Below are 57,671 nucleotides of genomic sequence, written 5' to 3'. Positions count from 1 at the left end.
TAGCCCGGCTTAACCTCTAGCCACCGCCAGATGTAGGCATCCGTATAGTCGCTCCGCAGCGCAATGGTGGTGGTATTCATCCATATTTTCGAGTAGCCGGTCTGGTAGAAAGGTTCGTACCCAAACACCGACGGCTGATCCAGCAGCGGCATCTGCATGTCGCGTATTCGCCAGAAAATAAAGCTGAAATACGTGTTGAAAGCCGCATAATCGGTCTTCATATCGGGAACGGGCTGGTTGAAGAAGCGCATCGTGCCAACAGCCAGGTCAACCGGCGATTTAACAATGGCCGCCCGGTTGGCATCGTCGAAAAAAATCTGGCTCGTCAGTAGCTTTACGATGACCGGCTGAATGGCCCAGTTATTAGCCGTACTCGCCAGAAACTGAGCCAGCGGAATAATGACGTTATCTTCAATACTTTGGGTCACGTTCGGATTCACATACCAGCGGTATAACTTCCGGCAGATGAAGCGGGCCGTTTGCGGGTGGTTCAGCAACATCGTGACCAGATCATCCAGTTCTGCATCACCCGCCGTAACGGTTGCCGACGGGTTAGTGGATCGGCCCGTTATGGCCGTGTTACCGTAAGAAGCCGAAAACGACTTGTTAGTCGTGTCGTGTTTAGACAGCGTAAACGTGGTGGTAAAGCTGGTGGAACCAACCACCCAGAAATTGGTGTATGTCCAGCCCGTCAGGACACGGGCGGCCGCTTTCACATCATCCTCGGTATAGTTTTTATTCCCCGCAAAATCGACGGCGCCCACCGTAAACAGTTCCTGCAACTCGCGGGCGTAGTTTTCATTGGGCTTGCCCACCTCGTTCTCATTCCCGTTCAGGTAGCGCAGCATAGCAGGCTCCTTCGTTATTTTCGTCACCAGCGTTCGGAAATTACCCAGCGCATTGGTACGCAGCAGAAACAGATACTGGGCAACAAACCGGTAGTCATCTACCACCTCGCGGGTGGTTACGAAGTGGTTCTGCCAGAATAGGGTCAGCTTGTCGAGCAGGCTGGGCGGAGCCGTTTGGGCGGTCATCAGCCCCAGCCACCAATAGCGCAGATAATGACCAAAATCAAAGTTTCGGTCGCCGTTGAATGGTTTATCCAGATAGGTTTGCCCCGCTGTGGGCTGAGTACTCTCCAGATCGACCGGGGGCGGGGGCGAATAATCGGCGTTGCTGATGAGTTGCTGCACCGCCTGAGAAGCCGTCAAACCCGTAAAACTGGTGATATCGGCCTGCGTAGGACCAAACGTAGCCCGGCGCAGCAGGTGTGCGGCTGTTTTGGCCGTCAACACGGCAATATACGGGTCCAGATAAGGCATTCGATCAATATACTATAGATTGACAACACAAGTCTATACTCATTCGGGCTAACGCACAGTATTTACCGTTTAGCCGATCTACACATAATAAAACCAGCAAACACCGGGCAAAAATCATACCCGACTACCCGTCAGAAAACGTGGTATTCAGCCATCCGCAGCATGAATTTCATCAGATTCTGCAACCGATATAACACCTCATACCGGCTACCGGGATCGGTAGGGTTCCGGCGGTAGGCATTCCACTGAAACGTCCAGGAAGTACGCGGAAGCCCTTCCATCATGATGGTATCGATCAGAAAATCCTGCTGGGTCGGAAAAAGGTCATACACAAACAGATTTTTGGTAAATCCATTGAGCACTTCCACGCACGACAGGGCCAGGGTACCCGACACATCCGAAAAATTAGGTTGTAATGAGGTGGCCCAGGCCAGCACGTCGATCCCCATCAGGTAATCGGGCCGCACCTGAAGAAAGCGGTACACATAGGCATCGGTGTAGTCGTACCGAAAACCGATAGTCGTGGTATTAATCCAGGTTTTGGAATAGCCGGTCTGGTAGTAGGCTTCGTACCCCTGCACCGACGACTGATCCAGAATGGGCATCTGCATGTCCTGCATCCGGTAAAACACGAAGTCGAAGTAGGTTTTAAAGGCCGCGTAGTCGGCGGGCAACACGGGTACAGCCTGATTGAAAAATCGCATCGACCCCACAGCCAGTTCGACGGGCGATTTGACGATGGCTCCGATGTTGGCCGCATTAAAAAAGACCTGACTCGTCAGGAGTTTGACGATGACCGGCTGAATGTTGTGGTTATTGGCCAGGAAATACTGGGCCAGCGGGATAATGACATTATCTTCGATGGTTTGGGTCACGTTCGGATTCACGTACCAGCGGTACAGTTTCCGGCAAATGAACCGGGGTGAATGAGGATGCGCCAGCACCATCGTGATCAGGTCGGCCAGTTCCAGATCCCCGGCAGATGGAGTACCCGGCGGGGAAGGCGCCCGCCCGGTGATGACGGTATTGTTGTAGTGCGCCGAAAAAACCTTGTTGGTCGTGTCGTGTTTGGCATCGGCGAAAAGGGTGGTAAAGCTGGTAGAGCCATCCACTTCATAGTTCGTATACTGCCAGCCCGTTAGGGCCCGTGCGGCCGCTTTTACGTCATCTTCCGTGTAGTTTTTATTCCCCGCTAAATCGACGGCGCCCACCGTAAACAGCTCCTGCAACTCACGGGCGTAGTTTTCGTTGGGCTTGCCCACCTCGTTTTCGTTCCCGTTCAGGTAGCGCAGCATGGCGGGATCTTTGGTTATCTGCGTCACCAGCGTTCGGAAATTACCCAGCGCATTATTCCGCAGCAGGAGCAGATACTGATTCATGAACCGATAATCGCCCACGCCTTCGCGGGTCGCGACGAAGTGGTTCTGCCAGAACAGGGTCAGCTTGTCGAGCAGGCTGGGCGGAGCCGTTTGCGCAGTCATCAGCCCCAGCCACCAGCAGCGCAGGTAATGGCCCAGATCAAAATTTCGGGCGTGGTTGAATGGTTTATCCAGAAACGGTTGCCCGGCCGTGCGGCTGTACTGATCCAGATCGACCGGGGGTGGGGGGGAATAATCAGCGTTGCTGATAAGCTGCTGCACCGCCTGAGCCGCCGTCAGGCCCGTAAAGCTGGCGATTTCGGCCTGCGTGGGACCAAACGTTGCCCGGCGCAGCAGATGCGCGGCTGTTTTAGCGGTCAATACAGTTGTGTATGGGTCCAGATCAGCCATTGTCTTGCTCCAAACGCGTTAAAAATGAACGAGTGACCAACTTTTTGGCAATCATTACCGTATTACCAATAGAAACCATAAACCAGGACGAACAAAAAATGAGCCAGTTACTGGTTCTTACCCCCTATGAACTTCGATACCCTCGCCCTCCGTGCCACCCATCAGCCCGACTCCGTAACCGGGTCGGTTGTGCCCCCCCTCTACCTGTCAACGACGTATGCCCGTAACGAAGCCAATGAATTACCGGCCGACTTTCTTTATACCCGTCCCAACAACCCCACGCGTGAAGCCCTGGAAAGAGCGTTGGCTATGCTGGAAGGCGGAGCCACCGGCATAGCGTTCGGGTCGGGTCAGGCGGCCACCATGACGCTGTTTCAGGCCCTTTCGCCCGGCGACCATGTGTTACTGTCCACTGACGCTTACTACGGTACCCCCGCCCTGCTGGAACAGGTATTTCACCCCTGGGGCCTTACTTATACGCGGGTAGACATGAGCGACCTCGACGCGGTCAAGGCTTCTATTCACGAAAACACGCGGGTTGTCTGGTGCGAAACACCGTCTAACCCCTTATTACAAATCACGGATTTACTCCTGGTCAGTCAGATGGCGCACGAGGCCGGTGCTATCTGCGTGTGCGACAACACCTGGGCCACACCCGTTCTGCAACGCCCGCTTGACCTGAACTGCGACGTGGTGATGCACTCGACCACCAAATACCTGAGCGGACATAGTGATGTGTTGGGCGGGGCCCTGATTTTCAAACACGACAACGAATTTACTCAGCGGGTGCGGCAATTGCAAGGGCTATCCGGCGCGGTGCCTTCCCCATTCGATTGCTGGCTGGTAAGCCGGGGTATTAAAACGCTGGGCGTGCGGGTACGCGCCCAAAGCCTGACGGCCCAGACCATTGCCAATTTCCTGGCCGACCACCCAGCCGTGGAGCAAGTGCATTATCCGGGCCTGCCCACGCATCAGCATTACGATCTGGTTCAGCAACAGATGAACGGCCCCGGTGCCATGTTGTCCGTTCAGGTGAAAGGGGGGGCTGAGGAAGCGATTCGGTTTATTGGTAAACTTACCCTGTTTACGCGGGCCACCAGTTTGGGGGGCGTAGAGAGCCTGATCGAACACCGGGCCAGTTCGGAAGGGCCCCATTCAACTACCCCTAAAAACCTGCTGCGCATTTCAGTAGGGCTGGAGCACGCGGAGGACTTACTCGATGATCTGGCGCAGGCGTTGAAGTAGCGGATAACAGACCTGTTTACGGTCGGAAACTAAAGCCCAAACGACGGGGTTTTGTCAGTAAATTGAATCAACCTAACAAATGAGAATTGCCCTAATTTCCACTTCATCGCGCAAAAACAGCAATTCGCTGCGTTTTGTCAATTACCTCCGGCTCATCCTGACTGAAGGCACCCAGCATAGCGATGCCCGGCATGAGGTTTCTGTCGTAACGTTTGAGGACTATGATATGCCCCTGGTTGGTCAGGGTTCAGTACGGAAAGAGGCACTTACCCCCTTTCAGGAAGAACTGATAAACACCTGGGAATCGGCCGATCTGGTCTTTTTCGCGATGCCTGAATACAACTGGACCGCCCCCCCGCAGGCCACCAATGCGATTCACCAATTGGGGGGACCTGTATTTAAGCACCTGTTCGACAACAAGGTTTTTGCGATGGTGGGTATTTCTAACGGGCGCGGTGGTCGGCAGCCCGCACTGGATATGACGACGGTCGTCAACAAAATCATCAGTTTCACCAACAGCTACTCCATCATATCGCCCAAGTTGTACGAGTCGCACGAAACAGCCGATAACCTGGACGAACAGGGCCATTTTATCGGCCATGAGGTGTACGAACGGACGGCAAGAGCCTTTGTAGACTACACCCTGAACGTAGCCCAGCGGTGGATGACGCCGAGTTTGGTGGAGGAGAAGTAGTCCCCTCCCGTTAAAGATTCCTGATGTACTTCTGACCGCCCAGATACCGCATTTGCCGGGAAATCTGGGCGGTTCTTCGTTGGATGTAATTCGATGGGTTTTTGATCGAGAACAGGCGCGGGTTAGGGAGTACGGCGGCTATCCGGGCGGCTTCCGTCCGCGAGAGGGTGGCCGCCGGGTGGCCGTAGTATCGCTGCGAGGCAGCTTCGACCCCAAACGTCATCGGCCCCGTTTCGGCTACGTTGAGGTACACTTCCAGAATGCGCTCTTTACCCCAGATAAACTCGATCAGCACCGTAAAATATACTTCCAGCCCTTTCCGAAGGTAACTGCGACCATTCCACAGAAACACGTTTTTGGCAACCTGCTGCGAAATAGTACTGGCCCCGCGCACCCGTTTGCGCGTTTTATTTTCCTTGATAGCATCCTGAATTTCATCGAAGTCGAACCCCCAGTGCCGGGGGAAATCCTGATCTTCGGAGGCTACCACCGCCAGGGCCGCTTCTTTACTGATAGCCTCGTACGACCGCCATTTTTTATACACGTGGCTATTTTCATCGGTACCGAACGTATCCAGCCAGCGCGAAACGACGAGGGGCGTTACGAAAACCGGCACGTACTTCAGCGCAATGACGTACCCCAGCGAACCGAAGAACAACCATAGAAAAACCCTGATGCAAAACCGGTATACCTGTTCCAGTATGGGCCTGTTCCGGATGAAACGACGCATCTGCTGCCAGCGTGACGGATCGGACTTAGCCGGGGGCCGCTGTTCGTTCGGACCCCGCTCGGTAAAAGACCGGGATACCTTCGGGCGGGGTTGCTGAGGAGTATTGGTACGAAATTTATTAACGGGTCGCTGAGGGTTCATAAACGTAAGAGCATTCCGCGAAAATAATAGTAAGCACCGGTTAAAACCGATTATCAGCCCATATAACCCGAAAAATCCCCAAAAAAACGAGGCACGACGGTACACGAAACCCGTAGCTTACCCAACAAACAGGGTAGCCGCTACCCGGTCGGCGAAAAGTTTTCCGGCGTTCGTCAGCCGAAGTTGGTCCCCATCGCACACGAGCCAGCCCGATGCGTACAGGGTTGCCAGGTCGCTTTCCTGTTGCCGGGCAAAGTCGGCACCCAACAGCGTAGTCAGTTCGGCGAGGGAGCAACCCCACTGGGTTCTGAGGCCCGTCAGCAGGTACTCATTCACCTGGTCGGCAGTGGTCAGCACCTCCATTTCGGCGGGTACCCTACCCTGCCGGATAGCAGCGATATAACGTGTATTATTGGCAATATTGTATTGCCGGGAGTGGCCGTTGTACGAGTGGGCACTGGGGCCGATGCCCAGATACGGTTTTCGCTGCCAATAGGCGGTATTATGCCGGGCGTACTGACCAGGACGCGCAAAGTTCGAGATTTCGTAGTGTTCATAACCGGACGATGCTTTGCCGGCACCACCCGTACCCGTCAGCAACCTGGTCAACTCCTCAAACTGACCGGCGGCCAGTTCTTCATCGACGGGCGGAAGTTTCCCTTTCTGCTGCCATCGTCCAAATGCCGTATCGGGTTCAATCGTGAGGGCGTAGGCCGATAGGTGGGGTACGTTGAGCGCAATGATTTTCTCCAGGTCGTAGTGCCAGCGTGATGCGTCGCGGTTGGGAAGTCCATAAATCAGATCGACGCTCATGTTCTCAAATCCCGCTTCCCGCGCCAGCCCGACGCAGGCTTCGGCTTCGGTGGCCGTGTGCGCCCGGTTCATCCAGCGCAGCGTGGCTTCATCGAACGTCTGAATCCCGATACTCAGGCGATTGACGTATCGGCGCAGCAACCGGAGTTTATCGGCGGTGAGGTCGTCCGGGTTCGCTTCGAGGGTGATTTCAGCCGTGGAGTCTACCGTAAACTGCGTGTGAATGGCCGTAAAAAGCTGTTCCAGTTCCCGTTCCGTCAATAAAGAAGGCGTACCGCCACCCAGATAAATCGTCTGTAACTCAGGCGTTGGCAGATACGCTTTCTGGAGCTTCATTTCTGTACAGAGGGCATCGACCAGGGCAGATTTCTGGCCCATACTGGTGCTGAAGTGAAAATCGCAGTAGTGGCAGGCCTGTTTGCAAAAAGGGATGTGCAGGTAAAGATGCATGTGTCGTATTGACAACGTAGCAGGGTAATGGGTTCCTTCAGAAGGTTTTCTCCAGTACAATGGTCAGACCGTGTTTCCCCTGCATGGTACCAATAATATCGAAACCCGCTCTGAGATTGAGGATCAACATCGAACGCCATTGATTGTAGGTCTGCGTCCGAACGGTTTGGTAGTTATGCCGGCGGCACCACTCGTGTTGCCGACGCATCAGTTCGGCAGCAATACCGTTTCCGCGAAAGGCCGGGGCAACACAGCCCAGCCAGCTATAAAAGTGGCCCGGTCTGCGTTCGTAACCCAGTTTGCAACCTACCACAACGCCGTCGCTCAATGCTAATCCGGTATATATGCCCGTCTGGCGTTGCCGGTTAATGAGTTTTGCCCGCAAATCGGACGGGGATTCATTGTCGAACACATCAGTCAGCAGGTTTAGCAGGGCCGTTAACTGAGGTTCCAGCGGAAGCGTATGGTAAAACTGGTACTGAATTTCCATCGGGTAAAGATGGCGGTTGAGCCCGAATTAAGGGTAATCAATCCGGGCATTTCTTGCACCGCTTCCCCTTTTTATACTTCTTGCAGCACTTTTTCAGGATACACGCCTGACTGGCAAAAGGGTTGTTCTGAATCAGGGATTTACCGTCATTTCCGAACGAAACCGTTATTAGGTTATCAAAATCAGTCGTCATGGGTACGTCGAGTTATACCGGCAAAGGTACAGCTGTTTAGATTCATTACAAATAAAATTCATGAAAAAACGTTCATTGATTACAGGATTGAGTATCCTGGTCAGCGTAGCCTTCGGGCATGAGTTCTGGCTGGAGCCAACGCAGTTTTATGCCCGTGTCGGCGAGTCGATTCGGGTGCAGATACTGGTCGGGGAAAACTTCACCGGCGAACGGTCGGAAGGCAAAAAAAATCGGCTGACTCAGTACCGCCACTACACCGCTACGGGTACCGAAGAGCTCTCACCTACCCTCCTGGGCGATTCGTACGGTGATGTGACCGTTCGGCTCAAAACACCCGGCACGCACCTCATCAGCTTTGCCAACACGCCCAAGTTTCTGGCCATGAAACCAGACAGTTTCCTGCTTTACCTGGAAGAAGACGGTTTGGATAACGTGATAGAAGCGAGAAAAAAACAGGGCAACACGGATAAACCCAGTCGGGAAGTGTATCAGCGTTGTGTAAAAACACTGGTGCAGGTAGACAACAAATTCGACGATACCTTCGCCAAAAATACGGGCCTGATGCTGGAAATCAGTCCCACCAAAAACCCTTATGGTCAGCACCCCGGCCAAACGGCAGCGTTCCGTATCTTATTTGACGGTAAACCGCTGGCAGGGGCGTTGGTACGGTACTGGAACCGGGATGCGGCTAACCACGTAACCGAAGAAAAACAGCGTTCCAATGCGCAGGGTACCGTCCGGTTCACCCTACGGGCCGGTGCCAATATGGTGAGCGCGGTCAGGATGATACCGCACAATAACCCCGCCGAAGCCGACTGGCACAGCTACTGGGGCAGCCTCACATTTGGGTGCCGGTAACAAGTGCTTATCAGAAGCCGGAACCGGCCTACACCGTAATCTCGCCCGTCAGGTAGAGTTTTACCTGACCCGATATATCGACGCGGGCTGGATTTGTGCCATCGTCATTCAGTTTACACCGAAGAAATCCTCCCCGCCGGGAAAGCTGACGGGCGGTAAGTTCCTTTTTGCCAAGTTTCTCCGCCCAATAGGGCACCAGTGTCGTATGAGCCGATCCGGTCACGGGGTCTTCATCAACACCCGACTGTGGGCCAAAAAACCGCGAGACAAAATCAACGGGTTCCAATCCATCACTCATTTCTGCCTTTCCCGGAGCGGTAACGATAATACCCCGGGCAGGAATAGAACTCATTTCCCGAAAATCAGGATTCAGCGCTTCGATCTGTTCCTGCGATTCATAAACGACTAAATAGTCTGTTTTCCCTTTAAACACGGCCAGCGGTTTTTCATGCAGACTGGCCAGCAGGGCAGGCGGCTGCAAGGTAGCGATCTGCAACGCATCGGCGGGGAAGTCGAGGGTCAGCCAGCCATCTTCACCCCGGCATACTTTCAACCGGCCACTGCGGGAGTCGAAATAGATTACATCCGTTTGGCTTGCCTCCTCCCCTTCCGTTGCGGGCTTTTTCAGAAAGAAAATAACGTGGCCGGTAGCCAGAGTCGCATGACCACACAGGTCTACCTCTACCGTAGGCGTAAACCAGCGGATGTGGTAGTGATTTTCTTCCGCTGTCCTGACGTAAAAAGCCGTTTCGGCCAGATTATTTTCGGCGGCAATCTGCTGCATCAGTTCATCGGGCAACCAGTCGGTCAGGGGTACAACGGCAGCCGGATTACCGGCGAATAAATGGTCGGTAAAGGCATCGAGCTGGTAAATACGCATAGTAGGTGATTTGTGGGTGCTCAGGCACCTCTTACGGTTTAGGAATGTAATTATGACAGTGGCAACGTAGCAATAATGTCTGCCGTGAGTGCCTTTAGCGACGGCAAAATCAGATCGGCAATAGCAAATTTAGGGTCATTATATTCAAAAGCAGCCGGTACAGCTACGGTTTGCATCCCTGCGTCATAAGCCGACCGCAGGCCACTCCCGGAATCTTCGAAGGCCAGACAGTTTGCCGGTAACACGCCGAGTTGCCGGGCCGTTCCCAGGTACACATCCGGAGCGGGTTTGTTGCGGGCTTCCAGCGTAGCGGAGTGCCAGAGCGTCAGCAAATCCCGAATACCCAGCCGATCGACCACAACGTCGATCAAACTCATGGGTGAGGCCGACGCAATAGCGGTTGGGATACCCTGACTGGCAAAAAACGCGAGTGCCTCCAGTGCCCCGGGCATGGGTTCGGCCAGTTGAGCAATGCGCAGATGAACGCCTTCGGTAATGGCTTCGGCAAGGGCCTGGTGGCTGCGCTCCGGCATATCGACCCAGGGAGCGCGGGCATACCAGTAACGAATCACTTCCGGTATGGGCATGCCGGTGGTCTGTTTGCATTCGTCGTCGGTCAGGTATAGCCCAACGGTGGCAAACACCTCGCGTTCCATGGCCCGCCAGTGGGGTTCTGAGTCCACCAGCAGTCCGTCCATATCAAATATTGCAGCTTGTATCAAAATCTGGTTGGCTAATTGATTAGCGGGTTAGTGGGTCAGTCCTCACGGATAACGGTATCAACTGACCCACTAACTGACTGCTTTACACCTGCGCCTGACGAAAAGGTTTTACATCTATTTTATCCCATACTCCCTGCACAATGTAGGGGTCAGACCGGAGGTACTCGTTCAGCTGGTCTTCGGTTTCCATGTCGAGCATGAGCATGGAACCCATCATTTTTCCATCGGGGTCGAGAAGGGAACCCCCCAGCAGGAATTGTCCTTTTTCTTTTAACCGGGCTACATAGGCCAGGTGGGCCGGGCGGGCAGCCATCCGCCGGTCAAGTGCATCAGGACCGGTATGGTCGTATGCATGTATAACGTATTGCATAATTTCAGTACAGGATTTTAACGAAGCAAGGTACCAAAATCCGGTAGCCGTGCAAGGTCAGGCTACCGGATTTTGGGCAAAATAAGTCAGCGTAAGGTCGTAAAAGGTTTTAGCATCATCAAGTAGTAACCGGGCTTCGGCATCACTTATGAAAGCATCCAGGTCATAATCAGCAGCCTGACGGGCAGCAAAACTATTTCCTACAATTTTACTGGCCTGCACGTCGAAACGAGCATTTTCTATAAAGAACTCACTGAACTTTGCCCGTGCTGTCTGATGCTTATCCGGGTAAATTCCTTCCGAGGCCAGCAATGCACAAACGCAGTAAAAGACAGTATAATAGGCCCTGTTGGCTACTGCCAGTACCCGTTCATTCTGATACAAATGACGGGCATCGCCCAGTGCATCTTCGGCACGTTCAACAAAACGCTTTATTTGTTCCTTCATACAATTAATCCATCCTTGCGAGCCTCCTGATACACTCCTCGATACGACACACTGTACTTTTTATAGGCTACGGGGAAAGGGGAAATAACAAGTCCAAATTTTAACAAAAATGCTGTTTCCACTTCGGCAATTCTGCGTATCTCTGCGTAGGTATTCACCTTATCGTCGTTTAGCAAGACCATTAGGTCGATGTCCGACTCCTCATCATAGTCACCACGGGCATAGGAACCATACAGAACAACATCGCGCAGACAGTCGCCGTACAGAGTTTGCAGCGTGGCTTTAAACTCCCGGACAATAGGCTCAATTACCGGATTGATGGGGGATTTCATACCGAAAAGTAAGCGTTTCGACCTTTTCTTCCTAATTTCAGGCCTTCCATTATTCATTCTCATCACTCATCAATGAAATCAGTTTTCTGCTGGCCACTGGCCTTATTGACGGCCTCTGTTCTGGCGCAGCCTGCCCCTAAACCGACGAATCCGATAGCTCGTCCACAACTCACTGTCGAGTCCATTATGCAGGACCCCAAACTAGCGGTCGGCACTTCCCCCTCCAGCCCATTCTGGTCCGATGATTCGCAGACGCTCTACTTCAACTGGAATCCCGATCGGGCCAAAAGCGACTCCCTCTATAAAGTAACGTTCACCCGGCCGGTGAAAGGCAAACAACTCACCGCGTCGAAGCCACTAAAAGTTACGCCCGCCGAACGCCGGAACCTGCCATCGCCCCCCACATCAGGCTATAACAAAACCTACACAAAGCGCCTGTTTGAACGGGATGATGATTTGTTCTTGATCGACCTGAAATCGGGTAAGGTCCGGCAACTGACCAACACGGTGGAGGCTGAAACCGACCCCGTTTTCTCGGGCGATGAGCAGCGGGTCGTATTCCGGCGCGGGGGTAGCGGGACGAATCTGTTCAGTATCGACCTGATCACCGGCGAACTGACGCAGCTCACTGATTTCCATACCGGCACCAAAAAAGCCGAACCCAAACTCACCGACCAGGATAAGTTTCTCAAAAAAGATCAGGTACGACTATCGACCGTGCTGAAGGAGCGGAAAGAAAAAAAGGACGAAGGCGAGCGCATCACCAAGGCCAACCGCCCCGACCGGCCGAAGGAAATTTACCTCGACGACAAACAACTTTCCAATCCGCAACTCAGCCCGGATGGGCGGTTTGTGACCTACCGACTCAGCAAGCGGGCTGCCGATGCCAAAACGGCGCAGGTTCCTACCTACGTGACCGAATCGGGTTTTACGGAACAACTGACGGCCCGCACCAAAGTGGGTGCTCCCGCATCGACACAGGAGTTTTTTGTGTATGACCGGACAAAGGATACCGTTCGGGCCGTATCGGTAAAAGGCCTGCCGGGTATTGCCGACAAAATGACATACCTCAAACCGGATACCAGTAAAAAAGCCAAAGCGGACACGACGAAAAAAATGCGGGCGGTGGTCATCAACGGCCCCCTCTGGTCTGAGGATGGCAAATTGTGCGTGGTTGTGGTGCGGTCGCTGGACAACAAAGACCGCTGGATTGCACGATTGGAGCCTGAAAGTCAGAAACTTACCCTCCTCGACCGGCAGCACGACGATGCGTGGGTGGGCGGACCGGGGATTGGTTCGGCTAACTCGATGGGCAACATGAATTTTCTGGCCGACAACCACACCCTCTGGTTTCAGTCGGAAGCTTCGGGCTACTCACACATCTACACCATCAATGTCCTGAATCCGGGCGAAAAGAAGCAACTGACATCGGGTAAATTCGAGGTGCAGGAAGTGCTGTTATCGAAGGACAAAACGCATTTCTATCTGCAAACCAACGAAGTTCACCCCGGCGAGCAGCATTACTACAAAATGGCCGTCACCGGTGGCCGTAACGACGGACCGCTCCGTACCCGGCTCACCAGCATGACGGGTGCTAACGATGTAACCCTCTCGCCCGACGAGACCCGAATGGCCATCCGCTACTCATCCACTACCCAGCCCTGGGAGTTGTACGTCAGTGAGCCGTTATCCGCGACCGGAAAACAGTCCGGTAAAACGCAGCAGTCGGCCAGTTCTCCGGCTCTTAAACTGACGGATTCCCAAACGGACCAGTTTAAAAGCTACCCCTGGCGCGAGCCAACGCTGGTTACCATCCCCGCCCGCGATGGCCAGCCCATTTACGCCCGTTTGTACAAACCAGCCACGGGTGCCACGGGCAAAGCCGTAGTATTCGTGCATGGTGCGGGGTATTTGCAGAACGCCCATAAGTGGTGGAGCCAGTATTTCCGCGAATACATGTTCAATAACCTGCTGGTCGATAAGGGCTATACCGTGCTCGACATTGACTACCGGGCCAGTGCGGGCTACGGCCGCGACTGGCGCACGGGTATCTACCGGTTTATGGGCGGCAAAGACCTGGAAGATCACGTCGATGCCGCCAGATGGCTGGTACAGACGCAGGGAGTCGATGCCAAACGGATTGGCGTATATGGGGGCTCGTACGGCGGCTTCATTACCCTGATGGCTATGTTCACCACACCTGATGTGTTCAAGGCTGGGGCCGCCCTCCGGCCCGTAACGGACTGGGCCGCTTATAACCACCCCTACACCGCCAACATCCTGAATGAACCGCAACTGGATTCCCTGTCTTACAACCGGTCATCACCGATTTACTTTGCCGAAGGGTTAAAGAACTACCTGCTCATCTGTCACGGCATGGTGGATGTGAATGTCCACTACCAGGACACCGTCCGGCTCATTCAGCGATTAATTGAACTTCGGAAAGAAAACTGGGAAGCAGCCGCCTACCCCCTCGAAGACCACGGCTTCGTAGAACCCACTAGCTGGATGGACGAATACAAACGGATTCTAAAGCTGTTTGAAGAGCGGTTGTGAGTAATTATTCGAACTAAAAGACGGATAGAAAGTACCCGTTTGCGTACGTTACCTAATGAAGAAATGGTGGAACCCAGGCAACAGTCGGCTATAACAACCGCAGAATGCCAGGCTAACGTATCTAAACGGATTACCCGCCGGAAGTGGACAGGAGCTACACCGGTCAGGAGTGGGTCGCCGAAACGTCAGGAAAACCGTTGATCGAGCCGTAACAGCACGGAAAGTACCGCGCCGGCAGCGCAATCTTTGCCTGCTGTTGCGGCTCGGGATATGTTCGTTCGCAAGCCTGTAAAAAAGCCCTTCAGCCAAATCATCAACCTGTTTCCACGCCATATTCATGGGGGAATGGCTGAAGGTTTCTACTGAAATTATTTTTGTTTCTGCCAACCTTCCCCATCAACGGATATAAGGAAAACTACTTATTGAATAACTTGACTTAACTATTAAGCAAAAAAGTAGTTTAATTCTATTTTAATTGAGAACTGCAACAGATTGAACGTTGTTGACGTATGTATTTACAAAGGAATTACGATTTCCAGAAACTGTGTTTTTACCCCCTTAAGAAATACAAAATAACAAAAACAGGGAAGCAGGATTTAAAACACGACCGACAATCATCGTAATACGAATAAAACATGCATCATTGAAAAATGCTACTATCATGCAAATCGTTTACACCCACCTCCGCCATTTTCTCAATCGTACATTTACCCTGAAAAGTGCCGATATAGCGCCCGGTGAGCAACTACAACGGGACCTTGGACTCAATGAATGGGAGTTTATGGAAGTTGTGGCGCACCTGGAAACATTATTTGGCATGACTCTACCCGACGAAGTGCTCGTTCCTACCCTGACGGTTGAGCACCTTTGCTCCCTCATTGCCCAATACAAACCGGAAGGTATTACGCCGTTACCCCTGATGACCAGAAAAGTGGCTGCTTAGGCAGCGCGCGGAAGCCAGCAGAGACTTATTTGCTGGCTTCCGCTGCTTTCTTTTGTGTAGGAATTACGGATACTTCGCGTTCCCGCTCGGTTCGTTCTATGTACACAGCGTGGTCGGCCGGTTCAATCCGGGCACCAACATTATTGGCATATGCCTGTGTGAACTCGGCCCCAAAATACAGAATGGCCGAAATGTAGTATATCCAGGTCAAAATAACGATGAGCGAACCAGCCGCTCCATACGTCGATTCAGTGCCGGTGGTCTCGATATATAACCCGATCAGATAGCGGCCAAGCATAAAAAGTAAGGCTGTAAAAATGGCACCCCAGCGCACATCTTTCCAGGCAATTTTCGCATCGGGCAGTACTTTGAATATTACGGCAAACAGTACCGTAACAACAGCCGTGCTGATCGCAAAATTGATAGCACTAATAATATAAACGCCTAATCCGGGCAATAACCGGTTTATCTGCTCACTCAGGGCCAGCACAATACCGTTGATAACCAGCGACACCAACAGTAAAAAACCAAGGCTGACAACCAGAGAAGATGACCGTAGCCGGTCTTTTAGCAGCTTGAGCCATCCCCGTTTTGGTTTGGCTTTCACCCGCCATATCTGGTTTACCGAATCCTGAATCTCAATAAAAATAGTGGTAGCACCAAGCAGCAGGGTAACGACGCCAATGGCCAGGGCAGACGTCGTTTTGCCGGACAATTCCATATTCTTGATCATGGTCTGAATCTGTCCGGCCGCTTCATTTCCCAGCAGTCCGCTTAGCTGGCCAAAAAGCTCACCACGAATGGCTTCTTCACCCAGAAAAAGACTGGCCAGCGACATAATCAGCACCAGCAGCGGGGCCAGTGAAAAGATAGTATAATAGGCCAGGGCCGCACTCATCTTCAGGCAGCGGTCATCCATGAAACCGCTGAATGAGTCGCTCAATATAACTTTGGCGTTGGCAAAGAATCCTTCGGTCTCACTGGCAGGTTTTTCAGGAGTATTAGTCGTATTAGTGGGCATCGGTAGCGGAATTGAATCGGCGAATAATCCCTTGTAGAATCGTTTCAGTAGGTTAGGCATGAACGTAGTATTCGTAGTAAGGGAGCGTATGTCTGCTTAGTGGTAACAGACTGCTTTCATTACTAATAATAACCACTACAGGGCCCAGTTGTTATAAATACGGTAGAGTCCTGCCGTATTCCATACAGATTGTACCGTGTTGGAACGGTAGCCTATACTTCCTGTATCAACACTGTCCTTAGTGCCGATTCCGGTATATTATTATCTCCTTTTTAAAGTAACATCCTGTTTTTTTTTCCTTTGAAAGCAGGTAATCAGCCTGAACAATTCGTTATATATCGATAAGTCCAACCCGGTTGCTGGCAATAATACCCGTTAACGTTCATTCAATATGAAAAAAGGAAACCTGCGTTTACTGAAAAACAAGAAAGTCATCTGGCTCTTCGCCCTGGCTCCCCTGCTTTTTTCAGTCAGCTATCAAACAGCAAAAGACCCTATCGACCGGCGTATCAAGCGCATGGCGCCCGAAAAAGCCGCTCAGCTGGCCAAAGAAATTGAAGCCACGGTAACCCCCGAACTGGCCGACGGGCTAACCCTGAATGTGTGGGGCGTGGATTCGCTGGTGGCCGACCCAATTGCCATTGACATTGACGATAATGGCCGGCTTTATTATACCCGGACAAACCGGCAGAAGAATTCAGAATTCGACATCCGGGGGCACCAGGATTGGGAAATCGAATCGAATCACCTGCAAAGCATCGAAGACAAACGGGCCTTCCTGCACCGGGTACTGGCGCCTGCAAACAGCAAGAAAAATGAGTGGCTGAAAGACCTGAACGGGGATGGCTCCCACGATTGGCGGGATATGACCGTCGAGAAAGAAAACGTCTATCGCATTGAAGATACTTCCGGCGATGGCGTTGCCGATATGTCGCAGTTGGTAGTCGATGATTTCCATGATGAAGTGACCGACGTGGCCGGGGGCGTTATGATCAATGGTAATGATCTGTACGTAGCCGTAGCCCCCGATTTGTGGCGGATGCAGGATAAGGACGGGGACGGTATTGCCGAAACAAAAACGTCAATTTCGCACGGCTATGGTATTCACGTAGGCTTTGGCGGTCACGGCATGTCGGGTATCGAGATGGGGCCGGATGGTAAAATCTACTGGCAGATCGGCGATATTGGTTTCAGTGGAAAAGGACCGGACGGGAAAAAGTGGGAACACCCCAACAGTGGCGTTATTGTGCGTTCTAACCCCGATGGCAGCGATTTTGAGGTGTTTGCCCACGGTGTCCGGAACACCCACGAGTTCATTTTTGATGAATACGGCAACCTCATCAGCGAGGATAACGACGGCGACCATCCGGGCGAAAAAGAGCGGCTGGTGTATATCACAAACGGCTCCGATACGGGCTGGCGCAGCAACTGGCAGTACGGCAAATACCGCGACCCAAACAACAATACCTATAAGGTCTGGATGGATGAGCAGATGTACAAGCCCCGCTTCGAAGGGCAGGCGGCCTACATCACGCCTACCATTGCCAACTTCGTGAGTGGCCCGGCGGGTATGCGCTACAATCCGGGAACAGCCCTGAGTCCGGCCTATAAAAACACCTTTTTCGTTGCCGAATTTGTGGGTAATCCCGCCAAATCGGGTATTCATGCGTTCAAGCTAAAGCCAAAGGGTGCTTCGTTTGAACTCGGCGAACAGAAAAAGATTCTGAGTAATGTGCTGGCAACCGGTATCGACTTTGGCCCCGACGGTGCCTTGTATATAGCCGACTGGATAAATGGCTGGGATGCCAAAGACTATGGCCGCATCTGGAAAATGGATGATAAGGCAGGAGCCGCCTGGGCCGACCGGCAGCGTACTAAAACATTGCTGGCCGAAAAATTTGGAACCCGTTCCGAAACCGATTTGGGCGAGTTATTGAAGAACCCGGACATGCGGGTTCGGCAGAAAGCGCAGTTCGAACTGGCGAAACGGGGGCAGAAAGGAGCCGCTGTGTTTACGACCTCCACCAAACAGACCGATAATCAACTGGCTCGTGTTCACGGCATCTGGGGCATTAGCCAACTGGCCCGGCAGGATAAGCAATACGCCACGCTGCTACTGCCTTTATTGCAGGACAGCGACCCGGAAATTCGGGCGCAGGCTGCTAAATGGCTGGGCGACATTCGCTATAAAGAAGCGGGTGCGGCTCTGATGCCCTTATTGAAAGACGCGAACAGCCGGGCGCGGTTCTTTGCCGCTGAAGCACTGGGGCGTATTGCCTATGAACCGGCCATTCAACCAATTATTCAACTGCTGGAGGCCAACAATGACGAGGACGCCTACATTCGACATGCGGGGAGTCTGGCCCTGGCCCGTATTGGCAAAGCGGCCCCCGTTGTGGCGCTGGCCAGTCACCCGTCTCGTGGGGTTCGCATTGCGGCCGTGGTGGCCCTTCGGCGCATGAGTGATCCGGGCATCGCGGCTTTTCTGGCCGATAAAGACGAATTTATCGTGACCGAAGCGGCCCGGGGTATCAATGATGACCTGTCCATTCCGGCCGCCCTGCCTGCGCTGGGTAAGGTGATGCAAAAGACGAGTTTCACGAACGAAGCCCTGCTCCGCCGGTCAATCAATGCAAACCTGCGGGTCGGTACGCCGGAAGCCATGCAAATCCTGATCGACTACGCCCAGCAGGAAGGCAGTCCGCTGGCGATGCGGGCCGAAGCCTTGGAAGCCCTGAGTACCTGGGCTAAACCGTCGGTGCTGGACCGGGTTGATGGGCGCTATCGGGGCGTTATTGAGCGCGATCCGGCCCTGCTTAAAAGCAAAACCGCTGACCTGTACACCAACCTGCTATCCCATCCGGAGAAGACGCTGCGGCTGAGTGCCATCAAGGCAATTGCCCAGCTGAACCTGACGAGTGCGTCCGAACCGTTGTTCAGTCGGCTGGAAACGGATAAAGAACCCGTTGTGCGGGTGGCGGCTCTGCGAACACTGGCGTCGATGAATGATAAAAACGTCAGTAAAGCCATCGAAACGGCCCTGGCCGATAATGAAAAAAGCGTTCGGGTAGCCGGGCTGGATTTGCTGGCTAAATCGAACATGCCCAAAGATCGCATGGTGACCCTGTTGTCGGAGGTAATCAACAATCGCACAACGGAAGAAAAACAGGCCGCCCTGCTCACGCTGGGTAAACTACCCGTTGTCAATTCGCAAAAAGCCTTCGATCCGTTGCTGGACAAGATGTCGGCGGGTACCCTGTCGCCCGAACTCCAGCTGGAGCTGGAAGAAGCCATTGACAATGCGCACTCCCCCAAACTAACCGCCCGCTACAAAGCCATAACGGCTAAACTATCGCCCGATGCGCTGGCCGCTACGTACAAAGGGAGTTTGCTGGGTGGTGAGCCGGATTTAGGTCGGCGTATCTTCTTCCGGCATCAGACGGCCCAGTGCATTCGTTGCCATTCTTACGATGATTTGGGCGGCAATGCCGGTCCCCGCCTGAACGGGGTGGCCAGCCGACTCACCCGCGACCAACTTCTGGAAGCCCTGGTTAACCCCAGTGCCCGCCTGGCTCCGGGCTATGGTACGGTAAACCTGACGCTCAAAAACGGAAAAACGGTCAGTGGTATTTTGCAGAACGAAACAGCTACGGAGGTGAACGTGAAAGTAGGTGACCAGCCCGATAGGGCCATCCAGAAAAACCAGATTGCCAAACGGCTAAACTCGCCATCCAGCATGCCCGAAATGAAGTACCTGCTGACAAAGCGGGAAATCCGGGATGTGGTCAGCTTTCTCTCGACGCTGAAAGAGGATAAGTAACATCAGAAACTTGGTCTACCTGCTGTGTAAACACGTTTGTTTGCGCAGCAGGTAGTTTTATGAAAGATCGGTTTGTTCGGTATGAGTCACACCCTCTTGCTGTGTCTGCCAGCCGAACGCCTGATTAGTACCCCATATGACGGCACGTATTTTCTTGATTCGGCCCTGTAGGGAACCTATAAAGTCGGCTCGCCCAATTAATTCCATACCACCTGATCTACCGATAGAGATAGTCAAAATAACGTGAGCAGGCTACTTTCAGAATTCAAGTTTTTTTGTTTTTCAGCGCGTGCAACCAATTAATCAGGCAAGTATTATTACCTAAATAACTCAGGATCAAACTCATACAAAAGGGCAGTAGAAGTCAGCATGCTGTAGTTAGGAAATAGATATACATTCTCAGTTCCATTCTACTAACTTGTAGCCAATGGCCTAAATACGAACACATTTGGCCTGAAATCTAATGCCCGTTTCACCTAAAAATAAGGAATATTGTCCGTCCGGTTTTACTGACTACGTTCAACCAGGGCAGTACCGGCTGGCGGCTTGGGCTGTATACTCCGTAGCGTTTCGTTCCCAGACGGTATTCATTGGCGCTACGAATAAGGACCAGTGTATTCCAACGCTCAACCCAGCAATTGCAGGAGATAGGCCGGGTGTTGTTGAATCTACATAATAATGCCTTCCAGGCGATTGGGTAACTGGCCGTGAGTGGGCTACCTGAAGAAACGTATAAACCCCTCGTTTGGGTGAGTACGAGAGGAAGGAAGAATATAGTGAACATTCGGGTACGTGATAATAGTATGGGCATTCCCGACACGGTAAAAGCCAAAGTATTCCAGCCCTTTCTCACCACAAAACCCACAGGGCACGGGACAGGGGTGGGACTGTCATTGAGTTATGACATTATCACCAAAGGTCACGGGAGTACTTTGGAAGTTACAGGGTTTTCTTATAAAACTTCATAACCTCATAGAGGAGACATCTTTGTACATGATAACCCCGCATCTCCCTCCAAGAACTCCGTAGGAGTGACATCTCTACACTAAGATATCACTCCTACGGAGTTCTCCGGGACCGTACTTGCCCAATTCTACAAAGATTACATCCCTACGAGATTTTATAAGAAAGCCCTACTGGAAGTTGAAAGACGGTGAAGGAAGCACATTTGTTATTACATTACCTATGAAAACTAATCGAACGTGAAAAAACTAAGCTTTACCTTCTTTCTTGCAGTTATCTGTAGTTTTGGCTTTGCACAAGACAGGCGAATAGACAGTTTAAAACACGCATTAGCTAGTACTAAAAATGATACCAGCGAAGTCTTAATTTTAGTAGAACTGTGTGATTTATATCATTATTTCAATGTTGATTCCGCTGTTATATTTGGCAATCAAGGGTTATTATTATCACAGAAAATTAATTTTTTTAGGGGTGAAGTGAGAACTCTGGCTGGTTTGAGTAGTTCGCTAAGACAAAAAGGGGAGATACCAGAATCATTGGAGTTATTGTATAAAGCGTTACAAATAGCAGAAGAAAAGCACTACATTTTTGAAACAGCCTTGTGTCTTGAGAATATTGGTGATGTTTACTGGAATTTAAAGGACTACCCCCAATCAATTATTTTTTGTAAAAGAGGGCTTAGACTTAATGAAACTATAAAAAATGACAAGAAGTATTATGACTTAAGCATTTTGATAAACTTATTTATTGGCACTTCCTATTCAAAATTAAATAAATTAGATTCTGCTTTTATTTATTTGAAAAAAAATTACGATTTAACATCAACAGATAAAATAATGCACCCAGTTGCTTTAACGTATTTATCAGAAGTGATATTTAAACAGGGTAAACGCCAGATAGCCTTAAATTACTTACATCAAAGCATTGAATTACTTAAAAAGAATAATGACCAAAATACCAATAGTGATGCTTATAAATTCATGGCTTTCTTTTTCAAGGAAATGAGCCAGCCCGATTCTGCTATATACTATGCAAAAAAAGGACTTTTTGATGCACAAGCGATTGGTTACAAATTAAATATATTAGAAATAAGTAAATTATTATCAGAACTTTATTATCATAAAGACCTTAAATTGGCAAATTACTATTTACAGTTGGCGATGTCAGTTAATGACGAACTATATGGTGCAAAGAAAGTTCAGGAACTACAAAAAACACTTTTTAATGAGCAACATCGCCTACGTGGAATTGAAACTGAAAGGATTAAAAAAGAAAATCAATATAAGCTTTATACCCTATTAACTGGTTTAGGCATGTTACTGTTAGTTGCATTCTTTCTCTTGCGAAATAATCACCAAAAACAGAAGGCAAATGTAATTTTACAAGGTAAAAACGAAGAAATACAATTAACACTATCAAAACTAAAATCTACTCAGACCCAACTCATACAATCTGAAAAAATGGCCAGTCTGGGCGAGCTCACGGCGGGTATTGCCCACGAAATCCAGAACCCATTAAACTTCGTCAATAACTTCTCCGAAGTGTCAACCGAACTGGTCGATGAACTTCAGGAAGAACAGCAAAAGCCCAACCGGGATGCCGACTTTGAAAACGAACTGCTGGGGGATCTTAAACAAAACCTCCAGAAGATCACCCACCACGGCAGCCGGGCCAGTAGCATCGTCAAAGGCATGTTGGAACATTCCCGTACCAGCACCGGCGAACGACAATCTACCGATTTGAACGCCTTAACCGATGAGTATTTACGGCTGGCCTATCAGGGCTTTCGCGTTAAAAACAAGGAGCTTAACTGCGAACTAACCACTGATTTCGACCCCACATTGGGCTTGGTTGAGGTAGTTCCTCAGGAGATTGGGCGGGTGCTGCTCAACCTGTTCAATAACGCCTTCTACGCCGTTGGGGAACGGGTAAAAAGCCAGGATACTCAACCAACGTATAAACCCTTCATTTGGGTAAGTACTAAACGAAGGGAGCAAACGGTAGAGATTCAGGTACGGGACAACGGCACGGGTATACGCGACGCGGTGAAAGCCAAAATCTTCCAACCCTTTTTCACCACCAAGCCCACAGGCGAAGGAACGGGGTTGGGACTGTCATTGAGTTATGACATTATCGACAAGGGACATGGGGGAACACTGACCATGGAGAGCATACCGGGTGAAGAGACAGCGTTTACGATAAAGTTACCTATTACGACAGAATGACCATAGGACTGCCATCCCGAAAAACCAGATTGCCAAACGCATAAACTCGCCATCCAGCATGCCCGAAATGAAGTACCTGCTGACAAAGCGGGAAATCCGGGATGTGGTCAGCTTCCTTTCGACGCTGAAAGACGATAAGTAACATCAGAAACTTGGTCTACCTGCTGTGTAAACACGTTTGTTTGCGCAGCAGGTAGTTTTATGAAAACCGGTTTTTTTTGCAGGATTTGCACGAATCGGTTTCGGGCACGAACGGGGAAAAGCGGCTTCATCATCTCCATGAAACTGCCAATTACTGCCTGTCAATCAGGAGTTTTTAAAATAAAAAAAGAACATACATTAGTTTTATTTTTAGTAGAAATGGTGTATGTTCACATACTCTACTATCTCTATTGTTCATGAACAGCACGACAACTACCCGAAAATCACGTAAAGCTAAAATTCTCGTTGTTGAGGATAATGCCGATCAGTGGTTCATTATTCGATGGGCACTTCAACAGCAGTTTCCGGAAGTAGAGGCCATCTGGGCGCGGGAAGCAACGGAAGCACTTGTCTATCTGGAATCCTGCGAGAAAAAGCTTTCGTTGCCCAGGCTGATCCTGATGGATTTATACCTACCCGACCGGCAACAGGGCTGGAGTTTACTGGAAGCGGTTAAAACCCATTACCTGTACCGCGAAATACCCGTCATTATGCTTAGCCAGTCCAATGATAAAGAGGATATTGCAGAATCGTATTCCCTTCGGATTAACTCATACATTGTAAAGCCTACCCATTACCAGAAATGGCTCGATTGCATTGGTTCGTTCCGGCATTACTGGTGGAATGCTGTTACCTTACCAAAATACAGGTAGCGTTCATAATTGCCTGTTTGGCTAATCGGAATAATGCCGGGGTAATACTACCTGAAAACGGGTACCTTTCTTTGGTTCACTGTCAACCGATACCCGCCCGCCAAGAAATTCGCACAACTGCCTGACAATAAACAAGCCAATTCCTTCGCCCTGTGTGTCTGCGGCCTTTTTGGGTACCGGCCATAATAGACCCGGCCCCGTATCAGTCACTGTAAACTGCCAATTGTCATCATCCAGTTCCCCCCAGCTTACCGTTACTCCTCCCTTATGAGTGTATTTAAGGGCATTGAGCAGCAAATTCTGGGCAATTCGGCTAATCTTGACGGCATCACCAGCCACAACCAGGGTTTCAGGACTTTCGTGGTTCAGCCACAAACCACGCTCCTCGGCCAGGGGTCGGGCACTGTCTACCAATGCCTCTATCAATTCATTGATATTGACCGAACTAATATTACGTTCCTCCTGCCCGGCCTCCAACCGGGAATAGTCCAGCAGTTCGGTCAGCATCTGGGTGGCCTGCCGTATGTTTCGCTGGAGCATAGCCATCATCTGGTTTCGCTCCTCGTCGGTATCCGCCATATCCAGCATAGAAACAGCTCCCTGAATGATGCCCAGATTACCCCGCAGGTCGTGTGAGGTAGAGCGTAAAAACTCGCCCTGCATCTGCTGCCGAATCTGCTCCAGTACTTCAACCGATTGGCTTGATTGTTCCAGTTCGGTTAGCCAGATTTTCTTATCCTGTTCTGCTTTTTTGAGGGCCGTAATATCCATCCCCGATAACACAACACCGTCATTATGTTTGGTGATGGACATGCCAATCCACTGGTCACGGCCTTCGCGCTGCACCTGCTTTTCGATGTACATTCGCTGGCCACTAAGCAGCACTTTTTCCAGGTTATCAAAAGTCCCATCCTGCCACAAGGCTTCGGCCATGTGTTTCAGGGATAAACCCGGCATTTGGTCAATGGGCTGACGAACCATGGTGGCAAATCGCTGGTTGCAAACCGTCAGTTCAAAATCCATAAGCTCATACTTTTCGTTACGAACGGCCTGCAGCAAACCAATAGCGGCCGACGAGCTATCCAGAACAGCCTGTAAATTGACGGCTGTTTGCTGAATTTCTTCCACCAGCTGCAAACTGCCAATATCCTGGGCAATAGCCAGCACGCTTTTTACCGAACCATCCATATCCAGTTCGGGTACCAGTCGGGAATAGTAATAAACCAGGCCATCCGCCGTTGGAAATGAATTATAATGGTTTTGCAACAGGCCCGTGTCAAAAACCTGCTGTAGCTTGTTCATGTAGGGCAGGGCTATTTCAACAGGCTGGCCCATTTCCTGACTGGTCTTCCCTAACAGCTCATGAACAGGTACACCCCATATTTTCTCGAAGGCCGGGTTAGCATACAACAACCGAAGGTCGGGCGACCAGCGGGTAATAACGTCGGAGGTAGAATCGACAAACAGCTTCAGGTCGTTTTCGTGCTGCTTCAGATTCTCCTGCGCCTTTTCACGACTGCCATCGCTGGCTTGTGTTTGCGATAACACCTGCTGGGCATGTACAACCATGGCATTGATTGAAAACACCTTTTGCATACGCTGCTGGGCACGCAGATCCAATGCCTGAATCAGGGTTTTCTGACTATAAATTTCGGCACACGTACCGATAAATCCACTAAAAACACCAGCCGGTTCGCCTGCCGGGTGAACGAATAGTCTGCTTTCCGAGAATTGGCCACGGCCGTCCGATAAAAATGTAGGACTGGCGTTCATCAGCATCCAGTGGTAATCATCGGGCGGGAAGACTTCGGTCTGAAGGGCATTCTGATGGCGTTTTAGCCGCAACTCCAGTTGAAAGGGTAGCCGTTTTGCCAGGGCACTGGTAAATGTAGCGACGAAGGCCTGCCGGTCGTCGGGATGAATATCCTCCATCCAGCCCCGGTCAATGGTTTCCTCCAGCGAATGCCCCGTATAATCGAGCCAGGCCCGGTTAAAAAAGGTGTATTTCCCGTCGGCATTCGATACCCAGATGAGTACGGGGGCATTATCGACCAGGTCGTGTAGCCAGGCTTCCCGTTCGGCCAGTAGCCGCTGTGCCCGTCGGTGGTCGGTAATATCTTCAAAAGCCAGCAAAATGGCTTCCTCCTGCCTCACAACCCGGCGGGCGTTGACCAGCAGCACTTTTTCGCCAATATTGTCGAAGGTATGTGTTATCTCGAAGGCATCGACCTGAATGTTACGCCGTATCACATCGGTCAGCAACAGTCTCAACTTGGGAATATCCCACTGTCGGTTCCCGATTTCGTAGATAAGCCGCCCTTCCGTTTGTTCTTCATCAACCCGAAAGAGCGTATAGAATGTTTTGTTGGCACTCTTTATTCGCAGGTTATCGTCGAGTACCAGGGTGGCTTCGCGGATGGTAGCGAAAATAATTTCCGAAAACTCGTTGGCTTCCGAGAGCTGATCGTTGCGTACCTGCAATTCCTGATTGATGGTCAGCAGTTCTTCGTTGGTCGATTCAATTTCTTCCTTACTCGTTTCGAGTTCTTCGTTGATACTCTGCAATTCTTCGTTGCTGCTGATTATTTCCTCATTGGCCGATTGCAGTTCTTCATTATTAGCTTCCTGTTCTTCCACAATGGAGCGCATGTCATCACGCAGGGTGGCCAGTTCCGCTTCCAGTTGCTTTATTCGCAAATTCCGCTTTTCTGTCAGATCGACCTCTAACGGCAGCGTAGCTTCAACTTCCTCAAAAAGCACTAAGTATAGCGGATTTTCCGTATCCATGTTGAGTGGCACCACTTCAATAGTTACCTGATGCGCTACCCCTTTAATTTTCACTTCCAGGCCGGACTTACGAACGGGCTGGCCCGACTGACGGGCCTTATGAACCGTATTCCGCAACTCAAAGACCAGCGCGGGCCGGGCCATTTTGAGTAGGTTCAGGCTGGCTTTACCAGGTGAAGGCTCCAGAAACATGCTGGTCGACCCACGAAAGCGCAGGATATCCAGGTCGTTATCGACCACCACGCTGGCGGGTACGTACTGACGGAGCAGTAACTCATCGACTATTTTCTCTAAATCACCCACCAGAAAATCAGTTTTAAGGCCAGCGTTACGTTGTCTGCTATCGGCAGGTGAGCCAGCTTTGACCTTGTTTTCGTCCACTTCCGCAGTCTCCGACCCCGAACGGTCGAACCCAAAACGGGGGCTCATCTCAAACGATGCCCGGCTAACAACGTCATTTTTACGCACATATACCTTATATTTTTTTTCGATCTGAGAAAAGAGTGCTGTCAGGCTACCAATCGTTTCCGATTTCCCCAGCAACAGATAGCCACTGGGGTTAAGGCCGTAGTGAAACATGGCAATGGCTTTGCGCTGGTACACGCTGCCCAGATAGATCAGCAGGTTCCGGCAACTAATTAAGTCGAGCCGAGAAAAGGGGGGGTCTTTCAGGATATTATGCGGGGCAAACACGCATAAATCCCGCACGGCCCGGTTAATGCGGTAATAATCATCCGTTTTGGTAAAAAATCGTTGTAGCCGCCGGGGCGATACGTCCATCACCTCCCCCTTAGTATAGCTTCCCTGCCGGGCTTTGGCCACGGCTGTTTCGCTGAGGTCGGTGGCAAAAATCTGAATAGTAACGCTCGAAGCCTTATCGCCCAGTGCCTCAATCAGCAGCATAGCCAGCGAATACGCTTCCTGCCCGGTTGAGCAGGCGGGTACCCAGATACGGAAGGGTTCGCGCGGGGCTTTTTCTTCAATAATCCGGGGAAACAGGACTTTACTCAGGTACGTCATGGTATCCTGATCGCGGAAGAACGTAGTGACATTGATGAGCAGGTCGCTGTAAAGTTGCGGCATTTCTTCCGGTTGCTGCCGGATATAGGCAATGTACTCTTTCAGGGTCTCCAGTTTGAAGAGCAACATCCGGCGGATAATGCGACGGCGAATGGTAGTGATTTTGTAGTTACTGAAATTAACGCCAACCGCCTTCCTGACCAGTTGAATAATTACTTTTATATCCTCATCGGCTTCGGCTTCCTCGTTGGTTTCAGCCAGTTCTGTTTGTTGAAAAAATTCGGGCTTCCGGCTTATCCGTTCCAGTTCCCGGGCAATTTCGGCAGGCGGTAGAACCCAGTCGACTAAGCCCTCGGCAATGGCGGATTTGGGCATACTCTGAAACCGGGCGGTATCGTTCTGAACAAACGTAACGCCACCAGCCTGTTTGATGGCCCGGAATCCCAGCGTCCCGTCATTGGCCATACCCGATAGGATTACGGCAATCGCAGCTTCCTTCTGGCGGTTAGCCAGCGAGATAAAGAACTGGTCGATTGGCATATGACGGGCGTCTGCCTGGCGGGGTAAAAGCACCAGCACACCATCCATCACTTCCATATCCTGATTGGATGGAATGACATAGACATGATTAGGCTCAATTCGCAACTGGTCTTCGGCTTCCCGAACGGGCATTACGGTAGCCCGGCTCAGGATATGGGTAAGATGGCTGTGGGCATTGGGGTCCAGATGCTGAATATAGACGTAGGCCATGTTCGTAACGGGCGACAGGTTTTCCAGCAATTCCAACATAGATTCCATCCCTCCTGCCGATGCCCCAATGGCAACGACAGGTATGACAGGCAATTCATTTTCAGTTGATTCAGTCTGTTCAGACGTATGTTTTCCCTTTGCCATTCCAAAATTTTACCGAACGAACGGGCAGTATATCAGTTACTGTTAAGAACCTCCGAAGATAGAATTAGTTAATTAAAATTGTACGTAATCACGTATTTACGAACAACACAACTTCATATAAAAGTAAACTAATTATTTCTCTCTTTATTCCACCTTCTCACTGGAGAAAGATATAGTTTTACTCAGTCAACTGCATTCGTAGAAAATCAATAGGATGGCAAAACGTAATATTATCGTTATTGGTGCTTCTGCGGGAGGTGTGTATGCGCTGCAAGAGTTAGCAAAATCGCTCCCGCCAGATTTCGACGCAACAATTTTTCTGGTGGTTCACATATCCCCGCATTCGCCGAGTTACCTCCCCGAAATTCTGAACCACGCGGGGCCACTTAAAGCGGTTCATCCTAAAGATGGGGAGCTTATTCAGTCGGGCAGGATTTATATAGCCCCTCCCGATCACCACCTGCTGATTGAATACGACCAGGTCATTGTAAAAAAAGGGCCTAAGGAAAACCGGTTTCGGCCATCTATCGATGCCCTGTTCCGGTCGGCAGCGTATACCTACGGCCCCCGGGTTATTGGCATTGTGCTGACCGGCATGCTCGATGATGGAACATCGGGCATGTGGTCTGTAAAGCGATTGGGCGGCATCTGCGTCGTTCAGGAGCCGGAAGAGGCTATGTATGCCAGTATGCCCAATCACGTAATGGAATATGTAGCGGTAGATTTTGTTGTTCCTATGGCCAAAATGGCTATGCTGTTGAGCGATCTGATTACGGAGTTGGTACCCGACAAACCAAACCTGGTGCCGGAGGAGTTGAAGCAATTAGAAACCGAAGTAAACATTGCCGCACAGGACAACGCTTTCGATATGGGTATATTAGACATGGGTGAACTAACTCCCCTTACCTGCCCCGAGTGTAATGGTGTACTGGTCAATATTAAGGAAGGCAAGCTCATCCGCTACCGGTGCCATACCGGTCATGCCTATACGGCCAGTTCGCTGCTGGCCGAAACGACCAAAGTGGTGGAAGAATCGTTCTGGAAAGGCATTCGTGCGCTGGAAGAAACGGTTATTTTGCTGGATCAGTCGAGCAAACATTTTGAAGAAGGCGACAACAAGGCTGCGGCTGAAAAGTTTGCCCAGAAATCCCGCGAAGCGAAGGAGCAGGCACGGCAGGCACATTCGTTCGTATTCAGGCAGGAGCAGTGGAGCGAAAACAGTCGGTAAGTGAGCAGCAGAAGTCGTAAGTGGCTGACGCATCGTATTTATTTTGCGTCAGCCACTTACGACGATTATGACTTCCACGCTCAACTTTTCATGAACCGCACCAGGCCAACTTCCAGCAGCAAAAAGGCCAGAGCGGCCAGCAGAAAATACTTCCACAGACTTTTTCCCAGATTCTGCTCTTCCAGTACCTGCACAAAATCACCATCCTGAATACTGTCGAACACCTCAACGCCGGGCTGATTGGCAAAGATTCGGCGCAGTTCATCGGCCGAGTAATAATCCATGGCCGATTCCTGATTACCGTGGTTGAACGCCAGTAGCTGTTCAGTTTTCCCCGCACTGTTTTGCAGGGCGTAGTAGCCCGCTTCAATTTCCTGACCCACTGCCAGTTCGTTGCTTTTGGGCATTTCGAGCAGTAGCTGGTTGCCTACCACGCGCTGTACCGGAATAATTTCCAGTTTATCCCGCTTCAACTTATACACCGACCGTTCGGATGGATTGCTCACCGGAATCGTAATCAGGTTATCGTCGAAGGAGTAGGCTGTTTGTTGCGCCCGAACGCTGGCAGCAGCCATCTTGTACATGACGGGTACAAACAGGGCGTGTTCGGCCAGATTACCATACGCCGTTGATAACGGACTGGCCATCATGTAAACGTTTCCCGCCGATTTCCCTCCCCCTTTCGACTGGGTCAGCAACGGACTGCCATCACGCAGCGTCAGCAAACGCGCCCCCGCACTCCACCGCCAAACGGGCGATTCTGACGGCAAATTCAGTGGTTCTGACTGGTAACCCTGCTGAAACACATCCCGGAAAAACGGATTTCTCTTATCGGGTTCAGCCAGAGGTATCGGGCTTGGGGTACTACCCGGTGTGGACGTAATCTGAATGCTTCCAACGCCTAGTGTACGCAGGAAAGGACCGTACGAACCAGCATCGGGATTAGCAGGCGGAATGATGGCCAGACTTCCCCCCTGCCGCACAAAGTTTTCCAGCTCCGTGCGGAGGGTGCCGTTTACCCCGGTAACGCCTTCCAGCACCACCAGGTCCGTTTCTTTCAATTGACCAACATCGAAGTTCTGAGCATTGAAACTTCGCCGGACAAACAGGCTATCGTTTGAATAAACAGCGTCAATATACCCCAGGGCACCGTTGGATGGGCTGGCTTTCTGGTCGTACAGATGAACGATCCGAACAGCCGGTGATGCTTCAATAACGAAAAAATACTGATTATCGAACGTAATCGGGAAATCTTCAAAAACAATCCGCCCCCGGTGGTAGCCTTTCGAAATAACATTGAAATTAAGCGAAACCGTCGACGAACCGCCCGGAGCCAGTACGGCCGAAGCCGTTGATGTTTGGGTATCATCCAGATACAACCGGATCGGTAAATTTTTAACGGCTTCCTTCCCGGCATTGGTCAGTTTTACATTCAGGCTGTTATTCTGCATTTCCCGAATAAAGGGCGTACTGAGCCAAACCGAATCGACATAAATATTTTTGGTAGACTGGGCATCCAGCGGAACAATAAAGAGCTGATCGGTCGTATCAATTTTCAGCCGGGACAGATCACCAGCGGTACTTTTCTGGAAATCGGAGAACCAGAACAGCTGGTTGCGGCCACCCGGATTCAGCGAACTGAGCAGATTACGCTGCCGCCGGTAAACCGTTTCGAGCGTGCGGGGCGTATGAGCAAAGCGGATAGACGCTACCCGGTCGCGAACCAGTTCGGCGGTGCCAGCCTGTTGCTCGGCCGCCGAAAAATCGTTGGTTAGTAGTTGAAGCGATGTCGCGTTGCGAAACAACGTCAGTAATTCATCCAGCTTACTGATGGCAATATCCAGATAACGTTTTGCATTGCGCTCGTTCTGCATACTATACGAGTTATCGACGTATAAGCTCGTAACACCCTGACGGGATAACCCCAGTTTATTTTTGCTGGGAATGAAGGGCTGGGCAAAAGCCAGCACCAGACAGGCTAGAAAAAGGCAGCGGCACGCCAGTATAAGCCAGTGCTTCAACCGTCGAAATGACTTGGTTTCAGTCTGAACGTTGCGGAGCAGGGCCACATTGGTAAAAAACACGCGCCGTGTTCGCCGGAAATTAAACAGGTGAATGGCAACCGGAACCGAAACGGCCATCAGGCCAAACAGGAAGGAAGGATACAGGAAATTCATTCAGAATCAGGAAGAGTCATTTAATAGTCCTTGATGGCCATTTGCTGTGCGTCATTGATGGTCAGGTATTGCTGCAACGAATGAACACTAATGACGCAAAGCAAATGACCATTAATGACAACGTAATGAATAACACAAAGTAAATGACCGTTAAATGACAACTGCATAAGTAACGACCCGGCACAGGCCTTTCGTGCCGAAGTTAGTCAGGGATTGTGATTTCGTAAAATGCTGTTTTCGTTTGTAGTACATCCGTGTAGGTTATCGAGCCGGATTTACCCTGAATCGTAGCAAAATCATCAACGGGTGTATGCCCGACAATCTGCTGAAACCCCGCCAGGTAGTCTTTTTTGGTTTCGGACCGGTCGGCCCAAACGGGTCCGCTATAGGCATCGTAACCACCCCGTTTGGGTCCCACTTCAAACAGCAGGTTCCTTACCTGGAGTGGTTGCCGGTGTATATCGTTCAAAAATCCGGCCAGATCATAGTCGGGCTGTACAGCAGCCGCGTGCTTACCGGTCTTTATCTGCGCATGCGCCAGCCACTGGTTGGTAACGCCCGCGTGGGTGAACACATACGCTCCCTGCTGGTAAGCCACCTGAAACAGGCTGTCATGTTTGGCAAACAGATTACTCAACGACGGTTGCGCCCACGACCTGAAGCCCGAACACCGGTAGTGCGGGAAGTGCATGTACTGCGCATCATGGTTACCTATCAGCAGCACAAACTTTTTCGGACTCTTCCGTTTCAACTGAATAATGTCGTGCAGGTTGGTATAGATCGTCTCATCGTCTACTACGTAGCTGTCGGTGTAATCGCCAAGAAAGATAACTTTGTCGTACGGGGTCAGGTCGGCTTCCCGCCACACGGTTCTACCGTGGAGGTCACTAATAGTGAGGATATTCATACGCATTTTCTGTTCAGTAAGATACAAAAAAAGCCCCAACCACTTCTGGTTGGGGCAACATAATTAGTAGTATAATCAGCTTATAGGGTCCGTTTTACTTCTTTCAATTCGAAGCTTTCGATTACGTCACCCACTTCGATATCATTGAAGTTTCTGATACTCAAGCCACATTCGTAGCCGAACTTCACTTCGCTCACATCTTCCTTAAAGCGTTTCAAGGCGCTAATCTCACCCGTATGCACCACAATAAAGTCACGAATGATACGGATTTTATTGTTTCGTTTGATATTACCTTCTGTCACGTAGCAACCAGCCACTGTACCAACCTTACTGATCTTGAACACATCACGCACCTCGATATTACCCACGATTATTTCCTCTACCGAAGGAGCAAGCAGGCCTTCCATGGCATCCCGAACTTCATTGATAGCGTCGTAAATAATCGAGTAAAGGCGTATTTCGATCTGCTCCTGATCGGCCAACCGGCGGGCACTGGATGATGGCCGAACCTGGAAGCCTACAATCACGGCGTCCGATGCCGACGCCAGCAGTACATCCGATTCGGAAATCTGACCAACGGCTTTGTGAATGATATTCACCTGAACTTCTTCCGTCGACAGTTGCAGTAACGAGTCGGATAAGGCTTCGACCGAACCATCCACGTCACCTTTCACAATAACATTCAGCTCTTTGAATGTACCGATAGCCTTCCGGCGACCAATTTCTTCTAGTGTGATGTGCTTGCGGGTACGCAGGGTCTGTTCGCGCAGTAGCTGTTCGCGTTTGTTCGCAATTTCGCGGGCCTCACGATCCGTTTCCATCACGTTGAACTTGTCGCCCGCCTGCGGTGCTCCCGGTAAACCAAGGATCTGAACGGGTGTCGATGGTCCCGCTTCTTTTATGCGTTCCCCCCGATCATCCGTCATAGCCCGGATACGACCGTAGTGCGCACCAACCAGCATAATGTCTCCCTGCATCAGGGTACCATTTTCCACCAGTACGGTCGACACGTAACCCCGGCCTTTATCCAGCGAGGCTTCAATGACTGTACCCAATGCACGACGCTCTGGATTCGCTTTCAGTTCGAGCAGTTCGGCTTCAAGCAGTACCTTTTCCAGCAATTCGTCCACACCCATACCAGACTTGGACGATATTTCCTGCGCCTGATATTTACCGCCCCATTCTTCAACGAGGAGATTCATGGTGGCCAGTTCATTCCGTATTTTTTCCGTATCAGCACCCGGCTTGTCTACTTTTGAGAAAGCGAATACGATGGGGACACCCGCCACCTGGGCGTGGTTGATAGCCTCACGGGTCTGCGGCATGACACTATCGTCGGCCGCAATCACGATGATAACGACGTCCGTTACCTTGGCACCCCGTGCCCGCATAGCCGTAAAGGCTTCGTGACCCGGCGTATCCAGGAAAGTAATCATCCGGTTATCGGTGGTTTTCACACTGTAAGCACCAATGTGCTGGGTGATACCACCGGCTTCACCGGCCGCCACTTTGGCCCGGCGAATGTAGTCGAGCAACGATGTTTTACCGTGGTCAACGTGACCCATGATAGTTACAATCGGTGCACGGGGCTGTAGATCTTCCGGATCGTCGTCTTCTACGTCAATACCCGCTTCGGTTTCGTCCTCTGCCGATATAAACTGAACATCATAGCCAAATTCATCGGCAATCACGGTTATTGCTTCGGCATCGAGACGCTGGTTGATCGAAACGAACATACCCAGATTGAGACAGACCGAAATCACCTCATTGATATTTGCGTCCATCAGCGAAGCCAGGTCGTTGGCCGATACGAACTCGGTAACTTTCAGGATTTTAGCCTCCAGTTCCTCCTGTTCATTCATTAACCGGCGATCTTCCTCCCGCTGGCTCCGACGATCGCGCCGACGGTCGGCACCCCGGTTGGGCGTATTACCCTGCATCCGGGCATTGGTCTGCTGGATAGCTTTCCGAACATCGGCCTGCGTTGGTGCTTCACGACGACCGCCCGTACCCCGGTTGGCCGTATTGCCTCCCCGATCACGACCGCCACCTGTTCTATTACCACCACCACCTGGCCGGTTACCGGCGTTGTTGCCAGTTTGTCCACCCCGGTTAGCAGTTCCGCTACCCTGTCCACCAGTAGTACCAGTACCAGTGCCAGTACGGTTGGCAGGTGTGGCGGTACGATCTCCTTCGCGGGCATTACCCGGAGCACGGGTACCTCCCGCCTGACTGCGATCTCCCGCTGGACGGTCACCCGGAGCCCGGTTGACCGGTCCACGATCACCCTCTCTCGGTGGCCGGTCCGGACGGTTGCCCTGTCCTGACTGACCACCCGGCTGAGCGGTACTACCACCAAGAGCACCTTCGCGTCCACCGCGAATACGCTTGCGTTTTTTCTTATCAGCATTGCTGCCACCACCCTGACGGGGATTGTTGACAGGCAATTCTATTTTGCCAAGAATTTTCAGGCCACCTAACTGATGGCTACCTGCTGCCCGAATGGTTTCGGTTGGCGCCTTGACCTCATCATTATCCGTCGTTTCCCCTTCCGCCTTTTTAGGCTGAGGAGTTTTCGGCTTGACGGTAGTGACTGGCTTACCAACCTCCGTACGACCTGATGGCTTTTGACCAACGGCTTTTACCGGCTCAGCCTGCGGTTGTGAAGCAACCACCTCTGGAAGAGTCGGAGCTACGGCAGGCGCAACTGACTCCTTAGGGGTTTCGGTCACCACAGGAGCAGGAGCAGGAGCAACAGCAACAGCGACCTTGGGCGTTTCTGCCTGAACGGGCGCAGTTTTAGCTTCAACGGGTTGAGCAGGAACGGGCTTTGGTACCTCCTTTTCGGGCTGAACCATAACCGGCTGCGCTACCTCCGGAGTCGGCTTTGGTACGCTGGTTGTCTGGACTGGATTATCCAGTGGCCTGGTAGCTTCTGGTTTGGGCTCTGGTTTAACTTCCTGCGGGGGCGTAACTCTAGCCTGGGGCATAGTTTTAGCCTGTGGCACAGAAGGTTTGGCATTCAAGTCGATTTTGCCTATTACCGTCAAGCCTGGCAAACCGGTCTGGGCGGTTTGTGGAGCTGGTTTAGCCTGCACCGGATCAACTTTCGGTATATCGACCGGGGTGGGTTCCGGCTTATTTTCGGTAGTTGGACGTCCGGCATCATCACGACGGTACAAAACGACATCCTCCTCCTGAGGACGCGGTGACTCAGCAACCGCTACCGATGGTTCGGTCCGGCGAGTTCCGTTCAGGAGTTCCATTGCTTTATACTCCTTCGCTAACACCTCCAACTGTTCTGTGTTGATTTTGGTGTTAGGATTACTATCGACTTTAAACCCTTTGGCAGACAGACGTTCTACAACACGGGCGGCTGCCTGGTTGAGAATTTTTGCCACTTGGCTTAGGCGCATTGACTTTTCTTCTGCCATACTTCGGTTTATATTCGGCAAATTTACTAGTTATTGGTATGGTATGAACACCAGTTTGGGCAATAAAAATCCCTCACTTTAGTAATGAAGCGTGAAGAATGCAAAATGTAGAATAAATTCGGGAATGTCAATTCTACATTCTTCACTTCTTCCTGATCTCTATTCAAATTCCTGTTTCAGGATCGTCAGAATTTCTTCTACGGTATCTTCTTCCAGATCGGTCCGACGAACAAGCTCCTCCTTGCTACAGGCCAGTACGCTTTTGGCAGTATCGAGCCCTACTTTGCGGAGTTCATTGATCATCCAACCGTCAATTTCGTCGGAGAATTCCATCAGGTCAACGTCTTCATCATCTTCCTGACCTTCATTATCCCGGAACACGTCGATTTCCATATCTACTAATCGACCAGCCAGTTTTATATTTTGGCCTCCTTTACCGATAGCCAGCGAAACCTGATCGGGCTTCAGAAAAACCGATACCCGTTTGGTGTCCCGATCAATCGTCATCGTGCTGATTTTAGCCGGGCTGAGGGCACGGCTAATGAGCAGTTCAAGATTTTCGGTGTAGTTGATTACGTCGATATTCTCATTGCCCAACTCACGCACGATGCCATGAATACGCGAGCCTTTCATGCCAACACACGCTCCTACAGGGTCGATGCGGTCATCGTACGACTCAACGGCAACTTTTGCCCGTTCGCCCGGTTCCCGAACAATTTTGCGGATCGAAATCAATCCGTCGTAAATTTCGGGCACCTCAATCTCGAACAGACGCTCTAAAAATATCGGCGACGTACGCGACAGAACAATTTTAGGCGTGCCATTGATCATTTCAACCCGACTAATCACGGCCTTCACGGCCTCGCCCTTGCGGTAGCGATCTTTCGGAATTTGTTCCGTACGGGGCAGACTCAATTCGTTGTTCTCTGAATCGACCAGAATAATTTCGTGTTTCAGTAACTGGTATACTTCAGCACCAATCAAATCGCCGACCTGATCTTTGTATTTTTGATAAAGGAGTTCTTTCTCCATGTCCTTTATCTTCTGGATGAGCGTCTGCCGGGCTGTTTGAACAACACGACGGCCAAAATCTTCCAGCTTCACTTCTTCGGCAACCTGTTCGCCCACCTCGAAGTCATCCTGAATTTTCCGGGCTTCTACGAGGGGAATTTTGTCATAATCCCAAATATCTTCCGAATTATCGTCGACGATTTCGCGGGTCCGCCACATTTCCAGATCGCCACTTTCCGCATTGATAATCACATCGAAGTTTTCGTCGGTGCCGTATTTTTTACGAATCATTGTCCGGAATACTTCTTCCAGAATAGCAATCATGGTGGGCCGGTCAATATTTTTGGACCGGGCAAAATCAGCAAACGATTCGATTAATAGTCCACTGGTCATTTTTGTTAGTTGATTAGTCGGTCAGTCGGTCAGTTGATACATGCATCAGCTATTACTAACCGACTAATCAACTGGTTGACTAACTTTATTTGAATGATATTTCTACTGTTGCTTTTTTGATTTGCTCAAACGGAATTGGTGTTGGGCCGGTCGGCACCGATTCTATCGTTAAATCAGTTTCTTTTTTCTTTTTACTCTTTCCTTTTTTTTCCGGCTCAATGTTCAGGATAATCTGCTCGTCGGACGCCGACTCCAGTACACCTTTCCGGGTTGTTCCATCATCTAGCGTAACGACTAACTGCCGACCCAGATTCCGAACGAACTGCCGGGGGAATGTCAGTGGAAAATCGACTCCAGGCGACGACACTTCGAGCGTAAACGGAGATTCTCCGAAGAAATTCAACTCATCCATCTCCCCACCCAGCTTTCGGCTAACCTGAGCGCATTCGTCAATGGTAATACCCATGTCACTATCCAGCAACGCGGTTACTTTAATGTGCCCTCCCTGGCGACCGGCAACCTGAACAGCAACTATGTAGAGTTGGCCGTCGTTGAGGTATGGCTGAATTAATTCGGTTAGTTTGGCTTTGTCGTCCATAAGGTAAGGCTAACAAAAAAGGGAGTGCGACTCCCTTTTTTGATCAATGCCATATGGTTTTTGTGCCACAAAGATAATACGTTTCCGTGTGCATAACAAGCCCCAACTTTAGCGCAATTGCACGCATACAAGCCATTTTCCCTTATTTTGGCCCTTGAAAGGAATATCGGTTTCGCTTAAAAGCGTTAAAACAACGATGAGAATACCTGTTGGGAAATTTATTGCCTTCTTTTTTCGGTCATTACTATGGTCGCTCAACCTACTGCTGGCAGCCTATACCTGTCTGGCTTACTGGCTGCTTTATAGTCTACAAATCGAGCATTGGTCGGCCGGGATGATTATGATCACGATACCGGTCGTTTGGGTGCTGAACGTAGTGGTCATTTGTTTATGGCTTACCAGCCGTCCCTGGCGCAGCTGGCTGTCTGGCCTGCTCGTGATAGCGGGTATTTTGCTGTTTGGTTCCCGAACTTTTTCCTGGCATGGTTCCGATACACAGGCAGGCACTGGCCTTCCCCTAAAAGTATTCAGCTATAATGTGCATTCATTTGGCGAAATGGATTTATCGGGAAGCAGGCAAAGTTCACCGACTGTTCGGCGCATACTCAACTATGTACTTCGGTACGATGCCCCCATCAAATGTTTTCAGGAATTCTATACGTCAACAAAGAACCCGGACTATGATGTGGTTGAGCGGTTTAAAAAAGCCGGTTACGCGTACTCGGCTCTTTTATATCCGGAAATGGCTCATGTACCGGATGGCGACATTGGCGTAGCCATATTTTCTACTTACCCCATCATTGATTCCGGTCGGGAAGTGTTCGAAACGCACAATGGCCTCGTTTGGGCTACGGTCACGGTAGGTACGGACACCATCAAGATTATCAATGTGCATTTACACTCCATGGGCATTCGCGTGGGCAGGGTGCTGAATCAGAAACAAATGAAGGGGGTTCAGCACGAAACAAGGGGTGTTTTAAGTGCGCTGCGCATCGGTTTTATCAAGCGAAACGAACAGGTTCGTAAGCTGGAAGCATACATTCACCAAAGCCCCTACCCGGTCATCGTTACGGGCGATCATAATGATACACCATATGGAGTGGTGTATGAGCGGTTACGCCGGACGTTGCCCAATAGCTTCGAAGAGGCAGGACACGGTTTTGGTTTTACCTATAATCGCCTGCCGGGGTTTATCCGCATCGATCATCAGTTTCACAGTACTGAACTCCCCGTGGCAAACTTCGAAACGATTAACCACGTCGACTATTCCGACCACTATCCAATCGTGGGAACGTATCTGGTAAAGTAACAGGAGCGGGAAGTGAGGACGAAAGTATTGGTTTCGCCCTCACTTCCCGCTCCTGTTACCTCGTTCAGGGATGGGCGTTTACCCATTCTTCCCCACTAGTGAATACTTCTTTTTTCCAGATGGGCACTGTCTTTTTAATCGTGTCAATGATGTAGCGACAGGCGTCAAAGGCGTCGGCACGGTGCGCTGTGGCAACCCCAATCAGCACGGCCATTTCGCCAATCTGCAACGTGCCCTTGCGATGAATAATGGCGTAACGCAGTATGGGCCACTGCCGTTGGGCCTCATCCGCAATCTTCTGCATTTCGGAAATAGCCATGCGGTCGTAGGCTTCATATTCCAGCCGGTCAACCGGTCGTTCCTGCGTGTTATCACGAACAACGCCAAGAAACAGATCGATAGCTCCTGCCTGATCTGATTGTAGATAGTTCAGCGCGGTTGATACATCAATGGGTTCGCTAGTGAGGGTAACCATAACAGGGATTCTACAGGTAATGCGTGATGCGTTAATAAATCAGTACGTCGGTAACTCAATTCGTTGGCTGGACCATGAACTACGAATCAACTCATTTCACTACCCTCCGCTAACGGGTGGAATAAGGGCAATTTCGTCGGTAGGACTGAGTACCTGATCGGTTTCGGCATACTCGCCATTGACGGCGATGAGCAAGGATCGAATGCCCGTTAAAGCGGGAAATTGCTGATGTAGTTGTTCCAGTAAATCCGCAACGCTGGCGTTTTCCTGTAAAGAAACCGAAACTGCAGACTGACCCGTTAAATCACGGGTGATACCAAAAAGGAGTACCGAAATAGATGAATCCATGCGAAAAGACAGGCAGTGGTATGTACCACTAACGCAATTCTGGCTAACCGAAGTTCGCTCTTTTTTCATAAAGCATGAAGAAGGGTACCCCTTGTCAGGCGTACCCTTCTTCATGCCAGCATCAATTCGAGTTATTTATCTTTCGCTCGGCCTTCTTCAGTTTACGATCCGTTTTGTCGAGGGCTTTATTGGTCCCCTCCTTAACATCCTGCTTCGTGTTTTTAGCCGCTGTCGAAATTTTGTCCCCTGCCTTATTGGTTTCGCGACTTACTTTTCTACCAGCCGCTTTAGTCGTTTCTTTAGTTTGGTGACCTACCTCTTTCATTTTCTCTTTGGTATCCTGAGCAGATACAGCGAGGACGGAAAAAACCAGCGCAGCGGCCAGTACCATAGTCTTTTTCATTGTTGTCGAGTTTATATGTTTACCCAACAACAGCGGATTGAATCAATTGTTTATCGCTATACGCTACTCTTTATGCTTAAAGACTTTTACCTGGTACACGTAATCCTGCATCCGCTTAATTTGCTGTTTGCGGGACAAATTCGCCAGAGCACTTTTTCGGTTGATCCGCAATGGCAGCCCCTTCAGCGCTTCGGCAGGAATGGCATTAATGGCATCGAGCAGGTAATTGGTTTTAATGGCAAAGCTCACTCCCTCCAGGGTTGTTTGCTTACCGCTTATAATGCCAATAACATTTCCTCCCTCATCCAGAAGCGGACCGCCCGAATTACCCGGATTAACGCCGACAGCAACCTGATAGGCTGTTGAATCGCCCCGATAACCCGTACCGGAACTAAGATATCCCTCCCCGTAAACTATCTCTTCGCGCGGGAATCCGAGCGTATATACGCGCTCGCCAAGATCGGACGGACGGGCATTGAATCCGTAGGGAACCGACGGCATCGGCCTGAAGGCACTGTCGTCGCAAAGTTGCAGAAAAGCCAGATCGTGGGCCTGATCGTTATAAACAACCCGGGCCTTGTATACTTCCCCTTTGGTACTTTGTACGTATACCGAATCGGCCCCAAGAACGATGTGGTTGTTGGTAACGAAGTACCCATCGCTGGTAAGCATAAACCCGGAACCCGATACCTGGGCAGGGTTAACGCTCAATGCACGACCCCGGCCATTCAGGTCGCTCAACAGTTTGCGTTGAGAATACTTGACCGCCTGAATTTCTTTGCTTAGCAACCGATACTGCTGCTCCTGCTGATGGCTTTGCTGGTAGGACCGATAGAGAAAGATAGAGCCAAACGTAGTGATGATAGCCGCCGACGCAGCTACCGCCAGCGTAGTGCGATACGTTCTCCACAGAGCGCGAATCTGACCCGACTGCTCCGTTTCGACCGGGTAGGCGCTTACGTCGGCACTGGCCTGTATCCGGGCCAGTCGCTGTTTAAACTGAATACGTTCGCTGTACGTGCGAAGCGCATTTTCTATATCTTTTTCCTCGTCCATGTTCATCGCTAATCAGGGAGTGATTCTGCCGGAGCAGGGTACTGAATCTGGTCAAATCAATCCTGTTTGTACTCCGAAAAGAACAGTCTTTTCAGGCGCATCAGGCACTTATACTTCTGCGTTTTGGCGTTATCTGTGTTCGTGTAACCAAACTTTTCGGTTATGTCCTGCATACTCAAATGCTGAACATAGAAATCGTCCAGTAACGTCCGGCAAGGCTCACCCAGTCGGTTTAACGAGTCGGCCATCAGGTCAAACTGACGATCCCGTTCTTCATGTTCGGCTAAATCATCGCTGATCTGACCGTTAACGAACTCATCCGAAACGGGCGTTTCAACATCGCGCACCATAAACCGGCTCCGTTGAGCCAGTTGCTTCAGCCAAAGCCGTCTGCCTATTGAATACAGATAGGTTTTCAGCTGGCAATGTAATTCGAGCGACCCACTTCTAACCTTCTCATACAACACAATCAACACCTCCTGATAGATATCCTTGGCGTCGTCTTCACTACCACTGTTGCTGGTTACGAAGTAGAGCACCATCGGAAAATACCGTTGGTATAAGTGCGTCAATGCATCGTCAGAGCCATCGGCCAACCCCATCAGCAACTCTTCGTCAGTTAATACGGGCAGCCTGCTTTCCTTCATTGAGTTGATTCATTACTTAATACGAAATGACAGAAGATGTAACCCAAAAAAAATAAATAAAAATGTTGGGTTACCTTTTTCCCTATCGAGTATTAACGTTGACATTAATCAGTTTCACTTAAACAAAAACATCCCCAAATTTATGAAAGCAATCACGAAATCTGCCTTCTTTTTCATGGCTATGATCGCCCTGGCCACTTCTTGCAGCTCGAAGAAAACCGAAACCACTGAGACCACCACGATGATGACGGATTCGTCTTCAATGATGGCTACGGACTCAACGATGGCTACTGATTCTTCTGCAATGATGATGTCCGATAGCGCGAAGTAATTTTTGCTAAGGCACAACTGCCGGTAATATTACCGACAACGCTATAAACGTTTTAAGCCTCCTGATAATTCAGGGGGCTTTCCGTTTTTTAGGCCAGGCATTGGCAAATACGACTGTTTTATCAGCACGCTTAGTAGGGTTCAGGCCAATGGGCAGACAATAAAAGGCGTAAGAAAAGTAAGTCCTTAATTAACCACATTGGTTGGATACCCCTTCAGAAAGGCAGTCAGGTTTTCTACCGTCATAGCCATCAACCGCTTGCTGGCCTCCCGGGTAGGCCAGGCAATGTGCGGGGTAATCAGGTAATTTTCAGCCGTAAAAAGTGGATTGTCGGCAGCAGGGGGCTCAGCAGATAAGACATTGATGCCGGTGCCGGCAATAGCACCGTTGTTTAGCGCATCGGCTTCGGTCCAGGACACTTTGTTGGTGAAGACAGCATCAGCATCCTTCGCCCGTTCCACAACGTTGTCGGCCGGTGTACGAACGGACACCGTTACCTTTCCCAATGCCTCCATCCCTTCCCAGGAGAAGTTGCCCGGATTTAGAGTTAGCCCTCTAAAACGACACTCTTCATACGTATTTTTCTAACTTTTTATCGGTGAATCTTCCCTATCCAACTCATTGAAAACACAATCAGCTGGGCACTTTCTGACTTGACTCCCTTTTTCGATCTGTCAGCCGTATAATAGCGGCAATAGCAACCAGCAGGGAAGCCAGTCCAATCAGATAGACGTATCCGGTCGTCATGTCAGGTACGGCAGCCGTGCTTTTGGTACTTAACAGCTCGTACACGGGAATGATCCACTGGATGACATAAGCCTGCGCCAGCGTAAGAAAACAAATAAATCCCAGCATAATAAAACTATGCTTTACCGTGAAGCGAAACAACTGCGACTCCTGACCCACCAGATTACCAGCCGCAGCCGCTACCGCAATGGACTGGGGAGAGATCATTTTCCCGACTACCCCTCCCGATACGTTAGCCGCTACGGTTACCACCGGATCGACCCCAATAGATTGAGCCGTAGCGTATTGAACCTTACTGAACAGCGCGTTTGCCGATGTATCGGAGCCGGTAATGAACACGCCCAGCCAACCTAGTATGGGTGCAAAAAAAGGAAACAAAAGACCTGTATTAGCCAGCACGGCAGCCAGCGTAAGCGTAATGCCCGAATCGTTCATTACGTAGGCAAACCCCAGCACGGCCGCAATGGTCAGAATGGGAAATTTAAGCTGATTGAGTGTCGAGCCGAAAACGTTTATTCCTTCGCGATAGCCCAGGCCAACCAACGGAATAGACAGCAGAGTCGCCAGCAGGATGGCCGTTCCGGCAGCCGACAGATAATTCAGCTTGAATAGTTTTGGGATTGGATTCCCATCGAGGCCCAGAATAACGTTGTGCAAACCCGGAAATTCCACCTGCACCATACCCCATTCATTCAGTACGTCTTTGATTGGCTGTAGCCCCCAGGCAATGACAATAATGGTCAGCACGATAAAAGGCGACCAGGCCCGAATGGTTTGCCCGGTCGTATAACTCATTTCCGTATGCAGCACTGGCATTGGTTCGTTATCGAATCGCCAGATGGTTTTCGGTTTCCAGAATCGAAGAAAAACCATCAGGCAGATAATCGATCCCAGGCCCGCGATAACATCGGGCAGTGCCGGGCCTAAAAAATTGGCCGAAAGATACTGGAGCAACGCAAAAGAAACGCCCGAAACCAACACGGCCGGGCCTACTTCCCGCGCTTTCCTGACCCCGGCAATGATGCTAACCAGGTAAAAAGGCAGCATAACAGACAGGATAGGCAGGGTACGACCCACCATCTGTGAAATGGGCAGTTCCGGAATACCGGATACCTGCGAGGCTACCGTAATAGGGATACCGATAGAACCAAAAGCAACGGGCGCCGTATTGGCAATCAGGCAGATACCGGACGCATAAAGCGGATTGAAACCCAGTCCAACCAGCATGGCCGCCGTAATGGCAACGGGTGCCCCGAAACCGGCTGTGCCTTCCAGAAACGCACCAAACGAAAAGGCAATCAGCAATGCCTGCAACCGCCGGTCGGACGTGATAGAGGCCATGAAGTGTTTTATAATGTCGAACTGGCCACTCCGAACGGTAATGTTAAATAAAAATACGGCCATGATTACCAGCCAGCAGATAGGAAACAATCCGTATAAAGCGCCGTGAGCTACCGATAAGAAGGCCAGTTTCACGGGCATACCATACACGCTGATCGCAATGGCTATCGCCATGGCGGTAGCAATCATACTGGCCTGGTAGCCTTTCATCCTGCGGATGATCAACGCCCAGAAAATAAACAGAATCGGTAAGGATGCGACCAGTACCGATACGCCAATACGGCCGAAAGGGTCAATAACTTGTTTCCAGACCATAGAGTATTCAGGTTAGTAATGGTGATCTTATATGTATTATGCCAGGTCAAGCGCTACGATCTCGTGGTCGAGTACGCTGGGTACGGATACGATCACGGTATTGCCTTTTTTCTCAAAGACAGACTTCTGCCCGCTCATCAGAAGCGTAACCCCCGTTACAATAGTACCCGCCGGAACGTTGACCCTGACCGTTGCCGATACAGGAATGAGTTCACGGAATGGTCCTTTCATCATCATAGGATTGGTCAGATTGACCAGATGCACCGTCATGGATGCCGACTGTCGCCACACGGTTACATCAATCAGTCCGGGTCCGCTTACCGTAACGATAGGGGCTTCGTCGAGTGCCCAGTGAACTACATTGCGAAGCAACTGACCATGATCTACACTGAGTATTTGCCAGAATGACCGATCCAAATCACCGGGCAGGTAGGCCACCCGTCCATTGCCCGCCTGCCGTACATAAAGCTCCCGCGTATCGGTTTCCGCCACGCGTGGATACACATCTTCCATCGGCAAATCGGGGTAGGTTGGAATGAGCGTGATGGGACTGGAGAAATCAGCAACGGGTTTTACATCTACCTTGTAAATGGCATTGATGATGCGGGGTGTTTGTTCCAGTCCGTCCAGAATTTGGTTCGTCTGGCTGTTTTGGGCATCGGGATGAAGTTGCAGATAGCTGTTCCGCAGGGGGCCTTCCACGTTCTTATTGTAGGATACGCCGAACAAACCAGCCAGTCCAAAATCAGGACGCGGCTTGCCTTCTTCGTCATATAGTGACGTTTCAAACGTAGCCACTACGCTCCCTCCCCTATTGACAAACGCCTGTACTTGCTGGCACTGCGTATCAGACAGGGCAGCAACATTCGGCAGTATCAATAGCTTGAACCGGCTTAGATCTTCGGGCGTAAGCAGCTGATCATTGACCATATCAAACGGAATCCGGCTTTCTACCAGGACATGATACATACCATCCAGATGATCACCGCTTTTTTGCTGCCAGGGTTTACCGCCGTAATTACGGTCGGTTTGCTCGGAGTAAACAACGCCTACGCGGGCTAGTGAAGCGGTATTGCGGAGATACCGTTCGTTTTTATGATACCCTTCATATACCGTGGCAACAGCGTCCATCCACCGTTTGTCGTAAATATTGCCCCCAAACTTAACGAAACAGGGGCGCATGCCATTGGCCGTCCCTTCGGCCACCCAAATCCTGATTTCGGCATCACTCTGGACAGAATCTTTCCAGCGATATTCCTCTTCAATACCAACGCTGAAAATACCGATCAGCGGTTTCAAGCCCAGGGTGGAACGGAGTTCTTTGGCACCTTTTCCATTAATCCAGGGTGGCATCAGTCCCCGGCGGGCCTGCTGGTCGGCAAAAAACAGGTCGGCTTCCCGACCGGTCATAACTTTATCGGGGAAGCCGTTGGGAATAAAGCGCGATGTAGCTTTAACCTGCCGAATGCCCGAATCCCACAAGTCCCATAGTTCCCGCAGCCGCTTAACGCGCCATTCGGCCCATTTGCGGTAAGTGGTGTCCAGTTTATCGGCTTTTTTCGGTAAAGAAAGACCTGAATAAGCCTTAAAATTTGTCTGACAGTGCTCGCAGTAACAAATATCATGACCCGCCCAGCGGTTGGAAAAAATTCCTTCGGGCTGGTAGCGCTCCATTATTTCGCGGTTTACCCGGGGCATAAACTCGAAATTATAAGGCCCCAGCGCACAGGTTACCCACAGGTCCGGGTTAGCCCAGTGCCGACGTTTCTGCCCATCGGCCGTTACCGCAATCCAGTCGGGGTGTGCGTCGTACACCTCCTGCCGGGTTGCATGGGGATCAGTACGGAGCATAATTTTCATCCCCTGTTTCCGGCACCCTGCCACCAGATACCCCAGTGTGTCGGCATCGCCCATGAAGGAACTCCGGTGGTGGAGCGGAATGCTGGTTGGATAAAAGGCCACTACGCCCCCTGCGCTAAGGAGCGCCCCATCGGCATGGATACGTTTGAAGTAATTCAGCCAGAAATCCGGGTCATAATGGCCGGGATCCCGTTCTACAAAGGCGAGTTGCGCCCACCGCATGGGTCCATCGAGCCAGAACGCTTCGCCCGGCGTTGTATATGATGAGGTAATGGCACTGGTCAACGCGTACGCATCCGAAAGCGTATATAACCCTCCCAGGATACCAGTAGCTTTGACAAAATCTCTTCTTTCCATACGTAAACCGAAAAAGCGTATTCATCCCCGGTCCTACCTTTACGGGTTAACGTAAGCGGGTTATTTAGCCTGTGCGTCCACCCCTTACTACCAGGGCAAAGCCGTATTGTGAACGCCTGAAGCGATTTTTATAAAGCAAATGGAAACATTTTTTAAAGAATAACGTTCTCTTGACATAATCCCAGCAAAGCAGTACATTTGTTCACATAAATCCGGTAGGCAGGATTTTCACAAAGTGTTCATCCGCAACGGCAGCAGATCATCCGTTTCCCAAACGTTTTAGTAACCACCTCATCTGGCCCCACCAGACGGTTGCGTTTGGAGAAGGCAAATCACCCCAATTGACAATTGTTCGATTTATCTTATTGCGTAATTAGTTGAATCTGTCGAGGTTAACCCGTATCGTAATCAGCCATCCCGCGTCTGGCCAACGCAGGTCGTTCATTGGCCCATCAAACCAACGGTTTCTTAGTCATCCATAATCTCCAATTTCCATCTTTACTGCCCAAGCGGCCCTTTCAAGGTTTATTGCTAACCTGATCTTTATGTTCAAGAAAGAAGAATTAGATAGTAAGCTTCTCTCGGAGCTTCAACCCATTGCCGAGCAATTCGGCATTCGTACCATTTCCAAATTCACCAAAGAAAAACTGGTTTACGAAATCATAAAACAGCAGTCCGAACGGCCTGTGGGCGAAGAAACAGTTTCTGATGATGCCCCCAAGCGGGCTAAACGCGCCCCAAAAGCGGCTGTCGTATCGTCGGCTGCCAGTAAGGAAAACCAACAGCTAGACGCTGCCCCTGCTCGTTTGGCAAAGGCTCCGGCTGCCCCCGCCCGACCACGAAACCGGCGGGAAACGGCCGAACCGGCGGCTAGCCCCAACGCCGAAACAACCGAACTACCAGCACAGCCACCGGTAATGGCCGAGACGACGCCGATAGCCATCGAGACTACACCCACCGAAACAGCTGATGTACCCGCAGGTGATGCTATACAACCATCCCGTCCGTCCGGCGACAACCGCGAGGGGGCACAACGCACCGGGCAGCCCAATCCGACCGACCGTAATCAGCGCACCAGTACCCAGGGAACCGAACCAATCGAGCGGACCAACCGGACCAATACACCCCGTACAGACAGAGATCGTACCCAACGGCCCGACCTAAATCAGCAGCGTAATCAGCGTACCGAAGTACCGCGCGATGGGCGCGCCCGTTTCGATTCCAACCGGGAAGGCGGAAGCCGCGACCGAAATGATCGGGACACGAATACACAGCGACGTGATCAACGCCCACGCACGCCACGCGCCGTTTCGGACGAGTCGGCCCTGAACTACGGTGGACAAACCGACGAGGCATTTCTGACACCAACGGTTATAACAGAAGACACGGCAGCCAATCGGGAACCGGGCACGGAACCCGTCTCTACAGCCACGGAAGCCGTTGTTGAACCAACAGAAACACCCCAGGAAGGACAGGCTGACCAGGAATCTGAATCAGGACAGTCGAACCAGCCGCAAGCGCAGGCTAGCCGGGAAGCGCAGGAGTACCAAAATCGTATCCGCCGGCAGTACAACCAGCATATTCGGGAATTCGATGGTATTATCGACAATGAAGGTGTTCTGGAGATTATGCAGGATGGCGGCTACGGGTTCCTCCGCTCAGCCGATTACAACTATCTGGCCAGCCCCGACGATATTTACGTATCTCCATCGCAGATTAAACTATTCGGCCTGAAAACCGGCGATACGGTACGCGGAGCCATTCGCCCACCGAAAGAAGGAGAAAAGTATTTTGCCCTGCTCCGGGTTTCGACCGTAAACGGAAAGACAACCGAGGAAATCCGCGACAGGATTCCTTTCGAATACCTGACGCCCCTTTTTCCCGAAGAGCAACTTCACCTGAGCAACCGGCCCGAAAATTATTCGTCGCGGGTGCTGGATTTGTTTGCGCCCATTGGTAAGGGCCAGCGGGGTATGATTGTGGCTCAGCCAAAAACGGGTAAAACTGTATTGCTAAAGGAAATAGCCAACGCCATCACCCGGAATCACCCGGAGGTGTACCTGATCGTGCTGCTGATTGACGAACGTCCGGAAGAAGTAACCGATATGGCCCGCAGCGTGAATGCGGAAGTTATTTCCTCTACCTTCGATGAGCAGGCCGACCGGCACGTAAAAGTGTCGAGCATGGTGCTGGAAAAAGCCAAACGGATGGTCGAATGCGGTCATGATGTCGTTATTCTGCTGGATTCCATTACTCGTCTGGCACGCGCTTACAACACGGTCGTTCCATCGTCGGGTAAAATCCTGTCGGGTGGTGTGGATGCCAATGCCCTGCACCGGCCAAAACGTTTCTTCGGAGCGGCCCGGAACATCGAAAACGGGGGTTCACTGACGATCATCGCTACGGCATTGATCGATACCGGTTCTAAAATGGACGAGGTTATCTTTGAAGAATTTAAAGGTACCGGTAACATGGAACTTCAACTCGACCGTAAGCTGGCCAACAAACGGGTCTATCCAGCGGTCGACTTACTGGCTTCGAGTACCCGCCGGGAAGATTTGTTGCTTGACAAAGAAACACTGCAACGCGTCTGGATCCTGCGGAAACACATGGCCGATATGAACCCCATGGAATCAATGGATTTCCTGCTCGACCGTATGAAAGGAACCCGCAACAACGAAGAGTTCCTGATTTCAATGAACCGATAAAAAATCCCTCTATAAAACAACGGGGTGCCATTCAGTTGAATGGCACCCCGTTTTGTTTACGACACAAAATAGTCGCCTTGATTATCAATAATGGAGTCGTTAAATTGCCTGAAAGTCAGAAAAAACATGAAGGATCTGATTCAGTATGCTATTCCGGGCTTTATTATCCTGCTGGTTGCCGAGGTAATCGTAACGGCCCGGCAGCAGAAGGACTATTATGATGCTAAAGACACAGCCGGTAGCCTGGCAATGGGAATTGGGAATGTGATCGTTGGCTTTGTGGGGAAGGCGATCGTATTCGGTGCGTATACGCTCGTGTATCAGTTTCGGTTTTTTACGGTCGATATGACGCAGTGGTGGGCGTGGATTATTCTATTCTTCGTAGACGATTTCAGCTACTACTGGTTTCACCGAATCAGCCACAGCAGCCGCTACTTCTGGGCCTCGCACGTAGTCCATCATTCGTCCATGAAATATAACCTCGGCACGGCCCTGCGGCAGACCTGGACGGGCAACCTGTCGGGGGCGTTCATCTTCTGGATCTGGCTACCCCTGGTTGGCTTTTCGCCAGTGGCCATCATGACCATGCAGGCCATTAGTTTACTATACCAGTTCTGGATTCATACCGAACACATCAACCGGTTTCCGGCGCCCATTGAGTTTATTTTCAACACCCCCTCCCACCACCGGGTGCATCACGGGTCAGATTTGGCTTATCTGGATAAAAACCACGCGGGCGTACTCATCATCTGGGACCGTATGTTCGGTACGTTTGAGCCCGAAAGACACCGACCAACGTACGGCCTGACCACCAATATAAACTCCCACAATCCCGTTCGCATTGCGTTTCATGAGTGGGTGGCCATTGGGCAGGACATGCGCCGGGCAGGTTCGTGGCGGGTGGCTTTGGGTTATCTGTTCGGCCCTCCGGGCTGGAGTCATGATGGCTCCCGAAAAACGACAAAACAACTTAGAAACACCAATAGCAAATAGGTCTGAGGTCCTGTTACAAGGCACTTAGACCTGCCTCAAAAGAATCGTGTGTTGGTTGTGTAATTAAGCAATTGCTGGGTATTGAAGAGGTTATTGAGCAGGTTAATACGGTTTAGCTGAGCCTGTTGGTAGGTCCGGATTTTGTCCAGATAATCCAGCAGGCTAATCGCACGGGCATTATAGGCTTTGGTGGCTTCAATGGAAATAGTCTGAATCCGGTCGAGATAGCCATCGGGCCGCCCGTTCAACTGTTCGTAATAGGTGTTTAGTTTATCATACGTATTCAACACCTCACTTTGCACAACCGTCTGCTGGTTTTCCAGCCCCCCCGTTACACTCTTCAGCGTCGTTTCTGCCGAGCGGATAGCACCCTGGTTCCGATTGCGCACCGGCAAATCCATCGACAATTGCAAACCAGTAAAGTTGTTGTAGGCATTCCCGTATTTCTCGAACAAAATCCCCGTTGTCAGGTCGGGGGTAGCTCTGGCTTTTTCCAGAGTCAGACTGCGTTGCGCGTTGTTAATCTGCTCCTGCGACAGGCTGATATCGGGCCGGTTGGTCAGGGCAGAATCCAGTGCCGTAGCCAGTGGGGGCGCTGTATTTGCCAGCGCAGGCAATTCAGTTGGCAGGATAAACTGGTTGGCCGGTTGCCGCAACAGTACCCGCAACGTGGCCTGTTCATCCGCAATTTGCGTTCGATAGTTCGCAATATTAGCCTGTAAGTCGCGCAGCGCCACTTCGAGCCGGGTTACTTCGTAAGGAGCTACCCCGCCCGCCCTCAAAGCAACCCGGTACGATTCGAGGAGTTGCCGTTGCCGGCCCAGTTCGTCAGTAAACAGTCGTAGCACCTGCATGTCGTAATACAAATTGGCATACGTGGTATAAAGCTGATAGTGCAGCGTCCGCATAATATCGCGGAAGGCGAGCCGGGTAAGTGACCGGTTACTTTCTGCCAGCGCAACCAGTTTACTCCGTTTGCCAGCCAGCAAAATCACCTGTTGCAGTTGTACCGCGTAATAGCCACTATTGTAAACGCCCGCATCCAAATCGGCCTGAGACGGTCGCCCATATTGCAACAACTTGTGGGTTTGTGGGTTATAGAGGTTTCCCTGAAACCAAAGATTTGGATTGGGCCGCAAACCCGCCTGCGTAATGGCAGCATCGGCAATGTCGATTTGATACCGCTGGGCCAGCAACTGAAAGTTACGGTCCAGAAACTGCTGTTCCAGCTGCGGTAAACTTTGGCGAACGGTATCGACAACGGCCGTTGCAGGTATTACCTGAGCGGATGAGGGCGAGCCTATCAGCAGCCTAATCAATACAACGCTACAAAAAGGAATAAAACGAAAATAAGACATAAGGTGTATTCACGAAAAACGGAAACTCAGCCGATTCGGATGCAAGTAGCGGACGTGCGGTTAATCCACTATTAAAGAGTTATTAATTATTCCTTAAAAGACAAAGTAAATACCGAAGGATGCAGGGTAGGGTTGGTAATCTCGAACAGAATATTGCCGAAAAAGTTACCTGCTGAGCCAGTAAACGCATCAACCTGACAGCCTGTGGGTTCCAATTACTCTCTTTTCTACCCGACAGTGTGGGGCGAACCGTGACGAAAACACAGATTCTTAAAAAAGTATGGGATAGCCATACGGCCTGCAATACCAGCAAAGAGGCAGTGTGCGTCAACTTTTACGGAAGAAAACAGACTGGGGTTTTGACCATAAACTGATTCATACGGCTAGGGGTGCAGGCTATTTCCTTAAAGCCGATGCAGGAACGCAATGGGTATGCATCCGTAAACCAACAGCTGCTTTTTCGGGTTTTCAGGGCATTATGCTCTCGGCTTACCTACTCTTTTTTTCGCTCCTGATGGCCCGGCCCGACTCGGTTGCCCCTTCGGATACTAACCGGTCAGTACTCTTCGGGCTAAAGCCAGCCTTCAACCTCGACTTTCGGGATTCATTTCTTGAGCGTCAGCATGTTAACGTCTGGGGCGTTAATGCGGGCATTGAGTACGGCCCAAAGCGACACCAACTGACGCTGGGCTATTACTGGATTAACTATGCCACCTACCTCCGGCTGATTGACTGGCGACGTGATGCTGCCCAACGCATCAATCTGGGGTATTACACCCGAACGGATATGTGGTATGTGAGTCTGCTTTACTGGTGGAACATGACGAACAACAAGCGGTGGATGGTTAGCCTACCGGTGGAGGTTGGCGGAGGAGTGGCATACGCATTACCCCTCAATCTGAGCCAGAATACGCCCATCGACCGAAGCCGTCGGGATTTCTTCGTGCCCGTTCAGGCGGGTGCCTACGGCCAGTGGAAAGCGACCCGCTGGGTCGGTCTGAGTGCTCAGCTAGGCTACCGCGTATCAGTCTTCCAAACGGCTATCGACCAGAATTTCAATGGCAGTTATTACAGCATTGGCGTAACGATTTATCCGGCTCTGGTAACGGATATCTGGCGGTGGGTCAGGAAAAAAGATCGCATTTCTCCCTTGCGCCCTCCCCAGCCACACGAGGCAAAATCGCTTAAAACCCCGTAGTGGTATAAGCCGTAGATACGACCCGATTCCAATCGGGATGGCGTTTGAGGTAGGCCGAAATAAATGGGCAGACCGCCACTATTTTCAGGTTGTTCTGCTCCACATACTGCAAAACACCTTCAACCAGATGAGAGCCAACACCCTGCCCTTCCAGACTTTCGTCTACTTCAGTATGTACCAGCGCGAGCGTTTCGTCGTCAACATTCTGATAATCAACAACAGATAATTTACCATCCGTATCCAGTTCGAAGCGGTGCCGGTGGGCGTTGTTTTTAACGGGCGTTGTGTTCATGTACTTTAAGGCATTTGTTACTCCCTTTACACCAAAAAAGGCCTACTTGTTCAAATGAACTGCGTTAATTTGCGCTGGACTTCTTCCCCGTTTCACCCATGAACCGTCTCGACCGCCTGACCGCCATTCTGATTCATCTGCAAACCAGGCGGGTTGTTCGTGCGCAGGAACTGGCCAGCCGATTCGGCATTAGTCTGCGAACCGTGTACCGCGATGTCCGTTCGCTGGAGGAAGCGGGCGTTCCTATCGGTGCTGAAGCGGGCGTTGGCTACTTTCTCACCGATTACCATCTACCGCCCGTTATGTTCACCAATGCCGAAGCCAGCGCCTTGATGATGGGGGGTAAACTGATTGAGAAGTGGACAGATGAGTCCGTGCAAACCGAATTTGAGTCCGCCCTATTCAAGATAAAATCAGTACTGAAACGCCCCGACCAGGAGCATCTGGACGATTTGGATGCGCACATCAACGTGGCCAAACCACCCTATCGAAAGCCTCACGCTACGGGTTTGCTCAATTCGCTGCAACATGCCATTGCCCGCCGTCATGTACTGGCGATTCATTATCATTCGCACTATAACGATACCGAAACCCAGCGCGAGGTAGAACCCGTGGGACTTTATCATACCCACATGGCCTGGCATCTGATTGGCTACTGCCGTACCCGTCAGGACTACCGCGATTTCCGGGTTGACCGCATTCGCCAGCTCACCGATACCAAACAATCGTTTTCGCGCCGAGACCGGCTCTCTTTGCAGGAATACCTCGACCGGGTTGGTAGAAACGATATGCCCGTTACCGACGTCGTGCTTGTTTTTCAGAAATCGGTGGTGCGTCACTTACAGGAGCAGAAGTACAGTTTTGGCTTTCAGGATGAAGAGGATTTGGGCGACCGGATTCGGATGCGGTTCCAGACTCCCTGGGTAGAGGGCATAGCCCGCTGGTTGCTCATGTTCGGCAAAGAGGTTACGATTGAGGAACCTGAATCCCTGCAAAGTCGAATGCAAACACTGGTAGAAGCACTGCGGGACCATTACGCCGAAAAAGTAAGCAGTTGACTTCTGCCTGACCTCAATAGCCGGATGAACGAGGCTGTCCGTTACGCGGGGCGATCTTACCTCCGCTACCAATGGCAAAGACTGGAACCCGGTTCGACTAATCAGGTTGAAGCCCGTTTTTGGTATGCGCCGGACCAGCAAAAAGTAACGCGTCAACTTCCTGTAATTGCAAATACAGTTAACGGAGTCACTTCAGCTTATTTCCTTTGTACTCGTAGAACCGGACATCAGGACCACTGGTCATAACCAACTCACCGCCATCCGTTAGAGCAGTTTGTCCCTGGTTAAAAACCAGAATGGTGGCTAATCCAGCGTACTGGCGGCCAATAGCGTCCATCGATTTAAGATTGGGCAATGGCACCTTTTTCCGACTGGTAATCAACAACTCAGTATCTCCCTGTTTACTTACTTCTACGGTATCCTGATAGGACGAAAAAACCTCTTTCGTCTGGAAGTTTCCAACCTTTACGTTACAAGCATACAAGCCAACACGTGCGTCGCGTGGGTCAACGATAGGCGTAACGTCTGATTTTGGCTGACAACTCAGGATGCTTAGCGCAGCGATTCCAGTGAACCATATGGTTGAGTTTGTTTTCATGGGTAAAGGAGGTTACGTGAACTAAAGAATTTTTGCGTTCCTTCATACGGTGGTTACACAAACAGACATGGCATGAACGCAATCCTGAAGTTATTTTTTATCACTAACGCCGTATTTGTTCACTTAAACGCCGGAATACCGGTAATGTCGGCACCCAGAATCAGCAGTTGAATGTCGTGCGTTCCCTCGTAGGTACTCACCGATTCGAGGTTCATCAGATGGCGCATAATCGGGTATTCGCCGGAGATACCCATAGCGCCCAGAATCTGGCGGGCATCGCGGGCCACGTTCAGGGCTATTTCTACGTTGTTTCGTTTGGCGAGTGAAATTTGCGCGTTGGTGGCCCGGCCCTCATTCATCAGGGTTCCCAGCCGCCAGCAGAGCAGTTGGGCCTTGGTAATCTCGGTCAGCATTTCGGCCAGTTTTTTCTGTACCAACTGAAAACTGGCAATGGGTTTATTGAACTGAATGCGTTCGAGCGAATACCGGCGGGCCACTTCGTAGCATTCCATTGCCGCGCCTACAGCTCCCCAGCTAATGCCGTAACGAGCCTGCTCCAGGCACTTCAAGGCACTTTTCAGCCCGAACGCGTTGGGTAGCATATTTGCTTTGGGCACCTGTACATCCTGAAAAACCATTTCGCCGGTGGTACTGGCCCGCAGCGACCATTTGTTTTTTATCTCGGCGGTGGTGAAGCCCTCCATCCCCCGTTCCAGAATCAACCCCCTTATTTTGCCCTGATCGCTTCTGGCCCAGACGATACCGATATCGGCAATGTTAGCGTTGGTAATCCAGATTTTCGACCCGTTCAGCAGGTAGTAATCGCTCCGTTCGATGAAGTTAGTTTCCATACTGCCGGGGTCCGACCCGTGGTTAGGCTCGGTCAGGCCAAAACACCCAATGAGGTCTCCCGTGGCTAGTCGGGGCAGGAATTTCTGTTTCTGTTCGTCGGAGCCAAACGCATGGATAGGGTGCATCACCAGTGAGTTCTGCACCGATACACACGACCGCATACCCGAATCGCCCCGCTCAATTTCCTGGGTCATCAGGCCGTAGGAAATCTGGTCGAGTCCGCCACCGCCGTATTCCGTGGGGATGGTAGCGCCGAAGGCACCGATCTTACCGAACTTTTTGACCAGTTGCTTCGGGAACTCAGCACGCTGGGCGTACTCTTCCACAATGGGAGTAATCTCCCGTTTTACAAAATCGCGTACCGCCGAACGAACCAGTTTGTGTTCGGCCGTGAGCAAATCGTCGATACAATAGAAATCCGGCGACTCGAACGAATCTACCTTATTTCGGGGCGGGGTCATGGTTGGGGCTTGCATAGGAAGTTAACTGAAAAGGGTAGGGCTTGTTATCAGGCGATTGTTTTTTACTGGTTTACCGGCATCATAAAAGGCTAAGTCCAGTACAGAATGGGAGCATCAGGAAACCGGTGCTGCCATTCTGTATAGAAGAAGGAACGTAGGGCCTTCATCTCATCGGGCCGGTAAACATATTTCGTGCCCCCAAACTTATTTCGCTTCGCGGCCCGGCTCTGTTCGTCCATGTCGAGACTCGTGTTTGGATACCACGTTTCCAGAACGGATTTGCTACCGGGCGTGAACCGGTGACTGATAAACTCGACGGTCAGGTCGCAGGGAAAATCGAGCGCAGCCGCTATTCGGTTCAGCAGGTCGGTGTACTAGAGATTAAGTCAATTTGATTGTTTATCTACACACGCGACCTTTGCCTGATGAAATCGACCCAATGGCGAACCAACCCCACTCGTTTTTTGGCTATGACAGGCTATACCATCGAGCAGTTTGATGCACTCTTGCCCTTCTTTGAAGAGGCCCATGATGACTATCTTCAACGATTTTACCTTGATGGCAAGCCCAGAGAGGGCTACAGACGCTTTGTCTTGTACCAAAACAGTCCCCTGCCTACCCACGCCGAACGACTCATTTTTGTGCTGACTTCCCTTAAACTCAATTCCATTCAAGAG

General features: G+C 50.8%; 49 protein-coding genes and 1 pseudogene (1 of these 50 running past the window's edge). 18 read left to right on the top strand and 32 right to left on the bottom strand.

Going from position 1 to position 57,671, the window contains the following annotated elements:
• Together B157_RS0117145 and B157_RS0117140 are read right to left on the bottom strand one after the other, a co-directional pair.
• Window positions 1-1,322 carry the 5' portion of a DUF1800 domain-containing protein gene (locus tag B157_RS0117145; RefSeq protein ID WP_020604540.1) on the bottom strand. Its footprint begins 322 nt before the window's first position, so 1,322 of the gene's 1,644 nt are visible here — the first part of the coding sequence; the start codon lies at window positions 1,320-1,322; its stop codon lies beyond the left edge, outside the window.
• 131 nt (window positions 1,323-1,453) lie between these two features.
• Window positions 1,454-3,091: a DUF1800 domain-containing protein gene (locus B157_RS0117140; protein WP_020604539.1), complete on the bottom strand. Its 1,638-nt coding sequence runs from the start codon at window positions 3,089-3,091 to the stop codon at window positions 1,454-1,456.
• A 126-nt stretch (window positions 3,092-3,217) separates the two neighbouring features.
• On the opposite strand from B157_RS0117140, the gene B157_RS0117135 reads away from it, so the two are divergent.
• A complete protein-coding gene (locus tag B157_RS0117135) occupies window positions 3,218-4,336 on the top strand; it encodes a trans-sulfuration enzyme family protein (protein WP_020604538.1) in 1,119 nt (372 codons plus the stop codon).
• 79 nt (window positions 4,337-4,415) lie between these two features.
• Window positions 4,416-5,030, top strand: coding sequence for an NAD(P)H-dependent oxidoreductase (locus B157_RS0117130; protein ID WP_020604537.1), 615 nt, complete (start codon window positions 4,416-4,418; stop codon window positions 5,028-5,030).
• 10 nt (window positions 5,031-5,040) lie between these two features.
• Here the strand turns inward: B157_RS0117130 and mtgA are convergent, their stop codons facing one another.
• From mtgA to B157_RS39035, 4 genes are all read right to left on the bottom strand, one after another.
• Entirely contained in the window at window positions 5,041-5,901 is an 861-nt protein-coding gene (gene mtgA / locus B157_RS0117125) for a monofunctional biosynthetic peptidoglycan transglycosylase (RefSeq protein ID WP_026308762.1), read from the bottom strand.
• A 117-nt stretch (window positions 5,902-6,018) separates the two neighbouring features.
• Window positions 6,019-7,164 carry a radical SAM family heme chaperone HemW gene (gene hemW / locus B157_RS0117120; protein ID WP_020604535.1) on the bottom strand — a complete coding sequence of 382 codons (1,146 nt, stop codon included), beginning with the start codon at window positions 7,162-7,164 and terminating at the stop codon, window positions 6,019-6,021.
• A 37-nt stretch (window positions 7,165-7,201) separates the two neighbouring features.
• Window positions 7,202-7,654 carry a GNAT family N-acetyltransferase gene (locus tag B157_RS0117115; RefSeq protein WP_020604534.1) on the bottom strand — a complete coding sequence of 151 codons (453 nt, stop codon included), beginning with the start codon at window positions 7,652-7,654 and terminating at the stop codon, window positions 7,202-7,204.
• A gap of 37 nt (window positions 7,655-7,691) precedes the next feature.
• Entirely contained in the window at window positions 7,692-7,847 is a 156-nt protein-coding gene (locus B157_RS39035; protein ID WP_020604533.1) for a hypothetical protein, read from the bottom strand.
• 60 nt (window positions 7,848-7,907) lie between these two features.
• Here B157_RS39035 and B157_RS0117105 point away from each other — a divergent pair, with 60 nt between their 5' ends.
• On the top strand, window positions 7,908-8,705 hold the full coding sequence (locus B157_RS0117105) for a DUF4198 domain-containing protein (RefSeq protein WP_020604532.1): 798 nt from the start codon (window positions 7,908-7,910) through the stop codon (window positions 8,703-8,705).
• A 28-nt stretch (window positions 8,706-8,733) separates the two neighbouring features.
• Here B157_RS0117105 and B157_RS0117100 read toward each other — a convergent pair whose 3' ends face one another.
• The 5 genes from B157_RS0117100 to B157_RS0117080 all read right to left on the bottom strand — a co-directional run bounded on the left by B157_RS0117100 (window position 8,734) and on the right by B157_RS0117080 (window position 11,456).
• Window positions 8,734-9,585 carry a PhzF family phenazine biosynthesis protein gene (locus B157_RS0117100; RefSeq protein WP_020604531.1) on the bottom strand — a complete coding sequence of 284 codons (852 nt, stop codon included), beginning with the start codon at window positions 9,583-9,585 and terminating at the stop codon, window positions 8,734-8,736.
• 50 nt (window positions 9,586-9,635) lie between these two features.
• On the bottom strand, window positions 9,636-10,307 hold the full coding sequence (hxpB, locus tag B157_RS0117095) for a hexitol phosphatase HxpB (RefSeq protein WP_026308761.1): 672 nt from the start codon (window positions 10,305-10,307) through the stop codon (window positions 9,636-9,638).
• A gap of 82 nt (window positions 10,308-10,389) precedes the next feature.
• On the bottom strand, window positions 10,390-10,677 hold the full coding sequence (locus B157_RS0117090) for a YciI family protein (protein WP_020604529.1): 288 nt from the start codon (window positions 10,675-10,677) through the stop codon (window positions 10,390-10,392).
• 57 nt (window positions 10,678-10,734) lie between these two features.
• The gene (locus B157_RS0117085) at window positions 10,735-11,124 is read right to left on the bottom strand and encodes a HEPN domain-containing protein (protein WP_020604528.1); all 390 of its coding nucleotides are present in this window, start codon (window positions 11,122-11,124) and stop codon (window positions 10,735-10,737) included.
• Entirely contained in the window at window positions 11,121-11,456 is a 336-nt protein-coding gene (locus B157_RS0117080) for a nucleotidyltransferase domain-containing protein (RefSeq protein WP_041952156.1), read from the bottom strand. Before B157_RS0117080 ends, B157_RS0117085 begins: the two co-directional genes overlap by 4 nt.
• A gap of 72 nt (window positions 11,457-11,528) precedes the next feature.
• Here B157_RS0117080 and B157_RS0117075 point away from each other — a divergent pair, with 72 nt between their 5' ends.
• Together B157_RS0117075 and B157_RS0117070 are read left to right on the top strand one after the other, a co-directional pair.
• Entirely contained in the window at window positions 11,529-14,012 is a 2,484-nt protein-coding gene (locus B157_RS0117075; protein ID WP_026308760.1) for a prolyl oligopeptidase family serine peptidase, read from the top strand.
• 661 nt (window positions 14,013-14,673) lie between these two features.
• Entirely contained in the window at window positions 14,674-14,955 is a 282-nt protein-coding gene (locus B157_RS0117070; RefSeq protein WP_020604525.1) for an acyl carrier protein, read from the top strand.
• A gap of 25 nt (window positions 14,956-14,980) precedes the next feature.
• On the opposite strand, the gene B157_RS0117065 is transcribed toward B157_RS0117070, so the two are convergent.
• Window positions 14,981-15,976: a YihY/virulence factor BrkB family protein gene (locus tag B157_RS0117065; protein ID WP_041952155.1), complete on the bottom strand. Its 996-nt coding sequence runs from the start codon at window positions 15,974-15,976 to the stop codon at window positions 14,981-14,983.
• 391 nt (window positions 15,977-16,367) lie between these two features.
• Here B157_RS0117065 and B157_RS0117060 point away from each other — a divergent pair, with 391 nt between their 5' ends.
• The 4 genes from B157_RS0117060 (at window position 16,368) to B157_RS0117045 (ending at window position 23,838) form a co-directional block, all read left to right on the top strand.
• Window positions 16,368-19,796 (top strand): HEAT repeat domain-containing protein, encoded by a 3,429-nt coding sequence (locus B157_RS0117060; protein ID WP_020604523.1) that lies wholly within the window; start codon window positions 16,368-16,370, stop codon window positions 19,794-19,796.
• A 707-nt stretch (window positions 19,797-20,503) separates the two neighbouring features.
• Complete coding sequence (locus tag B157_RS39790) at window positions 20,504-20,764, top strand: ATP-binding protein (RefSeq protein WP_084761828.1); 261 nt, start codon at window positions 20,504-20,506, stop codon at window positions 20,762-20,764.
• A 234-nt stretch (window positions 20,765-20,998) separates the two neighbouring features.
• On the top strand, window positions 20,999-22,984 hold the full coding sequence (locus B157_RS39785; RefSeq protein ID WP_020604520.1) for a tetratricopeptide repeat-containing sensor histidine kinase: 1,986 nt from the start codon (window positions 20,999-21,001) through the stop codon (window positions 22,982-22,984).
• Window positions 22,985-23,382: 398 nt separating this feature from the next.
• Window positions 23,383-23,838 (top strand): response regulator, encoded by a 456-nt coding sequence (locus tag B157_RS0117045; protein WP_020604519.1) that lies wholly within the window; start codon window positions 23,383-23,385, stop codon window positions 23,836-23,838.
• Between the two features lie 21 nt (window positions 23,839-23,859).
• Here B157_RS0117045 and B157_RS0117040 read toward each other — a convergent pair whose 3' ends face one another.
• On the bottom strand, window positions 23,860-28,488 hold the full coding sequence (locus B157_RS0117040) for a chemotaxis protein CheB (protein ID WP_245565116.1): 4,629 nt from the start codon (window positions 28,486-28,488) through the stop codon (window positions 23,860-23,862).
• A 265-nt stretch (window positions 28,489-28,753) separates the two neighbouring features.
• On the opposite strand from B157_RS0117040, the gene B157_RS0117035 reads away from it, so the two are divergent.
• On the top strand, window positions 28,754-29,767 hold the full coding sequence (locus B157_RS0117035; protein ID WP_020604517.1) for a chemotaxis protein CheB: 1,014 nt from the start codon (window positions 28,754-28,756) through the stop codon (window positions 29,765-29,767).
• A gap of 80 nt (window positions 29,768-29,847) precedes the next feature.
• Here the strand turns inward: B157_RS0117035 and B157_RS0117030 are convergent, their stop codons facing one another.
• The 6 genes from B157_RS0117030 to B157_RS0117010 form a co-directional block, all read right to left on the bottom strand.
• Window positions 29,848-31,944, bottom strand: a complete 2,097-nt coding sequence (locus tag B157_RS0117030) for a BatA domain-containing protein (protein WP_020604516.1) — start codon at window positions 31,942-31,944, stop codon at window positions 29,848-29,850.
• A gap of 20 nt (window positions 31,945-31,964) precedes the next feature.
• Window positions 31,965-32,111, bottom strand: coding sequence for a hypothetical protein (locus B157_RS38310; protein WP_157618476.1), 147 nt, complete (start codon window positions 32,109-32,111; stop codon window positions 31,965-31,967).
• Window positions 32,112-32,146: 35 nt separating this feature from the next.
• Window positions 32,147-32,851, bottom strand: coding sequence for a metallophosphoesterase (locus tag B157_RS0117025; protein WP_020604515.1), 705 nt, complete (start codon window positions 32,849-32,851; stop codon window positions 32,147-32,149).
• Window positions 32,852-32,931: 80 nt separating this feature from the next.
• A complete protein-coding gene (infB, locus tag B157_RS0117020) occupies window positions 32,932-36,267 on the bottom strand; it encodes a translation initiation factor IF-2 (RefSeq protein WP_020604514.1) in 3,336 nt (1,111 codons plus the stop codon).
• A gap of 177 nt (window positions 36,268-36,444) precedes the next feature.
• Window positions 36,445-37,689 (bottom strand): transcription termination factor NusA, encoded by a 1,245-nt coding sequence (nusA, locus tag B157_RS0117015; protein WP_020604513.1) that lies wholly within the window; start codon window positions 37,687-37,689, stop codon window positions 36,445-36,447.
• A gap of 85 nt (window positions 37,690-37,774) precedes the next feature.
• Entirely contained in the window at window positions 37,775-38,287 is a 513-nt protein-coding gene (locus B157_RS0117010) for a ribosome maturation factor RimP (protein ID WP_020604512.1), read from the bottom strand.
• A gap of 196 nt (window positions 38,288-38,483) precedes the next feature.
• Between B157_RS0117010 and B157_RS0117005 the strand changes: the two genes are divergently transcribed.
• Window positions 38,484-39,596 carry an endonuclease/exonuclease/phosphatase family protein gene (locus tag B157_RS0117005; RefSeq protein ID WP_020604511.1) on the top strand — a complete coding sequence of 371 codons (1,113 nt, stop codon included), beginning with the start codon at window positions 38,484-38,486 and terminating at the stop codon, window positions 39,594-39,596.
• Between the two features lie 64 nt (window positions 39,597-39,660).
• On the opposite strand, the gene B157_RS0117000 is transcribed toward B157_RS0117005, so the two are convergent.
• The 5 genes from B157_RS0117000 to B157_RS0116980 all read right to left on the bottom strand — a co-directional run bounded on the left by B157_RS0117000 (window position 39,661) and on the right by B157_RS0116980 (window position 42,525).
• A complete protein-coding gene (locus B157_RS0117000) occupies window positions 39,661-40,071 on the bottom strand; it encodes a molybdenum cofactor biosynthesis protein MoaE (RefSeq protein ID WP_020604510.1) in 411 nt (136 codons plus the stop codon).
• 99 nt (window positions 40,072-40,170) lie between these two features.
• Entirely contained in the window at window positions 40,171-40,488 is a 318-nt protein-coding gene (locus tag B157_RS0116995) for a MoaD/ThiS family protein (protein ID WP_425423205.1), read from the bottom strand.
• Between the two features lie 52 nt (window positions 40,489-40,540).
• Window positions 40,541-40,822: a hypothetical protein gene (locus B157_RS0116990; protein ID WP_020604508.1), complete on the bottom strand. Its 282-nt coding sequence runs from the start codon at window positions 40,820-40,822 to the stop codon at window positions 40,541-40,543.
• Between the two features lie 63 nt (window positions 40,823-40,885).
• Window positions 40,886-41,884: a S1C family serine protease gene (locus tag B157_RS0116985; RefSeq protein WP_020604507.1), complete on the bottom strand. Its 999-nt coding sequence runs from the start codon at window positions 41,882-41,884 to the stop codon at window positions 40,886-40,888.
• A 50-nt stretch (window positions 41,885-41,934) separates the two neighbouring features.
• Window positions 41,935-42,525: an RNA polymerase sigma factor gene (locus B157_RS0116980; RefSeq protein ID WP_020604506.1), complete on the bottom strand. Its 591-nt coding sequence runs from the start codon at window positions 42,523-42,525 to the stop codon at window positions 41,935-41,937.
• Between the two features lie 142 nt (window positions 42,526-42,667).
• On the opposite strand from B157_RS0116980, the gene B157_RS39375 reads away from it, so the two are divergent.
• Window positions 42,668-42,856 (top strand): hypothetical protein, encoded by a 189-nt coding sequence (locus B157_RS39375; protein WP_211225003.1) that lies wholly within the window; start codon window positions 42,668-42,670, stop codon window positions 42,854-42,856.
• A gap of 185 nt (window positions 42,857-43,041) precedes the next feature.
• On the opposite strand, the gene B157_RS0116970 is transcribed toward B157_RS39375, so the two are convergent.
• From B157_RS0116970 to B157_RS0116960, 3 genes are all read right to left on the bottom strand, one after another.
• The gene (locus tag B157_RS0116970) at window positions 43,042-43,371 is read right to left on the bottom strand and encodes an NAD(P)-dependent oxidoreductase (protein ID WP_020604504.1); all 330 of its coding nucleotides are present in this window, start codon (window positions 43,369-43,371) and stop codon (window positions 43,042-43,044) included.
• A 118-nt stretch (window positions 43,372-43,489) separates the two neighbouring features.
• Complete coding sequence (locus B157_RS0116965; protein WP_020604503.1) at window positions 43,490-45,259, bottom strand: L-lactate permease; 1,770 nt, start codon at window positions 45,257-45,259, stop codon at window positions 43,490-43,492.
• A 36-nt stretch (window positions 45,260-45,295) separates the two neighbouring features.
• Window positions 45,296-47,476 (bottom strand): alpha-amylase family protein, encoded by a 2,181-nt coding sequence (locus B157_RS0116960; RefSeq protein WP_020604502.1) that lies wholly within the window; start codon window positions 47,474-47,476, stop codon window positions 45,296-45,298.
• 545 nt (window positions 47,477-48,021) lie between these two features.
• Here B157_RS0116960 and rho point away from each other — a divergent pair.
• Window positions 48,022-50,184 (top strand): transcription termination factor Rho, encoded by a 2,163-nt coding sequence (rho, locus tag B157_RS0116955; RefSeq protein WP_020604501.1) that lies wholly within the window; start codon window positions 48,022-48,024, stop codon window positions 50,182-50,184.
• Between the two features lie 126 nt (window positions 50,185-50,310).
• Complete coding sequence (locus B157_RS0116950) at window positions 50,311-51,177, top strand: sterol desaturase family protein (protein WP_020604500.1); 867 nt, start codon at window positions 50,311-50,313, stop codon at window positions 51,175-51,177.
• A 35-nt stretch (window positions 51,178-51,212) separates the two neighbouring features.
• On the opposite strand, the gene B157_RS0116945 is transcribed toward B157_RS0116950, so the two are convergent.
• Window positions 51,213-52,535: a TolC family protein gene (locus B157_RS0116945; RefSeq protein WP_020604499.1), complete on the bottom strand. Its 1,323-nt coding sequence runs from the start codon at window positions 52,533-52,535 to the stop codon at window positions 51,213-51,215.
• Between the two features lie 188 nt (window positions 52,536-52,723).
• Here B157_RS0116945 and B157_RS40530 point away from each other — a divergent pair, with 188 nt between their 5' ends.
• On the top strand, window positions 52,724-52,909 hold the full coding sequence (locus B157_RS40530) for a helix-turn-helix domain-containing protein (protein WP_084761827.1): 186 nt from the start codon (window positions 52,724-52,726) through the stop codon (window positions 52,907-52,909).
• Window positions 52,910-53,013: 104 nt separating this feature from the next.
• Window positions 53,014-53,733 (top strand): hypothetical protein, encoded by a 720-nt coding sequence (locus tag B157_RS0116940; RefSeq protein WP_041952154.1) that lies wholly within the window; start codon window positions 53,014-53,016, stop codon window positions 53,731-53,733.
• Here the strand turns inward: B157_RS0116940 and B157_RS0116935 are convergent.
• Window positions 53,720-54,025 carry a GNAT family N-acetyltransferase gene (locus B157_RS0116935; protein ID WP_020604497.1) on the bottom strand — a complete coding sequence of 102 codons (306 nt, stop codon included), beginning with the start codon at window positions 54,023-54,025 and terminating at the stop codon, window positions 53,720-53,722. The genes B157_RS0116940 and B157_RS0116935 overlap by 14 nt on opposite strands.
• A 98-nt stretch (window positions 54,026-54,123) precedes the next feature.
• Here B157_RS0116935 and B157_RS0116930 point away from each other — a divergent pair, with 98 nt between their 5' ends.
• Window positions 54,124-55,083, top strand: coding sequence for a helix-turn-helix transcriptional regulator (locus tag B157_RS0116930; RefSeq protein ID WP_020604496.1), 960 nt, complete (start codon window positions 54,124-54,126; stop codon window positions 55,081-55,083).
• A gap of 187 nt (window positions 55,084-55,270) precedes the next feature.
• Here the strand turns inward: B157_RS0116930 and B157_RS0116925 are convergent, their stop codons facing one another.
• The 3 genes from B157_RS0116925 to B157_RS40280 form a co-directional block, all read right to left on the bottom strand.
• Window positions 55,271-55,681, bottom strand: a complete 411-nt coding sequence (locus B157_RS0116925) for a hypothetical protein (protein ID WP_020604495.1) — start codon at window positions 55,679-55,681, stop codon at window positions 55,271-55,273.
• Window positions 55,682-55,800: 119 nt separating this feature from the next.
• Complete coding sequence (locus tag B157_RS0116920; protein WP_020604494.1) at window positions 55,801-57,009, bottom strand: acyl-CoA dehydrogenase family protein; 1,209 nt, start codon at window positions 57,007-57,009, stop codon at window positions 55,801-55,803.
• Window positions 57,010-57,083: 74 nt separating this feature from the next.
• Window positions 57,084-57,356, bottom strand: coding sequence for a spore photoproduct lyase family protein (locus B157_RS40280; protein ID WP_342664703.1), 273 nt, complete (start codon window positions 57,354-57,356; stop codon window positions 57,084-57,086).
• Window positions 57,357-57,419: 63 nt separating this feature from the next.
• Between B157_RS40280 and B157_RS38305 the strand changes: the two are divergent.
• Window positions 57,420-57,671, top strand: a pseudogene (locus B157_RS38305) (hypothetical protein); the annotation flags it as partial.

The organism is Spirosoma spitsbergense DSM 19989, assembly GCF_000374085.1.
GTDB classification, from domain to species: Bacteria; Bacteroidota; Bacteroidia; order Cytophagales; family Spirosomataceae; genus Spirosoma; species Spirosoma spitsbergense.
Note: the sequence above shows the minus strand (reverse complement) of the source record. Positions and strands in the feature narration are given on the sequence as shown.

Bases quoted from the DNA above. Each gene is read 5' to 3' on its own strand.
- B157_RS0117140 (WP_020604539.1), bottom strand. From the start codon at position 3,091: ATGGCTGATCTGGACCCATACACAACTGTATTGACCGCTAAAACAGCC.
- B157_RS0117135 (WP_020604538.1), top strand. From the start codon at position 3,218: ATGAACTTCGATACCCTCGCCCTCCGTGCCACCCATCAGCCCGACTCC.
- B157_RS0117130 (WP_020604537.1), top strand. From the start codon at position 4,416: ATGAGAATTGCCCTAATTTCCACTTCATCGCGCAAAAACAGCAATTCG.
- mtgA (WP_026308762.1), bottom strand. From the start codon at position 5,901: ATGAACCCTCAGCGACCCGTTAATAAATTTCGTACCAATACTCCTCAG.
- hemW (WP_020604535.1), bottom strand. From the start codon at position 7,164: ATGCATCTTTACCTGCACATCCCTTTTTGCAAACAGGCCTGCCACTAC.
- B157_RS0117115 (WP_020604534.1), bottom strand. From the start codon at position 7,654: ATGGAAATTCAGTACCAGTTTTACCATACGCTTCCGCTGGAACCTCAG.
- B157_RS39035 (WP_020604533.1), bottom strand. From the start codon at position 7,847: ATGACGACTGATTTTGATAACCTAATAACGGTTTCGTTCGGAAATGAC.
- B157_RS0117105 (WP_020604532.1), top strand. From the start codon at position 7,908: ATGAAAAAACGTTCATTGATTACAGGATTGAGTATCCTGGTCAGCGTA.
- B157_RS0117100 (WP_020604531.1), bottom strand. From the start codon at position 9,585: ATGCGTATTTACCAGCTCGATGCCTTTACCGACCATTTATTCGCCGGT.
- B157_RS0117090 (WP_020604529.1), bottom strand. From the start codon at position 10,677: ATGCAATACGTTATACATGCATACGACCATACCGGTCCTGATGCACTT.
- B157_RS0117085 (WP_020604528.1), bottom strand. From the start codon at position 11,124: ATGAAGGAACAAATAAAGCGTTTTGTTGAACGTGCCGAAGATGCACTG.
- B157_RS0117080 (WP_041952156.1), bottom strand. From the start codon at position 11,456: ATGAAATCCCCCATCAATCCGGTAATTGAGCCTATTGTCCGGGAGTTT.
- B157_RS0117075 (WP_026308760.1), top strand. From the start codon at position 11,529: ATGAAATCAGTTTTCTGCTGGCCACTGGCCTTATTGACGGCCTCTGTT.
- B157_RS0117070 (WP_020604525.1), top strand. From the start codon at position 14,674: ATGCAAATCGTTTACACCCACCTCCGCCATTTTCTCAATCGTACATTT.
- B157_RS0117065 (WP_041952155.1), bottom strand. From the start codon at position 15,976: ATGCCCACTAATACGACTAATACTCCTGAAAAACCTGCCAGTGAGACC.
- B157_RS0117060 (WP_020604523.1), top strand. From the start codon at position 16,368: ATGAAAAAAGGAAACCTGCGTTTACTGAAAAACAAGAAAGTCATCTGG.
- B157_RS0117045 (WP_020604519.1), top strand. From the start codon at position 23,383: ATGAACAGCACGACAACTACCCGAAAATCACGTAAAGCTAAAATTCTC.
- B157_RS0117035 (WP_020604517.1), top strand. From the start codon at position 28,754: ATGGCAAAACGTAATATTATCGTTATTGGTGCTTCTGCGGGAGGTGTG.
- B157_RS0117030 (WP_020604516.1), bottom strand. From the start codon at position 31,944: ATGAATTTCCTGTATCCTTCCTTCCTGTTTGGCCTGATGGCCGTTTCG.
- B157_RS38310 (WP_157618476.1), bottom strand. From the start codon at position 32,111: ATGCAGTTGTCATTTAACGGTCATTTACTTTGTGTTATTCATTACGTT.
- B157_RS0117025 (WP_020604515.1), bottom strand. From the start codon at position 32,851: ATGAATATCCTCACTATTAGTGACCTCCACGGTAGAACCGTGTGGCGG.
- infB (WP_020604514.1), bottom strand. From the start codon at position 36,267: ATGCGCCTAAGCCAAGTGGCAAAAATTCTCAACCAGGCAGCCGCCCGT.
- nusA (WP_020604513.1), bottom strand. From the start codon at position 37,689: ATGACCAGTGGACTATTAATCGAATCGTTTGCTGATTTTGCCCGGTCC.
- B157_RS0117010 (WP_020604512.1), bottom strand. From the start codon at position 38,287: ATGGACGACAAAGCCAAACTAACCGAATTAATTCAGCCATACCTCAAC.
- B157_RS0117005 (WP_020604511.1), top strand. From the start codon at position 38,484: ATGAGAATACCTGTTGGGAAATTTATTGCCTTCTTTTTTCGGTCATTA.
- B157_RS0117000 (WP_020604510.1), bottom strand. From the start codon at position 40,071: ATGGTTACCCTCACTAGCGAACCCATTGATGTATCAACCGCGCTGAAC.
- B157_RS0116995 (WP_425423205.1), bottom strand. From the start codon at position 40,488: ATGAAAAAAGAGCGAACTTCGGTTAGCCAGAATTGCGTTAGTGGTACA.
- B157_RS0116990 (WP_020604508.1), bottom strand. From the start codon at position 40,822: ATGAAAAAGACTATGGTACTGGCCGCTGCGCTGGTTTTTTCCGTCCTC.
- B157_RS0116985 (WP_020604507.1), bottom strand. From the start codon at position 41,884: ATGAACATGGACGAGGAAAAAGATATAGAAAATGCGCTTCGCACGTAC.
- B157_RS0116980 (WP_020604506.1), bottom strand. From the start codon at position 42,525: ATGAAGGAAAGCAGGCTGCCCGTATTAACTGACGAAGAGTTGCTGATG.
- B157_RS39375 (WP_211225003.1), top strand. From the start codon at position 42,668: ATGAAAGCAATCACGAAATCTGCCTTCTTTTTCATGGCTATGATCGCC.
- B157_RS0116970 (WP_020604504.1), bottom strand. From the start codon at position 43,371: ATGGAGGCATTGGGAAAGGTAACGGTGTCCGTTCGTACACCGGCCGAC.
- B157_RS0116965 (WP_020604503.1), bottom strand. From the start codon at position 45,259: ATGGTCTGGAAACAAGTTATTGACCCTTTCGGCCGTATTGGCGTATCG.
- B157_RS0116960 (WP_020604502.1), bottom strand. From the start codon at position 47,476: ATGGAAAGAAGAGATTTTGTCAAAGCTACTGGTATCCTGGGAGGGTTA.
- rho (WP_020604501.1), top strand. From the start codon at position 48,022: ATGTTCAAGAAAGAAGAATTAGATAGTAAGCTTCTCTCGGAGCTTCAA.
- B157_RS0116950 (WP_020604500.1), top strand. From the start codon at position 50,311: ATGAAGGATCTGATTCAGTATGCTATTCCGGGCTTTATTATCCTGCTG.
- B157_RS0116945 (WP_020604499.1), bottom strand. From the start codon at position 52,535: ATGTCTTATTTTCGTTTTATTCCTTTTTGTAGCGTTGTATTGATTAGG.
- B157_RS0116940 (WP_041952154.1), top strand. From the start codon at position 53,014: ATGCTCTCGGCTTACCTACTCTTTTTTTCGCTCCTGATGGCCCGGCCC.
- B157_RS0116935 (WP_020604497.1), bottom strand. From the start codon at position 54,025: ATGAACACAACGCCCGTTAAAAACAACGCCCACCGGCACCGCTTCGAA.
- B157_RS0116930 (WP_020604496.1), top strand. From the start codon at position 54,124: ATGAACCGTCTCGACCGCCTGACCGCCATTCTGATTCATCTGCAAACC.
- B157_RS0116925 (WP_020604495.1), bottom strand. From the start codon at position 55,681: ATGAAAACAAACTCAACCATATGGTTCACTGGAATCGCTGCGCTAAGC.
- B157_RS0116920 (WP_020604494.1), bottom strand. From the start codon at position 57,009: ATGCAAGCCCCAACCATGACCCCGCCCCGAAATAAGGTAGATTCGTTC.